Source organism: uncultured Chitinibacter sp. (assembly GCF_945957625.1).
GTDB lineage: Bacteria > Pseudomonadota > Gammaproteobacteria > Burkholderiales > Chitinibacteraceae > Chitinibacter > Chitinibacter tainanensis.
Genome location: NZ_CAMFLP010000016.1, coordinates 1 through 56878, shown reverse-complemented (window position 1 = coordinate 56878; position 56878 = coordinate 1). Strand labels below are relative to the sequence as shown.

The 56878-nt window shown below is 55.3% G+C and carries 55 protein-coding genes, 2 tRNA genes and 2 pseudogenes (1 of these 59 cut by a window edge); 35 read left to right on the top strand and 24 right to left on the bottom strand.

The annotated features are described in order from the left end of the window. Positions 1–3042: the 5' portion of an EAL domain-containing protein gene (locus QV747_RS14940; protein WP_273432254.1), read on the bottom strand. It extends 45 nt beyond the left edge of the window; only the first 3042 of its 3087 coding nucleotides appear in the window; its start codon is at positions 3040–3042; the stop codon falls past the left edge of the window. A gap of 195 nt (positions 3043–3237) precedes the next feature. Between QV747_RS14940 and QV747_RS14935 the strand changes: the two genes are divergently transcribed. After that, on the top strand, positions 3238–3852 hold the full coding sequence (locus QV747_RS14935) for a LysE family translocator (protein ID WP_047397005.1): 615 nt from the start codon (positions 3238–3240) through the stop codon (positions 3850–3852). Positions 3853–3920: 68 nt separating this feature from the next. Here QV747_RS14935 and QV747_RS14930 read toward each other — a convergent pair whose 3' ends face one another. The 3 genes from QV747_RS14930 to QV747_RS14920 all read right to left on the bottom strand — a co-directional run bounded on the left by QV747_RS14930 (position 3921) and on the right by QV747_RS14920 (position 9672). Further along, on the bottom strand, positions 3921–6980 hold the full coding sequence (locus QV747_RS14930) for an efflux RND transporter permease subunit (protein ID WP_273432255.1): 3060 nt from the start codon (positions 6978–6980) through the stop codon (positions 3921–3923). A gap of 75 nt (positions 6981–7055) precedes the next feature. Further along, positions 7056–8195: an efflux RND transporter periplasmic adaptor subunit gene (locus QV747_RS14925; protein ID WP_273432256.1), complete on the bottom strand. Its 1140-nt coding sequence runs from the start codon at positions 8193–8195 to the stop codon at positions 7056–7058. Positions 8196–8256: 61 nt separating this feature from the next. Further along, positions 8257–9672 (bottom strand): efflux transporter outer membrane subunit, encoded by a 1416-nt coding sequence (locus tag QV747_RS14920; RefSeq protein WP_273432257.1) that lies wholly within the window; start codon positions 9670–9672, stop codon positions 8257–8259. A gap of 157 nt (positions 9673–9829) precedes the next feature. Here QV747_RS14920 and QV747_RS14915 point away from each other — a divergent pair, with 157 nt between their 5' ends. Next, on the top strand, positions 9830–10450 hold the full coding sequence (locus QV747_RS14915) for a TetR/AcrR family transcriptional regulator (RefSeq protein ID WP_273432258.1): 621 nt from the start codon (positions 9830–9832) through the stop codon (positions 10448–10450). 68 nt (positions 10451–10518) lie between these two features. Here QV747_RS14915 and QV747_RS14910 read toward each other — a convergent pair whose 3' ends face one another. Then, positions 10519–10734 carry a hypothetical protein gene (locus tag QV747_RS14910; protein WP_156129113.1) on the bottom strand — a complete coding sequence of 72 codons (216 nt, stop codon included), beginning with the start codon at positions 10732–10734 and terminating at the stop codon, positions 10519–10521. A 281-nt stretch (positions 10735–11015) separates the two neighbouring features. Between QV747_RS14910 and QV747_RS14905 the strand changes: the two genes are divergently transcribed. The 3 genes from QV747_RS14905 to sbcB all read left to right on the top strand — a co-directional run bounded on the left by QV747_RS14905 (position 11016) and on the right by sbcB (position 13864). Further along, positions 11016–11092: transfer RNA gene (locus tag QV747_RS14905), tRNA-Pro, on the top strand. A gap of 151 nt (positions 11093–11243) precedes the next feature. After that, a complete protein-coding gene (locus tag QV747_RS14900; protein WP_273432260.1) occupies positions 11244–12284 on the top strand; it encodes a TIGR03790 family protein in 1041 nt (346 codons plus the stop codon). Positions 12285–12433: 149 nt separating this feature from the next. Continuing rightward, positions 12434–13864, top strand: coding sequence for an exodeoxyribonuclease I (gene sbcB / locus QV747_RS14895; protein ID WP_273432262.1), 1431 nt, complete (start codon positions 12434–12436; stop codon positions 13862–13864). Between the two features lie 75 nt (positions 13865–13939). On the opposite strand, the gene QV747_RS14890 is transcribed toward sbcB, so the two are convergent. Then, positions 13940–14122, bottom strand: a complete 183-nt coding sequence (locus QV747_RS14890; RefSeq protein WP_047397010.1) for a hypothetical protein — start codon at positions 14120–14122, stop codon at positions 13940–13942. 172 nt (positions 14123–14294) lie between these two features. Here QV747_RS14890 and QV747_RS14885 point away from each other — a divergent pair, with 172 nt between their 5' ends. The 13 genes from QV747_RS14885 (at position 14295) to QV747_RS14825 (ending at position 23514) form a co-directional block, all read left to right on the top strand. Next, positions 14295–14678: a YbaN family protein gene (locus tag QV747_RS14885; protein ID WP_273432264.1), complete on the top strand. Its 384-nt coding sequence runs from the start codon at positions 14295–14297 to the stop codon at positions 14676–14678. A 199-nt stretch (positions 14679–14877) separates the two neighbouring features. After that, positions 14878–16251 (top strand): integrase arm-type DNA-binding domain-containing protein, encoded by a 1374-nt coding sequence (locus tag QV747_RS14880; protein ID WP_273432266.1) that lies wholly within the window; start codon positions 14878–14880, stop codon positions 16249–16251. Between the two features lie 725 nt (positions 16252–16976). Next, entirely contained in the window at positions 16977–17864 is an 888-nt protein-coding gene (locus QV747_RS14875) for a hypothetical protein (protein ID WP_273432268.1), read from the top strand. A gap of 125 nt (positions 17865–17989) precedes the next feature. Then, entirely contained in the window at positions 17990–18199 is a 210-nt protein-coding gene (locus QV747_RS14870; RefSeq protein WP_273432270.1) for an AlpA family transcriptional regulator, read from the top strand. Continuing rightward, positions 18192–18461, top strand: coding sequence for an AlpA family transcriptional regulator (locus tag QV747_RS14865; RefSeq protein ID WP_273432272.1), 270 nt, complete (start codon positions 18192–18194; stop codon positions 18459–18461). The genes QV747_RS14870 and QV747_RS14865 overlap by 8 nt, the downstream gene beginning before the upstream one ends. Beyond that, the gene (locus QV747_RS14860; RefSeq protein WP_273432274.1) at positions 18458–18703 is read left to right on the top strand and encodes a hypothetical protein; all 246 of its coding nucleotides are present in this window, start codon (positions 18458–18460) and stop codon (positions 18701–18703) included. The genes QV747_RS14865 and QV747_RS14860 overlap by 4 nt, the downstream gene beginning before the upstream one ends. Further along, positions 18684–19127, top strand: coding sequence for a hypothetical protein (locus QV747_RS14855; RefSeq protein ID WP_273432276.1), 444 nt, complete (start codon positions 18684–18686; stop codon positions 19125–19127). The genes QV747_RS14860 and QV747_RS14855 overlap by 20 nt, the downstream gene beginning before the upstream one ends. Continuing rightward, positions 19120–19377: a hypothetical protein gene (locus QV747_RS14850; RefSeq protein ID WP_273432277.1), complete on the top strand. Its 258-nt coding sequence runs from the start codon at positions 19120–19122 to the stop codon at positions 19375–19377. Before QV747_RS14855 ends, QV747_RS14850 begins: the two co-directional genes overlap by 8 nt. A 132-nt stretch (positions 19378–19509) precedes the next feature. Continuing rightward, positions 19510–19689 (top strand): hypothetical protein, encoded by a 180-nt coding sequence (locus QV747_RS14845; protein ID WP_273432279.1) that lies wholly within the window; start codon positions 19510–19512, stop codon positions 19687–19689. 8 nt (positions 19690–19697) lie between these two features. After that, positions 19698–20717, top strand: coding sequence for a toprim domain-containing protein (locus tag QV747_RS14840; RefSeq protein ID WP_273432281.1), 1020 nt, complete (start codon positions 19698–19700; stop codon positions 20715–20717). Further along, positions 20710–21021 carry a hypothetical protein gene (locus QV747_RS14835; protein WP_273432282.1) on the top strand — a complete coding sequence of 104 codons (312 nt, stop codon included), beginning with the start codon at positions 20710–20712 and terminating at the stop codon, positions 21019–21021. Before QV747_RS14840 ends, QV747_RS14835 begins: the two co-directional genes overlap by 8 nt. Further along, positions 21021–22973 (top strand): DUF927 domain-containing protein, encoded by a 1953-nt coding sequence (locus tag QV747_RS14830; protein WP_273432284.1) that lies wholly within the window; start codon positions 21021–21023, stop codon positions 22971–22973. The genes QV747_RS14835 and QV747_RS14830 overlap by 1 nt, the downstream gene beginning before the upstream one ends. A 271-nt stretch (positions 22974–23244) precedes the next feature. After that, positions 23245–23514 carry a hypothetical protein gene (locus QV747_RS14825; RefSeq protein WP_273432286.1) on the top strand — a complete coding sequence of 90 codons (270 nt, stop codon included), beginning with the start codon at positions 23245–23247 and terminating at the stop codon, positions 23512–23514. A gap of 1744 nt (positions 23515–25258) precedes the next feature. On the opposite strand, the gene QV747_RS14820 is transcribed toward QV747_RS14825, so the two are convergent. Beyond that, positions 25259–25335, bottom strand: a tRNA-Met gene (locus tag QV747_RS14820). A gap of 114 nt (positions 25336–25449) precedes the next feature. Between QV747_RS14820 and QV747_RS14815 the strand changes: the two genes are divergently transcribed. From QV747_RS14815 to QV747_RS14780, 8 genes are all read left to right on the top strand, one after another. After that, entirely contained in the window at positions 25450–25785 is a 336-nt protein-coding gene (locus tag QV747_RS14815) for a hypothetical protein (RefSeq protein ID WP_028449650.1), read from the top strand. A 111-nt stretch (positions 25786–25896) separates the two neighbouring features. After that, a complete protein-coding gene (gene miaB / locus QV747_RS14810) occupies positions 25897–27240 on the top strand; it encodes a tRNA (N6-isopentenyl adenosine(37)-C2)-methylthiotransferase MiaB (RefSeq protein ID WP_273432605.1) in 1344 nt (447 codons plus the stop codon). A 43-nt stretch (positions 27241–27283) separates the two neighbouring features. Further along, positions 27284–28306 carry a PhoH family protein gene (locus QV747_RS14805; RefSeq protein WP_373317326.1) on the top strand — a complete coding sequence of 341 codons (1023 nt, stop codon included), beginning with the start codon at positions 27284–27286 and terminating at the stop codon, positions 28304–28306. Next, positions 28303–28662 carry a DUF5329 domain-containing protein gene (locus QV747_RS14800; protein WP_273432609.1) on the top strand — a complete coding sequence of 120 codons (360 nt, stop codon included), beginning with the start codon at positions 28303–28305 and terminating at the stop codon, positions 28660–28662. The genes QV747_RS14805 and QV747_RS14800 overlap by 4 nt, the downstream gene beginning before the upstream one ends. Then, positions 28659–29147 (top strand): rRNA maturation RNase YbeY, encoded by a 489-nt coding sequence (gene ybeY / locus QV747_RS14795; protein WP_273432611.1) that lies wholly within the window; start codon positions 28659–28661, stop codon positions 29145–29147. The genes QV747_RS14800 and ybeY overlap by 4 nt, the downstream gene beginning before the upstream one ends. A gap of 51 nt (positions 29148–29198) precedes the next feature. Continuing rightward, entirely contained in the window at positions 29199–30053 is an 855-nt protein-coding gene (locus QV747_RS14790; protein WP_028449656.1) for an HlyC/CorC family transporter, read from the top strand. A 76-nt stretch (positions 30054–30129) separates the two neighbouring features. Further along, on the top strand, positions 30130–31629 hold the full coding sequence (gene lnt, locus QV747_RS14785; RefSeq protein ID WP_273432614.1) for an apolipoprotein N-acyltransferase: 1500 nt from the start codon (positions 30130–30132) through the stop codon (positions 31627–31629). A 132-nt stretch (positions 31630–31761) separates the two neighbouring features. Then, on the top strand, positions 31762–32625 hold the full coding sequence (locus QV747_RS14780; RefSeq protein WP_047397014.1) for a hypothetical protein: 864 nt from the start codon (positions 31762–31764) through the stop codon (positions 32623–32625). 154 nt (positions 32626–32779) lie between these two features. Here QV747_RS14780 and QV747_RS14775 read toward each other — a convergent pair whose 3' ends face one another. Genes QV747_RS14775 through QV747_RS14765 form a run of 3 tightly spaced genes read right to left on the bottom strand, consistent with a single transcriptional unit; the run spans position 32780 to position 34217 of the window. Further along, on the bottom strand, positions 32780–33319 hold the full coding sequence (locus QV747_RS14775; protein ID WP_273432616.1) for an RDD family protein: 540 nt from the start codon (positions 33317–33319) through the stop codon (positions 32780–32782). Between the two features lie 26 nt (positions 33320–33345). Beyond that, on the bottom strand, positions 33346–33657 hold the full coding sequence (locus QV747_RS14770) for a hypothetical protein (protein WP_273432618.1): 312 nt from the start codon (positions 33655–33657) through the stop codon (positions 33346–33348). Continuing rightward, positions 33654–34217, bottom strand: a complete 564-nt coding sequence (locus tag QV747_RS14765; protein ID WP_273432620.1) for an RNA polymerase sigma factor — start codon at positions 34215–34217, stop codon at positions 33654–33656. Before QV747_RS14765 ends, QV747_RS14770 begins: the two co-directional genes overlap by 4 nt. 412 nt (positions 34218–34629) lie before the next feature. On the opposite strand from QV747_RS14765, the gene ilvB reads away from it, so the two are divergent. From ilvB to ilvC, 3 genes are all read left to right on the top strand, one after another. After that, a complete protein-coding gene (gene ilvB, locus QV747_RS14760) occupies positions 34630–36390 on the top strand; it encodes a biosynthetic-type acetolactate synthase large subunit (RefSeq protein ID WP_028449661.1) in 1761 nt (586 codons plus the stop codon). A gap of 13 nt (positions 36391–36403) precedes the next feature. Beyond that, positions 36404–36895, top strand: coding sequence for an acetolactate synthase small subunit (ilvN, locus tag QV747_RS14755; protein WP_028449662.1), 492 nt, complete (start codon positions 36404–36406; stop codon positions 36893–36895). Positions 36896–37061: 166 nt separating this feature from the next. After that, the gene (gene ilvC, locus QV747_RS14750; RefSeq protein ID WP_273432650.1) at positions 37062–38078 is read left to right on the top strand and encodes a ketol-acid reductoisomerase; all 1017 of its coding nucleotides are present in this window, start codon (positions 37062–37064) and stop codon (positions 38076–38078) included. 250 nt (positions 38079–38328) lie between these two features. Here ilvC and QV747_RS14745 read toward each other — a convergent pair whose 3' ends face one another. Both QV747_RS14745 and asd read right to left on the bottom strand, forming a co-directional pair. Continuing rightward, positions 38329–39099, bottom strand: a complete 771-nt coding sequence (locus QV747_RS14745; protein ID WP_273432623.1) for an ABC transporter substrate-binding protein — start codon at positions 39097–39099, stop codon at positions 38329–38331. Positions 39100–39185: 86 nt separating this feature from the next. After that, positions 39186–40025 (bottom strand): archaetidylserine decarboxylase, encoded by an 840-nt coding sequence (gene asd, locus QV747_RS14740; RefSeq protein WP_273432625.1) that lies wholly within the window; start codon positions 40023–40025, stop codon positions 39186–39188. A 150-nt stretch (positions 40026–40175) separates the two neighbouring features. Between asd and pssA the strand changes: the two genes are divergently transcribed. Next, positions 40176–40937, top strand: a complete 762-nt coding sequence (pssA, locus tag QV747_RS14735; RefSeq protein WP_028449666.1) for a CDP-diacylglycerol--serine O-phosphatidyltransferase — start codon at positions 40176–40178, stop codon at positions 40935–40937. 130 nt (positions 40938–41067) lie between these two features. Beyond that, positions 41068–42861 (top strand): 2-isopropylmalate synthase, encoded by a 1794-nt coding sequence (locus QV747_RS14730; protein ID WP_273432627.1) that lies wholly within the window; start codon positions 41068–41070, stop codon positions 42859–42861. 189 nt (positions 42862–43050) lie between these two features. On the opposite strand, the gene QV747_RS14725 is transcribed toward QV747_RS14730, so the two are convergent. Together QV747_RS14725 and wrbA are read right to left on the bottom strand one after the other, a co-directional pair. Further along, the gene (locus QV747_RS14725) at positions 43051–43443 is read right to left on the bottom strand and encodes a DUF2069 domain-containing protein (protein ID WP_273432629.1); all 393 of its coding nucleotides are present in this window, start codon (positions 43441–43443) and stop codon (positions 43051–43053) included. Next, on the bottom strand, positions 43440–44054 hold the full coding sequence (gene wrbA / locus QV747_RS14720) for an NAD(P)H:quinone oxidoreductase (RefSeq protein ID WP_273432631.1): 615 nt from the start codon (positions 44052–44054) through the stop codon (positions 43440–43442). Before wrbA ends, QV747_RS14725 begins: the two co-directional genes overlap by 4 nt. Positions 44055–44098: 44 nt before the next feature. Here wrbA and QV747_RS14715 point away from each other — a divergent pair, with 44 nt between their 5' ends. Then, entirely contained in the window at positions 44099–45340 is a 1242-nt protein-coding gene (locus tag QV747_RS14715) for a YihY family inner membrane protein (RefSeq protein ID WP_273432633.1), read from the top strand. On the opposite strand, the gene aroB is transcribed toward QV747_RS14715, so the two are convergent. The 7 genes from aroB to QV747_RS14680 are packed head-to-tail and all read right to left on the bottom strand — an operon-like array spanning position 45274 to position 51872. Continuing rightward, positions 45274–46362 (bottom strand): 3-dehydroquinate synthase, encoded by a 1089-nt coding sequence (aroB, locus tag QV747_RS14710; RefSeq protein ID WP_273432635.1) that lies wholly within the window; start codon positions 46360–46362, stop codon positions 45274–45276. The two genes, QV747_RS14715 and aroB, sit on opposite strands and share 67 nt — an antisense overlap. Continuing rightward, the gene (locus QV747_RS14705) at positions 46359–46889 is read right to left on the bottom strand and encodes a shikimate kinase (protein ID WP_273432637.1); all 531 of its coding nucleotides are present in this window, start codon (positions 46887–46889) and stop codon (positions 46359–46361) included. The genes aroB and QV747_RS14705 overlap by 4 nt, the downstream gene beginning before the upstream one ends. A 51-nt stretch (positions 46890–46940) precedes the next feature. Further along, positions 46941–49025 (bottom strand): type IV pilus secretin PilQ, encoded by a 2085-nt coding sequence (gene pilQ, locus QV747_RS14700; protein WP_273432639.1) that lies wholly within the window; start codon positions 49023–49025, stop codon positions 46941–46943. Continuing rightward, positions 49022–49555 (bottom strand): pilus assembly protein PilP, encoded by a 534-nt coding sequence (locus QV747_RS14695; RefSeq protein WP_034619280.1) that lies wholly within the window; start codon positions 49553–49555, stop codon positions 49022–49024. The genes pilQ and QV747_RS14695 overlap by 4 nt, the downstream gene beginning before the upstream one ends. A 12-nt stretch (positions 49556–49567) precedes the next feature. Continuing rightward, the gene (locus QV747_RS14690) at positions 49568–50209 is read right to left on the bottom strand and encodes a type 4a pilus biogenesis protein PilO (RefSeq protein WP_273432642.1); all 642 of its coding nucleotides are present in this window, start codon (positions 50207–50209) and stop codon (positions 49568–49570) included. Further along, entirely contained in the window at positions 50209–50802 is a 594-nt protein-coding gene (locus QV747_RS14685; protein WP_028449675.1) for a PilN domain-containing protein, read from the bottom strand. Before QV747_RS14685 ends, QV747_RS14690 begins: the two co-directional genes overlap by 1 nt. Beyond that, the gene (locus tag QV747_RS14680) at positions 50799–51872 is read right to left on the bottom strand and encodes a pilus assembly protein PilM (protein WP_081986740.1); all 1074 of its coding nucleotides are present in this window, start codon (positions 51870–51872) and stop codon (positions 50799–50801) included. Before QV747_RS14680 ends, QV747_RS14685 begins: the two co-directional genes overlap by 4 nt. A 156-nt stretch (positions 51873–52028) precedes the next feature. On the opposite strand from QV747_RS14680, the gene QV747_RS14675 reads away from it, so the two are divergent. Continuing rightward, positions 52029–54344: a penicillin-binding protein 1A gene (locus tag QV747_RS14675; RefSeq protein WP_273432645.1), complete on the top strand. Its 2316-nt coding sequence runs from the start codon at positions 52029–52031 to the stop codon at positions 54342–54344. Then, positions 54344–54706, top strand: coding sequence for a flagellar brake protein (locus QV747_RS14670; protein WP_273432647.1), 363 nt, complete (start codon positions 54344–54346; stop codon positions 54704–54706). Before QV747_RS14675 ends, QV747_RS14670 begins: the two co-directional genes overlap by 1 nt. A gap of 42 nt (positions 54707–54748) precedes the next feature. Here the strand turns inward: QV747_RS14670 and QV747_RS16660 are convergent, their stop codons facing one another. Next, positions 54749–55006, bottom strand: coding sequence for a transposase (locus QV747_RS16660; protein WP_373317325.1), 258 nt, complete (start codon positions 55004–55006; stop codon positions 54749–54751). Here QV747_RS16660 and QV747_RS14665 point away from each other — a divergent pair. After that, positions 54983–55189 (top strand): annotated as a pseudogene (locus tag QV747_RS14665) (DDE-type integrase/transposase/recombinase); the annotation flags it as partial. The gene QV747_RS16660 and the pseudogene QV747_RS14665 sit on opposite strands and share 24 nt — an antisense overlap. Before the next feature lie 18 nt (positions 55190–55207). Here the strand turns inward: QV747_RS14665 and QV747_RS14660 are convergent. Both QV747_RS14660 and QV747_RS14655 read right to left on the bottom strand, forming a co-directional pair. Then, positions 55208–55612 (bottom strand): annotated as a pseudogene (locus QV747_RS14660) (IS3 family transposase); the annotation flags it as partial. A gap of 1 nt (position 55613) precedes the next feature. Further along, a protein-coding gene (locus QV747_RS14655) for an IS3 family transposase (protein ID WP_273432648.1) occupies positions 55614–56734 on the bottom strand; the annotation gives its coding sequence in 2 pieces (ribosomal slippage) (positions 55614–56476 and positions 56476–56734; 1122 coding nt in all). Positions 56735–56878: the final 144 nt, after the last annotated feature.

Here is a 56878-nt window from a genome sequence, read left to right as displayed (position 1 = left end):
TTTTTGCGCCGCAATCAAATTGCGAAACTCGCCAGCCGCCAGTGGCCGGCTAAACAGATAACCCTGAATCGAATCAGTCTGCGCCCGGCGCAGGAATTCCAGCTGCGCCTCGGTTTCCACCCCTTCAGCCAGCACCGACATACCCAGCGTTTTGCCCAAGCCGATAATCGCCAGCACAATCGCCGCATCATTCGGGTCGCTCGTGATATCACGCACAAAACTCTGATCAACCTTCAGCTTATTAAAGGCAAAACGCTTGAGGTATGACAGGCTGGAATACCCCGTACCGAAATCATCCAGCGATAATTTCACGCCCAAGCGCTTAATGCCATGCAGCATGGCCATCACATGCTCGACTTCCTGCATCACCACCGACTCGGTCACTTCCAGCTCGAGGTATTTCGGGTCCAGCCCCGCCGAATCCAGCGCATCTTGAATCAGCTCAAGTAAATTAGCCTGGTGCAATTGCAGCGGCGATAGATTCACTGCCACGGTAAACGGCGGCAGCCCTTCGCGCTGCCACTGCGCCGCTAGCTCACACGAGCGGCGCAAAATCCAGTTGCCCAGCGGCACAATCATGCGCGACTCTTCGGCAATCGGGATAAATTTGGCTGGCGAAATCAGGCCCTGCGTGGGGTGATTCCAGCGAATCAGCGCCTCGGCACCAATCACCCGCCCCGAATCCAAGCCAACTTGCGGCTGGAAAAACACCTCGAACTCACCCCGGCTAAGCGCATCGCGCATACTGGTTTCGAGGCTGAGGCGCTCGGAAGCACGCGCATTCATATCCGCGGTAAAAAACTGATAATTATTGCGGCCATTGCTCTTGGCTTGATACATCGCCACGTCGGCGTTTTTAATCAGCTCATCTGCATCCTGCCCGTCATCCGGATACACACTAATCCCGATCGAGGTGGAGGTCGCAAAATTACCGGCTTCCAATACAAATGGCTCGCTAAAACAGCCCAAAATCCGCTCGGCGATATCCCCAGCCACCAAGGCATTGGGCAGATCCGCCAGCACAATGACGAATTCATCCCCGCCCAGCCGCGAAAGGATATCTTGCTTGCCTACCACGCTGCGTAGGCGCGAAGCGACCTGCGCCAGCACCATATCGCCCGCAGCATGGCCCAAGGAATCGTTAATGGTTTTAAAGCGATCCAGATCCAGAAAGAGGAGCGCCAGCTTGCGCTTATAGCGCTCGGCCGAGGCCAGCGCGAGGCGTAACTCATCGCGCAACAGATTGCGGTTAGCTAGCCCCGTCACCGTATCAAAATTAGCCAGCTCGGTAATTCGATCTTGCGCCTCTTTCCGCTCGGTAATGTCAGTCATGGTGCCGATCAGCCGGCTGGGTTTACCCCGCGAATCAAAATCCACAAAGCGCCCGCGCGTCTGATACCAGCGATAGTCGCCGGTTTTAGTGCGCCGGCGAAATTCAACCGCAAACTGCGCCGAATTGCCCACGTAGTAATCGCGATAAGCCGATACCGCTTGCTCACGATCAGTGGGGTGTAGCTGCTCTTTCCATTTCTCAAACGTCTCGATCAACTCGCCCGGCTGATAGCCAAGCAGGCGATCGTATTCTGGGCTAGTGACCGCGGTGCGGCGGCCATCCAGCGGCATATCAAATAGGCCCGTACTGGAGGCTTCCAGGGCCAGGCGCAGTTGCTGCTCGGATTTACCAATCGCCTCTTCGGCCATCCGGCGCTCGGAAATATCCCGCACTACCGCGCAGTTGTATTCCTGCCCCTGAAACAGGATGTAGTTCGAGTGCATTTCACTCGGAAACTCTTCACCCGTGCGGGTGCGCAGCGTGATTTCATCAAACAAATGCCGGTGATGGCGCAGCTTTTGCCAGAATTTTGGCCACGTATCGGCTTTAAAATCCGGGTGCAGATCGCGAAAGCGCATCGACATCAGGTCGGCTTCGCTATAACCCAGCCGCTTGCAACTGGTGGCATTCACATAACGCACATGGCCTTGCGGATCGAGCCAGATGGCCATATCTGCGCCATTCTCTACTGCTACTTTGGTTAGAAACAGCGTATCTTCGGTGCGCTCCAGCCGGCGTAATTGCTGCAATACATACAAGAGCAAACCGCCCCCGGAGAGCAGCAAAAGCAAGGCAATCGCTACATTCACCAGCGTTTCCTGCCGCCACTGCGCCAGCACCAGCTCACGATCAATCCCGACCGACACCCCAAGTGGCCAGCCCTGTACGCGCCGCCAGCCATAAACACGGGTCAGGTTGTCGCTTTTGCTGGTTTCCTGAAATACCCCGCTGGGTGCTTCTCGAAATACTTTGTCAAAAAAGCCAAACTGCGAGATATCGCGCCCGACTTCCTGCACCGCCTGTGGAAAGCGCAGCAAAGAAATCCCGTCTTCGCGGAATACCCGAATCACCAACTCGCGATTCAGATTGATGCTGTCGTAAAACTGCTGGTAGTAATCGGGGTTCAAACCGGCGATCAGCAATGCCATGGTGGGCATGTCTTTATTCTGCACCGGCGTGACAAAGGGCAAAGTTTCCTGCTTGCCGGTGGGGTCTAATTGCTGCTCGCCAATAAAATACGGCAGTTGCGGCCGGCTGCGCAGTACCCGCACATAACTCACGGTCGAGAGATTACGCGGGCTTAGCGGATATTGCAGATTGCTGGCAGCCAAATCACCATTCGGATACGCCACGGCAATGGTATTGAGCTGTGGGTAGCGTTCAACGGTGCGCTGCATATAGGCGTGCAAGCAGGCATCATCATGTGCACTCAGGCAGCTGCGAAACACATCGTCGTGCCCGATGGCATTTAACGCAAACAAGGTGCCTTCCATCGTGCGGCCCACATGCTCTTCCAGTGCCCGCGCCAGCAGCAACATTTCCTGCTCGGCTTTAGCCAGCGTTTCCTGCCGGCTGCGCCAGATCGAATGGCTAAGAATCGCCAAGGCGATCAGACAGACGCAGAGCGAGAGCACCACCAGCACTTTGCGGATACGGGCAAAAGAGGAGCCGGAATCTTCGGCTTGCTGATGAAGGCGTTGTTGTGACACTTATTCTTCTCTGTAAACGGTACGCTGGCTAGCCGCTTGAATATTCAATATTTTTATGACAATGCGCCCCGATTGCAAGCATTGCCACACCGACGTGGCAAATCGCCTGCGCTTCAGCGCCCGCATTGCCTAACTTTTCAGCAGCACGTAGATGGTGTACAAAGGTAGGCCGACTTCTTCGCGATGGCAATTCCCATGAATTTCAATCTCTGGCTCGCCTTTCTCGCCACCACCCTGTTTATCTCTGCCACGCCGGGCCCGAATATGCTGCTGATGCTTAGCCACGGCGTGCGTTATGGCTGGCAGGCCACCTTAGCCACCATGGCCGGCGCCATTACGGGACTGAGTATTCTGATCGGGCTCTCGGCCGTTGGGGTGGGAGCGATTTTAGCCGCTTCGGTCACCCTCTTCACCGTATTAAAAGTGGTTGGCGCTTTATATCTGGTTTATCTGGGTATTCAATGCTGGCAAGCAGGCGACACCCTACGCCTTCCGGATGCGAACGCCAATAGTACCAAAGCGCGATTTCAGACCGGCCTCGCGGTGGCGCTCTCCAACCCCAAGGCCATTTTGTTTGCCGGCGCATTCTTGCCGCAGTTTATTGATCTGAAACTCCCGCAAGGGCCACAATGGGCCATTTTGCTGGCTTCGTTTTTTGTGATCGAAATCAGCTGGCAAATTGCTTATGCCTGGGGCGGCAACCGCATGGCAAGCTGGCTGCAAGGGGTGGGCCGCATTCGCGCCTTCAACCGCGGCTGTGGCGCAGCCTTTTTTGCGGTGGGTGGCATGCTGGCATTGGCGCGCAAATAAAGTTACCCCGCCGAAACAAAAAGGCCATGCAATGCATGGCCTTTTTCATTGAACTACCGGCTTAAGACTTATACCACCGCAGGTTTACCACGTTTTTTGGCCACCCACTGCACCAAGTCATCCACAAAGGTAAACACCACCGGGATCACCAGCAAGGATAGGAAAGTCGAAGTAATCAGCCCCCCAATTACCGCAATCGCCATCGGCGCGCGGAAACTTGGGTCTACCCCCCAGCCAATCGCAATCGGCAGCATCCCCGCGCCCATAGCGATGGTGGTCATCACAATCGGGCGGGCCCGTTTGTGGCAGGCATCAATCAGCGCCTCAAAGCGGGTCATGCCTTGGCGCCGCGCCACAATCGCATATTCCACCAGCAAGATCGAGTTCTTGGTTGCAATCCCCATCAGCATGATCAGGCCAATCAACGATGGCATGGCAAACGCACTATTGGCCACCAGCAACGCCACAAAGGCGCCACCAATCGACAAAGGCAAAGCCGCCAAAATCGTGACCGGCTGCATAAAGTCGCGGAACAGCAGCACCAGCACCATGTAGATACACAGCACACCGGTCAGCATGGCCAGGCCAAAGCTCGCAAACAGCTTGCCCATTTCCTCTGCATCACCAAATGCCTGGCGCGATACCCCTGACGGTAGATTTTTAAAGGCCGGCAGCTGATCGGCCTCGGCGCTCACCTCACCCAGCGGACGGCCATTCAGCTCAACATCAAACTGCACATTGCGGCCGCGATCAAAGCGGGTGATCACGCTCGGCCCGCTGGTGATCTCAACGCTCGCCACCTGCCCCAGCATCACCTCACCACCATTGGTTGAAGGCACACGCAAACGCTTGATGGCTTCCAGATCGGTGCGGAAGGCATCTGGCAAGCGCACCACCACCGGAATCTGCCGCTCCGGCAGATTAAGCTTCGGCAAGGCATTGTCAAAATCACCCACCGTCGCCACCCGCACCGTGTCGGCAATCGCCAGCCCGGTTACACCCATCTCGGCCGCTTTAGCCATATCGGGCCGGATAATCAGCTCTGGCCGCACCAGGCTCGCGCTGGAAATCACCGCGCCAATGCCCGGCAAAGTGCGCAGGTCTTTTTCCACATTGGCCGTGGCTTGCGCAAGGGCTTCCGGATCATCCGATTTGATGATCATCTGCAGTTTTTCGCCGTTTTGCCCCAAGCCCACCGTTACCCGCGCGCCAGGAATGACCTGCAGCGCGACCCGCAAATCTTTTTCCAGCTCGGTTTTGGTACGGCTGCGCTCAGTGCGCGGCTTCAGTGTCAGCGTCAGATTGGCTTTGGTCACGCTCGATTGACCGGCCGCAAACGGGTCGCCCCCGGCTTTACCGCCGCCCACGGCGGTATAGACCTGCGTGACTTCCGGCATTTTGCCCACAATCGCGCGCGCCTGTTCGGCCAGCGCAAACGTTTCCTGCAGCGTAGCGCCGGGTGGCAGCTCGATTTTCACCAGCGTTTGCGAGCGATCATCGGCCGGCACAAAGCCTTTGGGCAACAGCGGCACCAAGGCCAGCGAGCCCACGAAAAACAGTACCGAAAACAGCGCCGTGAGCTTGCGATGGCGCAAACACCAATCGGCCCAGCGCAGATACGTCTGCATCAGCCGGCCTTCTTTTTCCTCCCCCACCAGCGGCTTGAGGATATAGGCCGCCATCATCGGCGTGAGCAAACGCGCCACCACCAGCGAGGCAAATACCGCCAGCGCGGCAGTCCAGCCAAAAGAGACGAAGAATTTACCGGGAATCCCGCTCATAAACGCCGTGGGCAAGAACACAGCGATCAGGGCAAAGGTGGTGGCAATCACCGCCAGCCCGATCTCGTCGGCCGCTTCCATCGCCGCTTGATACGGCGATTTCCCCATGCGCAGGTGGCGTACGATGTTTTCGATTTCCACAATCGCATCGTCGACCAAAATCCCGACCACCAGCGCCAGCGACAGCAGCGTCACCACATTGAGGGTGAAGCCCATCAAATACATGCCAATGAAAGTGGGCAGCACCGACAGCGGCAAAGCCGCCGCCGAGACCAAGGTAGCGCGCCAATCGCGCAGGAAGAACCACACCACCACCACCGCCAGCAGCGCGCCTTCATACAAAAGGTGCATCGAGCCATCAAAGCCTTCCTGCACCGGCTCGGCCATATCATAGGCATTGGTAATGGTCAGGCTTGGATGCTCGGCCTGAAGTTTATTCAGCGCTTTCAGTACCGCCGCTTTAACTTCGGTTTCACTGGCGCCCCGGGCGCGGGTAATCTCAAAGCCAACCACGGGTTTGCCATCGAGCTGGGCAATCGTGCGGCGCTCGGCGATGGTATCGGTGACTGTCGCCACTTGCTCCAGCCGCACGCGGCGACCATCGGCCAGCGGCAGCTCCAGCTGCGCAAGCTCGGCCGCCGTTTGCACGGTGGCAATAGTGCGCAAGGCTTGCTCACTGCCGCCCAGATCTACCCGGCCACCCGAGGCATCTTTTTGCGTGCGTGCCAGTTGCCGGGAAATATCGCTACTGCTCACACCCAGCGCGGCCATCCGCTCCGGATCAAGCTCTACCCGCACCTCGCGGTTAACCCCACCCACACGCTCCACACTGCCCACGCCCGGCACCGAGCGCACCGCGCGAGAAATCTGGTTATCAACAAACCATGACAGCTGCTCTTCGTCCAGCTTGGGGTCGGCAATCGTGTACACCAGGAATGGCACCCCGGAAAACTCCACTTTGCCAATCACCGGGTCTTTCACATCCGCCGGCAAATCGCCGCGCACATTCGAGACCGCATCGCGCACATCATCGACAGCATCGCCGATTTTCTTTTCCAGCACGAATTCCACAGTGACCGTTACCACCGAATCGGTGATGCTGGTGTACACGTGCTTCACGCCCTGCAGCGCCGAGACCGAGTTTTCGATCTTACGTGCGACTTCGGTTTCCAGCTGGGCCGGCGCGGCCCCATCCAGCACCGCCGTCACCGTCACCATCGGCAACTCGATGTCCGGAAAATCCTGCACCTTCATTTGCTTGAAGGAATACAAGCCGGCCAGCGAGAGCAGGACAAACAGCATAATGGCCGGAATCGGATTCTTAATCGACCAGGCAGAAAAATTCATTGTCTTTCCTAGATAGGGTATATCGTCACAAGCAGCGGCCAACAAGGCCTGCAGCCCTATACATCAAGAACAACCTTATTTAGCAATACGCACCGTATCGCCATCGGCTAAAAAGCCTGCGCCGCTGGCCACCACGCGTGCATCCGCTGGCAGGCCGATGACTTCCATCAGACCTTGCGCCTGGCGGCCGATTTTCACCCGCAGCTGTTTGACTTTCTGATTGGCATCCACGGTGAAGACCTGCGCAAATCCATCGCGCAGCAAGACCGCGCTACCCGGCAAGGCCAGCGCCTGGCCGCTGCCGACTTCGATCTGCCCTTTGGCAAACATCCCCGGCTTGGCTTCATTCAGGCGACCATTGCTAGCCAGATCGACATACACCAGTACATTGCGCGATTTCAGATCGGCAGTGGGCGCCACTTGCCGCACTTTGCCTTTCAGCGTTTGGCCATTGGCCAGCACCACGCTGGCCACTTGCCCGGCGGCCACGCGGCCACTTTCGGCGGCGGTGACTTCGGCCTGCCATTCCAAGCGGCCTTGCCGCACAAGGCGGAAGAGCTCTTGGCCGGGCTGGCCCACGGCGCCCAGCGTGGCGCTACGGGCGGAAATCACACCTTCATCCGGTGCCAGTACGCGGGTTTGATTTAGCCGCACTTGGGCGGTGGTGAGCTGCGCTTTAGCCGCCTGCACCCGCGCCTGCGCGGTGCGCTCTTGCGTCAAGGCCTGGGTAATTTGCTGCGCGCTGAGCGAGCCGGTATTGCCCAGCTGGCGCACGCGATTGGCGTTTTCTTGAGCTTCTTGCTGCGCCGCTTCGGCCTCGGCCACGGCGGCCTTGGCTTGGGCGACTTCCGCCTGAATGGTTTCATCATTAAAGCGCGCCAAGAGCTGGCCTTTTTTCACCACGTCGCCCACCTGGGCATTAACTTCGATCAGGCGCAAACCGCCGCTTTCGCTGCCGATTTGCGATTCTTGCCAGGCCAGCACATTGCCGTTGGCGCTGATCGCTTGTGGCCAGTTCACGACTTTGGGCTGAATCAGTTTCACCGTCAGCACCGCATTGGCCGGCGCAGATGCCGCCGCATTCGCCCCCTCTTTGCCGCTGGCGGCCACCACCACACCACCGGCGCCCAGCACCGTGAGCGCCGCGAGGACACTGAGCCAAACTTTACGCTGGCGCAGGCCAGGATGGTTCAGGCTTTGCAGAATCTTGTTCATTACCCTACTCCAGTATCAATATGTATGCTTTATTCATTAAGGCTTAGCTGCAGATACCCTATTAGGGCTGCACTTCACCGGCGGCTAGCGGCCATTCGCCGCCCACGGCTTTATACAAGGCGACCCACTGTGCTAATTGTTCGCGCTGCAGGCTGATCAGGCGCGTTTGCGTGCCCAGCAGCAGCCGGCGCGAAACTTCCAGATCCAACAAGCTTGCCGCCCCGGCCTTCCACATGGCCTCGCCCGAATCGAGCTGGCGCTGATAGCCCGCCACCGCACGCTGGGTGGCGCTGACACGTTTGGCCGCGCCATCAAGGCGCACCATGTTTTCTTCGACTTCGCGCACGGCCTGACGCACCAGCTGCTGATAATTGGCCAGCGCTTGGTCGTAGCGCGCTTCGGCAGCATCCTGATCAGATTTCAAACGGCCGGCATTAAAGATCGGCAATTTCAACGTCGGGCCAAACGACCAGCTGGTGCCCGAAACCGTGGTGCTGCCGCCGCTACGTACTTCGCCCACGCTAATCGCGCCAAACAGGCTTAGCGACGGCAAACGAGCCACTTTGGCCACGCCCACGTCAGCGGCCGCGCCTTTGACTTGCTCGGCAGCGATGCGAATATCCGGCCGCTGGCTAATCACTTCGGCGGGCAGGCTGGCGACCTGAAAACCGGTCGGTGCCGGCAGGGCCGCTTCGCCTTGGGCGAGTAATACCCTTACTTCGCTCTCTTCTAGCCCGGTGAGCGCCACCAGGGCCTTGATCGCGACCGCTTCGCCGTCTTGCATTTCAAACAGCTGCGCTTGCCCTTCGGCCACACTGGCATCGAGCAAGGCAACATCCACCGGGCTGCTGAACCCGACGCGGGCTTTATCCTGGGTGAGCTGCCAGCTGCGCTCACGCGATTGCAAATCTTGCTGCACGATTTGGCGCATCACCTGATAGGCGCGATAGGTAACATAGGCATTGGCCACCTCAGCCGCCATGCTGGCGCGGGCGTCATGCCATTCGGTAGTGCGGGCCGCCAGATTGGCCAGCAGCCCCTGCTCGGCTGCGCGCACGCCGCCCCACAAATCGATTTCCCAGCTGGCATCCAGCCCCACACTGCCGCTGTTATTCACGCTGGCGGGCGACATCAGCTCGTTTTTCGCCCGGGTGCCGCTGGCCGAACCGCTCAGCGTCGGCCAAAGGTAGGCCTTGGCCGAATAGGCTTTAGCGCGCGCTTCACGAATCCGTGCGGCGGCGAGCTGCAACGTGGGGTTATCTTGCTGGGCGGCGGTTTGCAGCTGCAACAGCACTGGGTCTTGCCAGGCCTGCCACCATTGCGCTTGCTCGGCGAGCTTGGCCGCTACGGGCGGGCTGGCTTGCCATTCATTGGCATTCGGATCGAGCTGCGCCGCGGTCGGCGCGGGCAAATTGACGGCGCAGGCCGACAACATGCCGGCGGCCAACAACGGAATCAGGGAATGACGGAGTCGCATCGGGCTGCGTTCCTATGGGAAAATCGGTGGTTTTGCACCTTTGGTCAGCTTGCAACACTGCGCCAGCACGACCATTTGGGTGCATTGGTGAACCATGCTATATTGACTGAACGGTTCGGTCAATATGCAAACAGAATCAAATTTTGGAACCTTGGTAATGAATACCCCAGCCATCAGTAAATCGAGTGAAAACAAACGTCAGCAGATCATGGCCGGCGCACGCGAGGTGTTCATGGATAGCGGCTACGCCGCCGCCAGCATGGAGCGCATCGCCAAAACGGCCGGCGTTTCCAAAGGCACGCTGTACAACTATTTCGACAGCAAAGAAACGCTATTTGTCGCCCTGATTCAAAGCGAATGCTGTAAAGAGGGCACGCCACCACCGCCGGCCGAATTCAGCAATGCGCCGCCCGCGCCGATCCTCACTCTGATCGGCCAGCAATGGTTGCAAGGGCTCATCGAAATGAAGCAGCGCACGTTTTTTCGGATTGTGCTGGCCGAAGTGATGCAGTTTCCCGAGCTGGGGCAGGCGCTTGAGGCCTCAGGCCCGGCGGTAGCGATGAGCAATCTCTCACGCTATTTGGCACATCTGGATCAAAGCGGCGTATTGCGCATCCCTGATCCACTGCTGGCGGCCGAGCAATTTTTTGCCCTTTGCGATGCCGGCATCGTGCGCCAGATGCAGCTCTCGGTGGCCGAGCCGACGCTAGAAAAAATCAATTACCGGGTTGAGCACGCCGTGCGGGTTTTTCTGGCGGGATACACCCCCCAGGTATAACCCGAAAACAACCAAAAATAAAAGCCCGGGGCAAAATACCTCGGGCTTTTTTTTGGAATGCGCTCACGCTATTCGCGGCTAGCCAGTTCGGGCCGTTCCAAGCTGTGCATGGCCAGCTTTTGATTCACGAAAGTGGCGTTGATGCGCAATTTGCCTTCTTCCCATTTGGCCACCTCCCCCTCCAGCCCGAGCAAACTGCCGGCCGAGCTCTCGGTGGGCTCACCCAAGATCGCCACCACCTCGCTGCGCGTCATGCCCGAGCTTAGTTTGTGGTAATTGGCCATGGTGATTTTGCTGCAGGCACTTAATAGCATAACAAGCAGTGCCGCCCCGATCATTCGCCATCCCCGCATCGTCTTCCCCTTACCCGCGCATTCAAGAATACGCCGATTGTAGGCGTTTACCCTGATGCCGCCTGTAAAGCAGATCGCACTCACTGGCCGCCGCTAAGTGAACGCTGACACATTGTGCTTACAACTCAGCGATTTAGCTAATTCACTCCATTTTAACCCCGCCAAAGGCTTGACCGAGCGGCAACGCATCGGTAATATTCGGGCTCTGTCGTCGGGGCGTAGCGCAGTCTGGTAGCGCACCTGGTTTGGGACCAGGTGGTCGTGAGTTCGAATCCCACCGCCCCGACCACAGCAACTCTACTGAGTTGAAACGAAAACAACCAAGCAATTTGCTTGGTTTTTTTTCGTCCAATTTTTCCCTGCGCACGCCTCAGCAGCATCCAGCTGCCACACACCGCATTTGCAGCTATCATCCAATTTTGCCCGCCATGAGACTGCCCGTGCGCCGCATCTTTCTGTCTTTACTGTGCACTTTGCTCGCCACCTTGAGCCACGCCGAAACCCCTGCCGCACGGCCCTATACTTTGCACAGCGGCCAACTCGGCCTCGTGATCAACAGTAAAGACCCGCTTTCGGAGCAAATGGGCGAGTATTACGCCGAGCAGCGCCAGCTCAAACCCGAGCAAATACTGCGCATTGAGCTGCCCACCGATCGCGTCTGGATTACCGAGGGCGAGTTAGAGCAACTACGTGGCAAAATCGAACAGTACTTCGGCCCGGATATTCAGGCGCTGGCGCTCGCATGGGCCAAACCTTACCGTGTCAATTGCCTGAGCATCACCTATGGCGTGACCCTCGGCCATCAGGAAGGGCTTTGCAGCAACACGGGCAAACCCACGCCCGAGTCACCGTATTTCAATCACAGCAGCACCCAGCCTTTTACCGATCTGCACTTGCGCCCCAGCATGCTGCTGGCCGCCAAAGACTGGCCCAGTGGCAAACAACTGATCGATACCGGCCTCGCCGCCTGGGGCAATCAACCCAAAGGCAGCGCCTATTTTGTGGTAACCAGCGACAAAGCCCGCAATTCGCGCGCCGGCCTCTTTCCACCTAGCCAAGCCATCAAAGGCCTGCCACTCAAAATTGAACAGCTGCAAGCCGACAGCCTGAAGGGCAAGCGCGATATCGTGATTTACCAAACCGGCCTCGCCAAAGTGAATGACCTCGAGACGCTGAAATTCCAGCCGGGCGCTCTGGCCGATCACCTAACCTCGTTTGGTGGCCAGCTCACCGACAGCAGCCAGATGAGCAGCCTGCACTGGCTGGAAGCGGGCGCCACCGCCAGCTACGGCACGGTGAGCGAGCCCTACAATTACCCGCAAAAATTTCCCCACCCGCAAGTGCTGCTGTTTCACTACATTAACGGCGCCACGGCGGTAGAGGCCTACTGGAAAAGCGTTGCCTGGCCGGCTCAGGGGGTGTTTATTGGCGACCCGCTCGCCGCCCCTTATCGCTCGCTCAGCCCACGCAAAAGCAATTAGGGTATCGCCCCGCAAGCCAGTACCGCAGGCCATGCAAGGCAATACCCCCAGCTAGTATTGCCCTGCAGTGGCCACATGCAGCCCAGCCGCGGCTTGCCGCCCTAGCGCACCACAGGTATAACGGCGCTTTACCGTTTGCCGACAGCATCATGGCCCTGACTTTTCTCTGGCACGATTACGAAACCTTTGGCGTTAATCCGAAAACGGATCGCCCCGCCCAATTTGCCGCCATACGCACCGATGCCGAGCTCAATGAAATCGGCGAGGCCATGAATCTGTTTTGTCAGCCGGCCAATGATTACCTGCCCAACCCCGAAGCCTGCTTACTCACCGGCATTACGCCGCAGCAATGCTGGCAGCAAGGTATCCCCGAATACCAATTCGCCGCCGCCATCGAGCGCGCCCTGGCCAGCCCGGAAACCATCGGCGTTGGCTACAACACCATTCGCTTTGATGATGAAGTCACGCGCTTTTTATTCTGGCGCAATCTGATCGACCCCTATGCGCGCGAATGGCAAAACGGCTGCGGCCGCTGGGATTTACTGGATGTTGTGCGCACGGTCTATGCTTTGCGCCCGGATGGGATCGAATGGCCGCGCCACGAAGATGGCCGCGTCAGCTTTAAGCTGGAGCACCTCACCGCTACCAATGGCCTGCAACACGAAGCCGCTCACGACGCACTCTCGGACGTTCGCGCCACCATCGCGCTAGCCCGACTTATCCGCCAGCAACAGCCCAAGCTATTTGATTTTTGCCTCGCCCTACGCAGCAAGCAGCGGGTGTTTGACGAAATCAACCTCGCCCAGCCACGGCCATTACTGCATATCTCGGGCATGTACGGCGTAGAGCGCGGCAATCTGGCCATTGTGTGGCCACTGGCCACCCATCCCACCAATAAAAACGAAATCATCGTCTGGGATTTGGCGCACGATCCGCGTGAGCTATTTACCCTCGATGCAGCTGAAATCCGCCGGCGAATGTTTAGCCGGCAAGACGAACTCGGCGACACGCCGCGCCTGCCGATCAAAACCATTCACGCCAACAAATCACCCATCGTCGTCGGCAATTTAAAAGTGCTGCGCGAGAGTGAAATCAGCCGCTGGCAGCTCGATCTGGCGCAAATTCAGCAGCACGCCCAAGCCTTTACTCAGGCCGGCACCCTGCCGTGGAGCGAAGTTTTTGCCCGCGAAGCAAGTGAGAAACAAGATGTGGACGCCAATCTGTACGGGGGTTTTGTTTCCAACACCGACCGCCGCACCCTCAGCCGTCTGCGCACACTAAAAGGCGAGCAGTTGGCCAGCGAAATCGTGCATTTTGAAGATCGCCAGCTGGAAGAACTGCTATTTCGCTACCGCGCCCGCAATTTCCCCACCAGCCTCAATCCGGAAGAACAGCAACGCTGGGAGCAATGGCGCAGCGCCCGCCTGTTCGACGGCGTCGCAAACGCGCTAACCCTAGAAGCCTACAGCAGCGAGATCGATCGCCTCGCCGACAGCCTCGACGAAGCTGGCGACGAGCGCGCCGAGCAAATTCTGGCAGCACTCTACGACTACGCCGAGCAAATTGCCCCCGACTTCTGAGCGTGACCGGCGCAGCGTCACCATTCGCAACAATATAAAAGCCGGCTCGCGCCGGCTTTTTGCTACTCCATCACGCTAAGGCAATCGATCCTGCGTGAGCTGCCGCGTGCTGGCATATAAATGCAGCACAAACCCATCGGCTGGCGGCTGATAGCTACCAACCATCACCCGCCCCTCCTTGCGGTAGCGATACCAGCTCACCCCTAGCCACAACACCAGCGCCACCAGCAAACCCAACTCAATCCATTCACTTGGCATCACTCACCCTCCGTCCGCCACATTTAGAGTCAGCCTAGCGCAAGAAAAAACAGAAGCAAGAATGAATATTATTAATTTTTCGTGAAAAACCGCCAGCTAGCCCGCATTTTTGCTCGCGATTGCCAGCCCAGCGCTCAGGCCATAAGATGAATCATCCAATAGGCTTTCATCAATGCGCCCACCTCTTCCACGCTGGCAACACTATTTACTTTTACTGACCGGCTGGCTGGCCTTGCTACTGGCCGTGCTCGGCATCTTGCTCCCCGGCCTGCCAAGCACGCCGTTCATTCTGCTTGCCGCCAGCTGCTTTGTGCGCGCCTCGCCGCGCTGGCACGCTTGGCTGCTGGCGCACCGCTGGTTTGGGCCACCGCTGCGCGACTGGGAAACCCACCGCAGCCTGCCACGGAAAATCAAATATAGTGCCTGGGGATTAATGCTAGTGAGCGCGGGTATCTCGCTCTGGCTACTGCAGGGGCGAGAATGGCTGCAGGGCATCTTGCTCGTGGGCATGGCCACTGGAGCATGGGTGATTAGCCGCATTCCGGATCGCGATTGATCGCAATCCACGACGGGCAAGCTGAAATGCAAAAAGCCCGCTAATTTGCATTAGCGGGCTTTTCTTAACTGGTGGTATGACGGGACTCGAAAAACACCCTACAAGCCTTATTTTTGCTACGTTCCGCAAAAAACGTGTAAAAATATACCATCAAATATACCAACAATGCGTTGGCACTAGGCTAGTTTAGGGGGCTTGTATGGCTGGAAAATCTAAATCGGATACGCTGACCGTAGCCGAGCTAAAAAGCACGATTAAAGCTGAGCAACTGGCTATCGACTCGGGCGAGGCAAAAGCCCCGCGCAAAATCGCCTGCGGCTTTGGTTTACAGCTTTGGGTTATGGGGGGTGCAGGAACTGCACTTTACTGGCGGCTACCCTACCGCTACGCCGGCAAGCAAAAGCTACTGGCCTGCGGTGTCTGTGACCCTGCCAAGCCTGATCTATCTGAGGCTCGCCAGCGGGCGCGTGAGGCTAAAGACCTAATCGCAGCCGGTACAGACCCCAATCAAGCCCGGCAAGAGGAAAAACGCGCCCAAATCTACGCAGCGGCCAATTCATTCGAGGCGGTTGCTCTAGAGTGGTACGCCAAAGAGCTAAAGGGCAGCGGGTGGACTGAAGATCATGCAGAAACGATCTTGCAGCGTCTCAAGGCTAATGTATTCCCTCTGATCGGCAGTGCCCCCATTGAATCGCTCAAAACCCGTGATCTACTGCACCCGCTGCAACTGGTGGCAAAGCGTAATGCCCTAGACCTAGCCAAGCGCCTGCGCCAGTACATTACCGCCGTGATGCGCTACGCGGTGCAGACTGGCCGGATTGAAACCAACCCAGCCCACGACCTGCAAGGGGCCATTGCCACCCGCAAGGCCAAGCACCATGCAGCCCTGCCCCTTACTCGCCTCGCTGAGCTAGTGGCAAAAATCGACGACTATAAGGGCTTGCAGGTGGCAAAACTGGCCACCCGCTTTGCGCTACTCACTGGGGCTAGATCGTCCGAATTCCGCTTTGCTCGCTGGGATGAGTTTGACCTGGCTGCGGGGACGTGGACTATTCCAGAACAGCGCAGCGAGGTGGACGGCGTTAAGTTCTCGGGCCGTGGTGAAAAAATGAGCCGTGAGCGCCTGATCTATCTCTCACGGCAAACTGTGGCCCTACTGCAAGAGCTGCGCGCCATCAATGGCCGTGCCGTGTTTGTGTTTGAAGGCCAGAAGCGCGGCGCACCGATCAGTGAAAACACGGTAAACCTAGTCCTGCGCAAACTTGGGTATAACACCCAGCAAGATATTTGCCTGCATGGTTTCCGCACCATGATGGTATCGAGCTTGAATGAATCCCTGCAATTCACCCATGACGCAATCGAGCGCCACATCGGCCACGAAGGCAAGGCACGGGAAGGCGAGGCCGTGGCCGGTATCTACAAGCGCAAGGCGCAATACCTGACCGAGCGCCAGCGCATGTTGCAGTGGTGGGCAGACTATTTAGACGCCTCATCTAAGGGGCCATTTATCGACCCTAGCGAGTTTAAGAGCGAGGCAATACCAGACGCGCCCAAGTTAAGAATTGTTGCGTAGATCAATACCACTCACCCACCCTAGCACCCTGCATGGGGGGGGTGGTATGTGTTTTTTTGGGTGTTCCCAATGTGCCCATGTTCCCAGTTTGCGCAAGCCTCTGTTTTATAATATTTATTCTGCATTTCGTTGAATGTTCCCATTTTTTCGGGTGGTGTTCCCATATTCCCACTTTGGTGGGGCAGCACCAGCGCGGGCCGCATTTTTGCTAGGGCGTGGGTTTGTTGCAGGGTTTTGTGGCTGAAAAAGGCGGTTTTTTGTACGCAAAATTGCACCCTTTTTGCAGCAAAAAAAACAGGGCAACTTCAATACCACTTTTTTTCACTCCGTGTAATATTTTAATTTAAGACCTGCGGCAGTGCTGGTTTCACCCAGCGTCGGCAAAGGTGCCAACTCTGGCGGCCCGACCTTCAGCGGTGCCGGTTTCACCCAGCGTCGGCAAAAGTGCCAACTCCGGCAGCCTGACCTTTAGCGGTGGCTGATTCGTTCCCTGCCCGAGCAAGTGGCAACTTCACCTGGCACAGCTTCAGCGGTGGCGGTTTCATCCAGCGGCGGCAAAAGCCCCAACTCCGGTGGCCCGACCTTCAGCAGTGACGGTTTCGTCCCTGCCAATCAATCTGGGTATAATTTAAGTAGCAGGGCTAGTCCGGCCAGACGAAAACGGGAAACCTTCACCCGCTGCCCTATGCCACCCTTGAAGGTCTATTGATTGAAGGCAATAGACAATGGATGCGAGCTTTTCTGAATGCTGGGAATGGATTTTTAGTTATATAAAAAGCGGCAAGCGCACGCGAGATGGGCTATTTCCCGCCGGCGATGAATGCGGGGTATCCAATGTAATTCGTGAAATCACAAAAACACTTTCCGGTCGGATTGCAGATACCCGCTACAAGCATGTCGCCCTACTTCTTCGATTTCGATCCACATCAGCAAAGCGCATTCGCCCGCAGGTAGATACGGTAGGCCTCCCCACTCCATGCCCTTTACTGACAAGGGAAAAGCAAAAAATAGCGGCTATTGCTGCGGCACTTGATATGGCAGCAACTACCGGGCCAAATCCCCCGCTAGGTGGGCCAATGTGGCGACGTTTGCTGCAAATACACCGCCAAGCCCAAACAGCTAGCCGCTTATATGGCATGGTTATTAATGAGGCTGATTTACGTCTCATCGCGGGCGCTGCAAATTTGCACGATGCAGCCAGCGCTGTGCGCACTGGCGACTATCAAAGCGCGGTAGGGCTGATGACCGGTGCTGCATTGTTCGTATCAGGCGCTGATTTGCCGATCAAGCTAGCTGCCGCTGAAGACAAAGTTCGCAAGCATCAAACCCAGAGGGTCAATGCAACGCGGGCAAGGCATGCGAAAAATAAAAATCTAAAGGAAAAAATACTTGAAATCGTAGCTGCTCAAAACAAAAAAGCGCCGTTTACCAGTCATGCAGATGCAATTAACTGGCTTATTGGCGATGATCGTAACACACCGAAATCACCTTATTTTGATACCGCAAAGGAACTAGGGGTTTCGCCGACACGCTCGCAGGCGTCCAAAACGCTGCGTGATTGGTTGAAATGCTCCGGCATTGCCAAAAAAAGCGACCACAAAGCCACAAATTAATACCCGTTATCGAGTAGACGGGTACGTCTGCCAAATAAAGGGAATTTTCGCCCTAGCCCTGCCTTCGTAAAGTTCACTCCATCGCGCCAGCAAGAATGCTGGCGAACTTCTAAAGGAGTGAAACAATGACGAACCCCCACCAAAAAATCACCCCAGCCGAGGCTGCCAAGCTGCTTGGCAAGGCCGAAAGCACGCTGGCCCGTGAGCGCAGCCGTGGCACTGGCTGCCCCTATCTCAAAATCAACGGCAAGGTTCGCTATTTGCGCGCCGATGTGGAGGCTTATCTGGCCCAGCACACCACCCGCCATACCATCGGGGGTCGTAGCCATGACTAAAGCCAAAGTTCAAACCTTGCCCGCCCAACACCCAGCATTGCCAGCGCAGCACCAGCCCGTGCCGCCGCTGGTGCTGATTCGTCTCCCTGAGGTGCTTCGCCGTACCGCGCTTTCGAAGACGTTTATTTATGACGCCGTCAAGGCGGGCACGTTTCCGGCTTCTGTCCCTTTGGGCGGTGGCAAGGCTGTTGCATGGGTCGAATCTGAAGTTAATCAATGGATCGCTGACCGCATTGCGGCGGCTCGTGGGGGTGCGCAATGACTCCTGCTGAAGTAATTAGCCTTGGTCTTGTCGTCACACCCTATCAAGCGGATTTGATTGCCGAGGCCATGAACCTTAAACGTGCATTTGAACGACTGGACAGCAAAAACGCGGGCCAATTAGTACAGAGTGTCGCCTCTCTGGCCTTAGCTAGAGCCATTACGGCGCAAACGGCGGAAATGCGCTTAGCACGGTCACAAACCACCCAGCGAGGGGGTAACGATGGCAACCCCAACGCTTGACGCAGTGGCCGCTGGTACTGATAATGGCTGCGCTGGGTTCAATAGCCTAGCCGAGATTGGCGTCTCGATTGTTATGGCGGACAAACCGCTACACAGCGGCTTTTTTACGTCCGTACACACCACAGGTGCGTCCATTTCTATGGCGGGTCGTGGTGGGGGCAGCTTCGGCTGCGTCGGTTTCCATAACGCCGATACGCCAACCCTATCACGTACCTGCCACCCTCAATTGGCGTTGAGCGGCAGGTCACTTAAACCTGTTATGGAGGCATTCGCCATGCCGTCGCACGTCCGTTCCCTATTCCAGTATTCAACCCTCGCAATTGCTGTCATTGCGCTTGAGCGCAATACCCCGCTGATCGTCGTAGCTTTGGCCATCGCCGTGTTCTTGCTGTCGCATGTGATCGGGGGGCGCAATCATGCTTAAAACCCTCGATCTGGCGCAAGAGATTACGGTGAGCTACGCGCTGACCAACGCAAAATATAGCCCCCGTATGGAGGGCGAAACCCGCACCGTAACCACTGCCAACGCCCTGCGCCTGGCACTGGACATGCTGCAAAACGGCTTTCGCTACAGCGATTGCGAGTATTACAGCCTTGCAGCCTTGGAGTACCTGAGCGCGGTAGTGGACACCATCGACGGCAAGGGGGTAAGCGATGCGCAAACCCGCTCATAACACTGCCATTCAGGAACGGGCGTTCTCTAGCCGTCGTGCAGCCTCGTTGCTGCTGATGAGCCTGCACAAACGAAACCAGCGCCCACCCTGCCCAGCCCCTGCTAAACGCTAATTAACCGGAGATTTTCCATTATGACTACGACCAATATTGTGGGCGGCGGTGCTGCTCAAGCTGAATTTACCAAAACACCCGCTTTTGCGGTGAACAATACCCGTCAAGACGGGGGTCATTTCGAGGCCGAACCCGTGTTAGTTGCGGGGGTTTATTGCTACCTTCTACCGGTTGGGCGCATGGCCGTGGTGGATCTCTAGGGGGTGGCATGGCTGATCGTATTGATATACCCAAACTGAAAGAGGCCGCCCGTGGGCGCTGGCCTGACATCCTGCAAGAGGCTGGTATCGGTACTGAATACCTGAGCCGCAAGCACACCGCCTGCCCTGTCTGCGGTGGCCGTGATCGCTTCCGCTTCACCGATAAAGACGAAAGGGGCTGCTTTATCTGCAACACCCACGCCCCCGAGGGTGGCGACGGCTTCAAGCTCTTGGCGGATTACCGTCAGACCGATTTTATTGGCGCGGCGCGATTTGTGGCCGAATGCTTGGGCGGTGCTGCGATAGTGGCGGCGGTGCCTGATGCTGCGGCTATTGCCCAGCGCCAAGCGCGTGAGCAGGCCGAGCAGCGGCGGGCATGGGAAAAAGCCAAGGCGGAAAACTTCGCGCTGTGGAATGCCAGCCAGCCGATTACCCCTGATTGCGCTGTGGGGCTGTATTTGCAGCGCCGTGGCCTTGGTTTGACCTGCTACCCCAAGGCGCTGCGCTTTCATGCGGCGGTGCCGTATTGGGATAAGCCTAACGGCCATCTGGTGAAGCTGGGCGACTATCCCGCGATGGTGGCGGCGGTGCAAGGTGCGGACAGCACCACGATTGCCCTACACAAGACCTACCTACAGGCCAGCGGCCACAAGGCCGAGGTGCCGAGCGTTAAAAAATGGTCGGCAAGGTCGGGTGATGCCAAAGGCGCGGCTATTCGCTTGTTTCCAGCGGCTGAGTGCATGGCCGTGGCCGAAGGGATCGAAACCGCGCTAGCCGTGCATTGCGCTAATGGCCTGCCCGTGTGGGCCGGTGTATCGGCCTTTGGCGTCAGCGCGCTGGTGCTGCCCGAGCTGGTGCGTGATGTAGTGATTTTTGCGGACAACGACGAAAACCAGACCGGCCAAAAGGCCGCTAATCAATTGGCCGATCGCCTGCTAGCCGAGGGCAAAACGGTGCGGGTGTTGTTCCCGTCCGTGGCGGGGCGTGATTGGCTTGATGTACTGACCCAAGGGGGCCGCAATGCATAAGGATATGCCAATTGCAGCCCTTATCGAGCTGGCGCGGCTTGACCTTGAGGGCGGTGTAGATCTACTAGCCGCCAACATCTACGAGCGTGGTTCAGTTGCCAATGGCATTAGTACTAATGGCCTGCACCAAACCCTAATGGATGCCATAAGCGCACTTTTTGAAGGTCTAGCGGCGCTTGGGGATCTTGATGCAGCAGAACTGCAAGAGAGCATTGCAGGCTTTCTCGTCGTGGCGGCGGTACTACGAGCACGACTAATCGAGGCAGCCAAGGCAGAGCAGCAAAACAAAGGCGGGGTGCATTAATGACGTCAATAAATGTTGATACAGGTGACACGGACAAAATGGGGGCGGATTTTGAGCTACTCAAAAACCCAGCCAGTGTTGCACCGCTGAAGGCTAAAACCGAGTTAGCGGCCAATGATGCAGCACCGGTGGTGCAGTCAGCGAAAGGTGCCCCCAGCAAAAAGCCTCGAAAGCGCAGTAGCCCAAAGGTGAGCGGGGGTAGCTTTAAGCTCAATCAGCGTGGGGTGTGGTTTGTGCCCGATCAATCGGACGATGGTGCGGGTGATGGTGGCAATGTGTGGCTGAGTGAGCGCCTTAAAGTGATTGCACAGGTGCGTGATGTGGATGATTTGGAATGGGCTGTACGGGTAGAGCTGCAAGATATGGATGGCAATATCAAAGAGCACACAATACCGTGGAAGCGCCTATCGTCTGACCAGTCTACGGCCATTCTGGATGAATTAACCGCCATGGGGCTGGCCATCAGTTTTACCTTGCAGCATAAGCGCTGGCTGGTGCAATACCTGCAAACGGCACGGGATGCACCACGGGCGCGGCTGGTGCCTGCCACGGGCTGGTTTAAAGAAACGGGTGCATTTGTCCTGCCTGCCGAGATTATCGGTGATGCCGGTGAATGGCTCATATATGACGGCTCCCTAAAAGTGCCGGTGCTGGCGTCAGGTTTGCCCGATACTTGGCGCGATGGTGTAGCACGGTATGCGGTAGGCAATCCGCTATTGCTGTTGACATTGGGGGCAGCATTTGCCGCACCGCTGATGGGCATGGCGGGGCTTGATTCGGGCGGTTTTCACATCGTCGGCGCGTCTAAAAAAGGCAAAAGCACAGTGTGCGATTTGGCTGCGTCGGTGTATGGCAAGCCCGAGGACTACCGCCAAACATGGAGCGCCACCGCTGCGGGGCTGGAATACACCACTGCGGCATTCAATCACCTGCCCCTGCTGCTTGATGAAATCAGCCAAGCCGATGCAAAGGGCGTCGGGCGCATGGTGTATATGCTGTCACAAGGCAAGGGCAAAGCCCGGGGCCGCGACACCGGCGGGGTGCGGGATCTGACACGCTGGCGCTGCTTTATCTTGTCGAACGGCGAGAACGATCTGGCCAGCGTGATTAAAGAGGGAGGCGGCAAGATCAATGCAGGGCAAGAGGTGCGCTTTATCGGCCTGTCTGCGGATCGCAAGCATGGTGCATTTGATGATCTTCATGGTTTCACGGATGCGCCTGCATTGTGCAAGCACATGGCTTTAACGGCGGCGGCTAATCATGGCTCAATCGGGCGCGAATACCTGGCGCTACTCGCTGGTGCTGATCGCGTCGAGTTAAAGGCTCAAATCCATGCGGCTATGGCGAAATTTGCTAAAGACGCCGTCCCGCTAGGGGCGTCCAATCAAGTGAGCCATGCGTCACAATACTTTGCCCTGTGCGGCTTTGCGGGCGAGTTGGCGGCAAGCCTTGGACTCGTGGATTGGACAACAGGAACGGCATGGGCTGCGGCGCGGGTTATGTATGCCGACTGGTTGAGCATTCGCGGCGGCGCTGGTGACGGCGAAGATAAAGCGATACTTCGGCAAGTGAAGCTGTTTTTCGAGCGGTACGGGCTCGCGCGCTTCCAAGGCTGGAACGATGAGAAAAACACCACCTTCGATGAAAAATCCGCCATTCGGCCAGATAACTGCGGGTTTCGCAAAACGGTCGAAATTGACGCGATTGACGAGGATGGACAGCCTAGGCTGTCGGAAGCGACCTATTACGTTTTTCCGAATGCATGGCGTTCAGTCATCCTTGAGGGGCTGGATTTAAAGCGGGCAAACAAGCTACTGCTTGAGCTGGGTATTTTGCACCCCGACCCCAAGGGCGGGGCTTCACGGGCTGAGCGGCTGCCAACCAGTGGGCGTGAAAAGGTGCGGGTTTACATGGTGAATGCGGCGGCGTTGCTGGGGGCTGATGATGAGTAAAGCCCTTTCCCTTGCTGGCCAAGCGGTTGACGATAAAAAGGCCGCGTTTGCGGCTTTTTTTGCTCCGGCGCATGAATCAAATTTTCTACCTAGCACCAGTGGCAGGGCAGTATTAACGGATGCAATTGCGCCCCCACAGGCTGCGCATAGGGACGAATGCCGCGATTCGTTTTTACTCCCCAGCCACAGCCGTGCAACGGCAGCGCTGTGGCGAAAAATCGTAGCGGAGGTAGCGGCGGCCTTGTGGTGCTCTACAGAAGATAGGCGGTTTTTGCTAGCTCAGTTACACCAGCAAGACCCCAGCTACCTGCGCACGGTGTTGCAGATGGCGCAGGCGCATCAAATACCACTAATCCAGTCGTTTGAATTTTGGGAATTAGTGCGGCCTGATCTGCTCTGGCTACGGGTGGTGGATACCCGCAGCGGGGTAGCCTGCTTTATGAGTCTAGGCGCGCTACCCGCTGGTGCTGCCGAGGATGGGCGGGATCTATATCATGGGGCCACAGTAACGCTGTCAGTAGTGTCTTCGTCTGAGATTTAAAGGGCCGGCACTGGCTGGGCCAGCTTCAGCGGTGACGTTTTTATAGATCGACCTGAGCAAATGCCAACTTTGCCTGGCTGACCTTCAGCGGTGGCGGATCTCGCCCAGCGGTGGCGAAAGTCCCAACTCCGACTGGGCCGGCTTCAGCGGTGACGTTTTTACAGATCGACCTGAGCAAGTACCAACTTTGCCTGGCTGACCTTCAGCGGTAGCGATTTCATCCAGCGGCGGCGAAAGTCCCAACTCCGACTGGGCTGGCTTCAGCGGTAGCGGATCTCGCCCAGCGGTGGCGAAAGTCCCAACTCCGACTGGGCCGGCTTCAGCGGTGACGTTTTTATAGATCGACCTGAGCAAATGCCAACTTTGCTTGGCTGACCTTCAGCGGTGGCGATTTCGCCCAGCGGCGGCGAAAGTCCCAACTTCGGCTGGGCTGGCTTCAGCGGTGGCGTTTTTACACCCCATCCCGAGCAAGTGCCACCTTTGCTTGGCCGCCCTTCAGCGGTGGCGATTTCGCCCAGCGGCGGCGAAAGTCCCAACTCCGGCTGGGCCGGCTTCAGCGGTGTCGTTTTTACAGCCCGTCCGGAGCAAGTGCCAACTTTGCCTGGCTGACCTTCAGCGGTAGCGGATCTCGCCCAGCGGTGGCGAAAGTCCCAACTCCGACTGGGCCGGCTTCAGCGGTGACGTTTTTATAGATCGACCTGAGCAAATGCCAACTTTGCTTGGCTGACCTTCAGCGGTGGCTTATTCGCGCCCCACAGGCGGCGCATGGGGGCGAATGCCGCGATTTGTTTTGTACTTCCGGTTTGCTGCGATGGTATTACCTTGGTGCTTATTTGCTATCAAAGAAACGTGCAAATTCGCGCCACCCAAAACCACTACATCCCAGCAAAATAACCCAGCCGAAACCCCGTGCTCCAGCAAAAATGCGGCCTGCGCTGGTGCTGCACTATCAGCTTGGGAACATGGGAACACCGCCAGCAAAAGTGGGAACATTAAACAAAAACAAAATAACCATTTAAAAACATGAAGTTAAACAAACTGGGTACATGGGAACAATGGGAACACCCAAAAACAGAATACCTCCCACCCCCGTTACTGGGGCAGGCTGGGCAAGTGGTATCGCCATACAACCACTCTCTTACTCTTTTTTGAGAGCGATCATATGGCCTAGGGTGTACCGGCTGTTCCGATCTGGCAAAAGGGCCACGTATACCCTGTAAGGGAGGGGGGCTAAAAAACTTAAATTTGTAAGCTTTCTGGAACGCGCTCCAGCCGCATATTTTCGAGGGGCACTTTTTCATAGGGGGGGGTCAACTTCAAGATGGCGATATTGCGCAGCCGTGGCTATACGGCTGAAAAGCTAAAATTCATCCGGCGCAGCACCAGCGGGCCTAAAACGGTACGTTATGGGCGAAAAACCACCCGAAACCCTCCAAGAGCCAGCACAAAATATACCCCCACCATCGCAGTGGCGTTTTCGGAGAACTAATAGATAGTGCCTATGGCCTAAGGCAAAAGTTGGCGCGGGCATTCCCCTGCCCAGCCCCTTGGGGCGCGTTTGCGGGTGGGCTATTTCAGGTGGCGGTCTAGGTTGTTGGTATCTAGATTTGATACCAACAAATATACCAACAACGATTGCTGGCTTTGTTGGTACTATGGCGGACTAATGCGGAAACAAAAAGCCCCGCAATCCTAAGATTTACGGGGCTTTTTGTATCACCGCGAACTACTGCGGATCGTATCTTGGTGGCTATGACGGGAATCGAACCTGTGACCCCAGCATTATGAGTGCTGTGCTCTAACCGACTGAGCTACATAGCCAAGAGAAGCAGCATGATAGATGCGCCCTAGAAAGCTGTCAACCCCCTTTTGAATTTTTCTTTCAATTTGGGGCGCAGCTTGTTACCATACACCCATCTCACCGGAGCTTAGCCCATGCGCAAGTTGCTGTTTTTGTTGCTACTTACTGTTTCAATGAGCAGTTTCGCCGCCCGCGTCTTGCCCAATGGCAAATTGGCCCAACTACAGGGTTTTCTGCCGCCGCAGGTCAAATTGGACGACAAAGTGTATGTCACCGCGCCCGGGCTGCAGATCCGCAGCGTGAATAACACGCTGATTATGCCCAACCAGCTGCCGCAATCGGCCACCGTGTGGTACCAAACCGAGCCTAACACCGGCTTTGTCTGGCGCATTTGGCTGGTGAGTGAAGATGAAGCCAAGCTGCTGAAGGTTCGCGCCGAGCAGCAAAAGGCCATCGCCAACGAACAATAGGGTATAGCTCGCCAGCCTAGGAATTAATTACCAGCTAGCGCCATACCCCAACAGCGCCCGCTGGGCGCTGTTGATTTTTTGAATGTGTCGCCCAACGAAGAAGTCTACGCAATGAGCAAAAAAGTATTTATCAAAACCTTTGGCTGCCAGATGAACGAGTATGACTCGGACAAAATGGTGGATGTGCTGCACGCCGCCGAAGGCCTAACGCGCACAGATAACGCCGAAGAAGCCGATGTGATTTTGTTTAACACCTGTAGCGTGCGGGAAAAAGCCCAAGAGAAAGTCTTTTCGGATCTGGGCCGGATTAAAGAGCTGAAAAAGCTGAACCCCAATCTGGTGATCGGCGTGGGCGGCTGTGTGGCCAGCCAAGAGGGCGACACCATTGTGAAGCGCGCGCCGTATGTGGATGTGGTGTTTGGCCCGCAAACCCTGCACCGTCTGCCCGAGCTGATTGCGGAAAAACGCAAAACCGGCGAATCACAAGTGGACATCAGCTTCCCGGAAATCGAAAAATTCGACAATCTGCCGCCTGCGCGCGTCGAAGGCGGCTCGGCCTTTGTGTCGATTATGGAAGGCTGCTCGAAATACTGCTCATTCTGCGTGGTGCCATATACCCGCGGCGACGAAGTTTCACGCCCGTTTGAAGATATCCTGGTGGAAGTGGCCAATCTGGCGCAGCAAGGCGTGAAAGAAATCCACCTGCTGGGCCAGAATGTGAACGCCTACCGCGGCAAGATTCTGGAAGGCGAAGACGGCGAAACCGCCGATCTGGCCATGCTGCTGGAATACATCCATGAAATTCCGGGCGTAGAGCGCCTGCGTTTCACCACCAGCCACCCGAAAGAAATGACCCAGCGCATCATCGATTGCTATAAAAAGCTGCCAAAACTGGTGTCGCATCTGCACTTGCCCGTGCAGGCCGGCTCCGATCGCGTACTGGTGAATATGAAACGCGGCTACACCACGCTGGAATACAAATCACTGGTGCGCAAACTGCGCGAAGCGCGGCCTGATCTGTGCTTATCCAGCGACTTTATCGTTGGTTTCCCGGGCGAGAGCGAAGAAGACTTCGAGCGCACCATGAAACTGATCGAAGACGTGAAATTTGACGCGAGCTTTAGCTTTATCTACAGCCGCCGCCCGGGCACACCGGCCGCCGATCTGCCGGATGATGTGCCGGAAGAAGTGAAAGTCGCGCGTCTGAAACGCCTGCAAGCACGCATCGAAGAGTTCGCCAGCGAAATCAATCAGAATATGCTGGGCACCGTGCAGCGTGTGATCGTGGAAAAAGTCTCGAAAAAAGACAGCAACGAGCTATCGGCGCGCACTGAAAACAACCGCATCGTCAACTTCCCGGGCAACCCGCGCCTGATCAATCAGGTGGTGGATGTGCGCATTACCAAGGTGTATCCGCACACCTTGGGCGGCGAAATGATCATCAAGGAAGACTAACACATACCCGGGCAGGTATCCCCTGCCCGGGCTTAGTGAGATTATCTTGCACAGCGATACCCTATCTTTTACCCCCATCGACAATAGCCGGCTGGCCAATCTGTGTGGCCCGCTGGATGAAAACCTCAAACAGATTGCCACCGCGCTGGATGTCAGCATCAGCCGCCGCAACGAACACTTCAAAGTGGCCGGCCGCATTAAGGTGGTGAATCAGGCCCTCGACGCCCTCGAATACTTCTACAACGAAGCCGCCCGCAAGGCACTGGAAGTCGACGACATTCAGCTGGGGCTGATCGAAATCATCCGTGGCCCGGAAGACGCCCAAACCGAAACCGACGTGCCCGTATTGCGCACCCGCCGCGCCGATTTGCGTGGCCGCACGCCGGGGCAAAATGTCTACCTGAAAACCATTCAGGATAACGACATCACCTTCGGCATTGGCCCTGCCGGTACGGGTAAGACGTATCTGGCTGTAGCCAGCGCCGTTGATGCGCTCGAGCGCGATACCGTCAAGCGTTTGATCCTGGTGCGCCCCGCAGTGGAAGCTGGCGAGAAGCTCGGCTTTTTGCCGGGCGATCTGACGCAAAAGGTCGACCCTTACCTGCGCCCGCTGTATGACGCGCTGTACGATTTGCTGGGCTTTGACCATGTCACGCGGCTATTCGAGAAAAACATCATCGAAATTGCGCCGCTGGCCTTTATGCGTGGCCGCACACTCAATCACAGCTTTATCATTTTGGACGAGGCGCAAAACAGTACGCCCGAACAGATGAAAATGTTCTTAACGCGGATTGGTTTTGGCAGCAAAGCCGTCATTACCGGCGACCCAACCCAGATCGACCTGCCCAAGCATGTGAAATCGGGTCTGATCGATGCGCAGGAAGTGCTGCAAGGCGTGCGCGGCATTGGTATTCATCACTTTACCAGCGAAGACGTAGTGCGCCACCCGCTGGTGCAGAAAATCGTCAATGCCTACGATAAAGCCCAGCAAGCGCGTGATGCCGCCGCCGCCGAGCGCAAAGCCCAGCAACAGGCCGAGCGCGCCGCACAGGAATCCCGCGCATGATGCGCCGCGGAGTCTGTACGCTCGCCTTGCTGGCCAGCCTGCCGGCGCAGGCCATTACCCCAGCCGCGGAGCAGGAAGTGCAAGCACTACTGCGCTGGGTGGGGCAAACCGGCTGCACCTTTATCCGCAGCGGCAGCAGCTACGACGCCAAAGCGGCGCAAGAGCACCTGACGATGAAATACGGCAAGGCGCGCGACAAGATCAAAACCACGGAAGACTTTATCAACGAAGTCGCCAGCAAAAGTTACCTCACCGGCCAGCCCTACACCGTGCGCTGCGCCAACCAAGCGGAACAGCCGGCCAAAAACTGGCTGTATGCCGAACTAAAACGCCAACGAAGCAAAACATCACCATGAGCAAAACCCAACTGCGCCCGAATGTGGAAATCGACATTCAAAACGAAAGCCAGCGCTCACCCATTCCGCGCAAAAGCCTGCTACGCCGCTGGGTAAACGCGGCGCTGGCCCCAAAAATCGATCATGCGCAAATCACCTTGCGCTTTGTTGATGCCGAAGAAGGCCAAAGCCTGAATCGCGATTACCGCGGCAAAGACTACGCTACCAATGTCCTGACCTTCACCTACAGCGAAGACATGCCACACCTCCCCGATATGCCGCTGACTGGCGATCTGGTGCTGGTGGGCAGCGTGGTGGAGCGCGAAGCAATCGAGCAGGGCAAACCGCTATTGGCGCACTACTGCCATCTGATCGTGCACGGCACCTTGCACTTGCAGGGCTACGATCATCTGGAAGATGCCGAGGCCGAGACAATGGAAGCGCTGGAAACAGAAATTGTCACGTCTTTGGGTTATGATGACCCGTACCGGAGCGAAAAAGGCTGACTTCATCGCCTTTGATCTGGACTTTTTTTACTGCAAGGAGCTGTATCCACCATGGACGATGCCTCGTCCCCGAGTCCCAAGCTAAGCTGGCTTGAGCGACTCACCCATTTCCTGTTACGGGAGCCGGAAAACCGCGGCGAACTGGTTGAAATCATGCACTCGGCGTTTGAACGCCACCTCCTCGATGCCGATGCGCTCGGCATGATCGAAGGCGTGCTCAATGTCGGCGATATGCAAGTGCGCGATGTGATGGTGCCGCGCTCGCAAATGGATGTTATCGACATCAACGACACCCCCGCCGAGTTTATCCCCCGCGTTATCGAAACCGCGCACTCGCGCTTTCCGGTGATTGATGGCAGCAAAGACAATGTGGTGGGCATTTTGCTGGCCAAAGATTTGCTGCGCTATTACGCCGAAGACGTTGAATTTAATGTCCGCGATCTCCTGCGCCCAGTGGTGTATATCCCCGAAGCCAAACGGCTGAATGTGCTGCTGAAAGACTTTCGCAATAATCGCAACCATATGGCGATTGTGGTGGATGAATACGGCGGCGTGGCGGGCTTGGTGACGATTGAAGACGTCATCGAACAGATCGTTGGCGATATCGAAGACGAATACGACGACGATGATGACGAAGACCAAATCATCCCCGATCGCCGTGGCAACTGGCGCGTGAAAGGCGAAACCGAAATCGCCGATCTGAATGAGACCATCGGCAGCCACTTTAGCGATAAAGAAGTCGACACCGTGGCCGGCCTTGTGACCCTGGCCTTTGGTTGCGTGCCCAAGCGTGGCGAAGAAACCATCATCGATGGCTATCATTTCCTGGTGTTGCGCGCCGATAGCCGCCGCGTGCACTCGGTACAGATCGATAAACATCTGGAACGTCACGAAGCCGAACATTGATCACCACCCGGTCATCATCACACGGTACACTGCGGGCTGATCGTTGATCAGCCCGTTTTTATTGCCGAAGCTCACCATGCGCTGTTTTCCTGCCCGCCCCCTCTGGGCCGTTCCGTTCTTATTACTCGCTGGCGCGCTCAGTGTCGCCGGCTTTGCCCCGCTGGGGCAATTCTGGCTGCTGCCGCTTAGCCTGATGGCGTGGCTGCTGGGCATCCAGCATGCCGGTAGTACCCGGCAAGCGCTGGGCTATGGCTTGAGCTGGGGTCTGGGGTATTTTCTGGCGAACGCCAGCTGGGTTTATATCAGCCTACATACCCACGGGGGTATGCCAGTCTGGATGGCGGCGTTCTGCACCTTTGGCTTTGCACTGTTTCTCGCGCTGTTTCCCATGCTGGCAGCCGGGCTAGCCTGGCGCTGGCCCGCTGGCAAAGCACTCAAACTCGCCCTGATTGCCCCTACGCTGTTTGTACTAAGCGAATGGATACGCGGCTGGATTTTTACTGGTTTTCCGTGGGCCTCGCTGGGCGGCTCGCAATTGGCGACGCTGGGCGGGTTTTATCCGCTGATCGGCAGCTATGGCGTGGGCTGGCTGCTGGCGATCGCCAGCGGGCTCGTGCTGGCGGAACTGCGCTTGGGGGCCAGCCTGGTATTTGCGCTACTCAGCACCAGCGCCCTGCTGCAACAGATTCAGTGGACGCAGCCCACCGGCGCGCCGCTGCGAGTCAGCCTCTTGCAGGGCAATATCCCGCAATCGATGAAATGGAGCCAGGCCGCGTATCTGGATAGCCTGAATATTTATCGCGATCTCACCCAGCAAAGCCAAGGCCAGTTGATTGTGTTTCCGGAAACCGCCATTCCGGCGTTTTTCGGGGCGATTCCCGATTGGTATCTGGATGATTTACGCGCGCTGGCGCGCCAGCGCCAAGCCAGTATTATTTTTGGTACCGCCACCAGCAGCGCCGACGGGCAGCAACACTTTAATGCCGCAGTTGATCTGGCCCAGCCTACGCGCACGCCTTATGCCAAATATCATCTGGTGCCGTTTGGCGAGTATATTCCGGCGCGCGAGCTGTTTGGGGTGTTTTATCGCTACCTGAATATGCCGCTGGTGGGGCTCTCGCCAGGCGCCCCCGTGCAGCCACCATTTGCGCTGCAAGGCGGCCAGATCGCCGCCAATATCTGCTACGAAGATGCGTTTGGCAACGAAATCCGCCGCAATGCCATCAATGCCACGCTGCTGGTCAACCTCACCAATATGGCCTGGTTTGATGGCTCGTGGGCGGCGGAGCAGCACGCCGAAATGGCCCGCGCCCGCGCGCTGGAAAACGGCCGCTATCTGATCCGCGCCACCAACACCGGTAAAACCGCGATTATCAATCCGCGCGGCGAGCTGGTGAGCAGTCTACCCGCACAAACCCGCGGCGTACTCAATGGCACTGTGCGCCATCAGATCGGCACCACGCCCTATCAGCGCTGGGGCGATACGCCGGTCATTGTGGGCTGGGCGCTGGCGCTACTTGCCTTGGCGCTTTATACATACCGCCAGCGGTATCGGCCTAGAAAGCAGGCGATCTAGGCCCTACAACGACATACCCCTGCAACACCAAGCTATGCCTGTTGCATGAATCTTGCACCGCCCAGCGCTAGCGCGGCCAGCCAGCGCCAGTTCGGAGTAAGATCTAGGCAGAACATTCACTAGGATGGCGAGATGCTGGGGCGCTGGGTAATTTCTGCACTATTGCTGCTGTGTGCGGCACTGGCCACGGCCAACCCCGTGGTGGTGCGCATGCGCCCGCCGCAAGGCAGCGCCGACACCAGCCACGCCTACTTCATTGGCCTCGCCCAACTGGCCTTGGACAAAACCGCCAGCCAAGGCCCGGCGCGGATTCAGCTGATCCGTGCAGACATGTCGCAAAACCGCGCACTACTGGAGCTCAGCCAGGGCGATGTCATTGATCTGGATTGGGCCGGTACCGATCGCGAGCGCGAGCAAATGCTGCGCCCGATTCGCATCCCGCTGCTGGGGGGCTTACTGGGCTATCGCGCACTGGTGATCCGCAAAGCGGATAAAGCCCGCTTTGACCGGATCAAGAGCGTTCAAGAGCTGGCCAAACTCACCGGCATTCAGGGCGCCCAGTGGCCCGACACGGCGATTTTGCGCCATGCGGGGCTCAAGCTCGAAACCCCGCCGCGCTTTGAAATGATGTACCCGATGCTACTGAATCGCCGCGCCGATTATTTCCCGCGCGGGCTCAACGAGGTGTACGCCGAAGTGGCGGGGCTCAAGCGCAGTGAGCTGATGATCTACGATCAGCTCTTGCTGGTGTATAAACTGCCGATGTATTTTTTCACCGCCAAACGCAATGAAGCCTTGGCGAAGCGGATTGAGCAAGGCCTGCGGCTCGCGGTGGACGATGGTAGCTTGCTGGAATACATGAAAAACCACCCGGTAACCGCACCGGTGTTTCCGCTGAGCAAATATCGCACCGCACGCAAACTGCAGCTCACCAACCCGAACCTGCCCGCAGAAACCCCGCTGCACGACAGCAGCCTGTGGCTGAAAATCGAGTGACGCGCTGAGCATACGCAGCATCAACCTCAGCACTTGCCACGTGGCCAGTCACGCAGCCACACCATGTCATCCGCGAGCGGCATAAAAAAACAAACCGCCCGTAGGCGGTTGCAGATTAAAATATCAAACCCACTCGCGAAGCGCAGCTTCCGGCTTACTTTTTACTGGGTGAATTCACGATCCGGGTTTTCGCCAGCCGATCATGCAATAACTGGCCGTCGGCATCACAACGGGCTGTAATCCACGGCACGCAAAACCAAATACTGCCCAGCCACGCCAGCCAATGGTATTGCGGGTAATAAATCGCCAGCACCCACAGCGGCAACAGCGGCGCATAAAAAGCTGTGGCCACCGCAAAGCGAATACTGGCCTGCCGCCAGCTTAACTCGCCCGTGAGTGGGGCCACGCGCATCCGCCAAGTCATCATCGCCAGCGTTTGCCCGCGCGTCCAACACCAACCAAAGTAGGCATAACACACCGCAAGCACCCATACCCCGTTGAGTATGCGCGCCCATAGCGCATCAGATAAGTGCTCTGGCGTGATACCCAGCAAAAGCTGCATCAACCCCTGAAAGACGCCCTCGGCAATCAGCAAGACCGCCGCCAACAGCAGCAGCTCATAAATAAAGGCCACCAGTCGGCGGCCCCAGGCAGCAGCGCCTAAATGCGCTTCAAAATGCTCATCCGGTTTCAAGTGCAAACTCCGACCGCGGTGCGGCCTTAAACATCATCCAAACTATCGTACAACACTTCGTCCACCAGCTGCTGTGTCAGTTCCAGATTACTGGCCGGGCGCAGCGGCGTTTGCTGCTGCCACCACACGGCCGCCAACACCAGTCCAAGTACCAGCGCCGCGCCAGCCAGCGGATGCCGCCCTGCCCAACTCAGCACCGCGCCATGCGCCGCCACGGCGGGTTGTTGCGCTTGCCGGCGCGCCTGCGCCAGCGCCGCTTGCACGCGCGTCTGGGGTTGCGCCGAGCGCAAGGCCGCACTTAAGCGCGCGCCAATTTGATCGGGGGTTTGCTGATTCATAGTGTGACTCCTTGCTCGCGCAGCCACGCGGCCAAAGTGTGGCAGGCCCGCGAGCAGTGCGTTTTTACACTGCCCGCCGAACATCCCATCACCGCCGCCGTTTCGGCTACATCCAGCTCTTCCCAATAACGCAGCAGAAAGGCTTCCCGTTGACGCGCCGGCAAGCGCGCCAAGCCTGCTTCGATGAGTGCAATATGCTGTTTGCTATTGAGCCAGCTGGCCGCATCGGCCCGCTCATCAACGGCGCCGGGCAAATACTCCAGCGGATCAGATTCGTCCGTATCTTGCGGGCCGCCGCCCAGAGCCGAAAACAGCGTCTGCCACAGATTGCGTACCCGCGTGCGCCGCTGGGCATCGCGAATGGTGTTTTGCAAAATTCGCTGAAACAGCAAAGGCCATTCAGTGGCGGGTTTGTCGGCGTAATGGCTGGCGAGTTTAAACATCGCATCCTGCACCACATCCAGCGCCGCCTGCTCATCACGCAGGGCGATCCAGGCTTGCCGCCAGGCCCGTTGCTCGACCTCACGCAAAAAGGCATCCAGCGTCACCGCAGAAGACAATTGGTTTCCTTTTGTAAAGCGCAGCGAAATATCGCAGCAAAAACAAGGGCATTGATACTAGCAAACCCCAATAGAAACGGCCAGAAAAACTTGCCAACGCCGCCGCCATCGGGTAACTTTAGAGGCCTACACCAAGTCACACCCCGCTGCCCGATGACGTTAAGCGTTGCGAGCAGCACCGGATCGCTTGCGCCAATGCATCAAGCTCGTATCTCAAACAGGCCAAAAGCCTGTATTCTGGCGCCAAAGCTCGGTATAAATGAGGCTTTGCTGGCCGACTGCGTAAGCCGTCTGGCTGCACTGACCCGCCCCGCGGATGAATACGCACGCCTGTGCGTGAGGGGTATCGCTCCCATGGCGAGCGGATTGCCGCAGAACATGACCGATCAACATTGACTCAGGACGAAAACCGATGGAAATTTCGGGCGCAGAAATTCTGGCGCGGTGTCTGGCAGAAGAAAACGTAGAGTTCGTTTTCGGCTACCCGGGCGGCGCGGTTTTGGAAATCTATGATGCGATTTTCAAACAAGACAAATTCAAACACGTGCTGGTGCGTCACGAGCAAGCTGCCGTTCACGCAGCCGACGCTTACTCACGTTCTTCTCACAAAATCGGTGTCGCCCTGGTGACTTCCGGCCCTGGCGCCACCAACGCCATTACCGGCATTGCCACCGCCTATATGGATTCGATTCCGATGGTGGTGATTTCCGGCCAGGTGGGCACGCCTATGATCGGCTCGGATGCCTTCCAGGAAGTCGACATGGTCGGCTGTTCACGCCCGATCGTGAAACACAATTTCTTGGTGAAAGATGTCAAAGACATCGCGCCAACCGTGAAAAAAGCCTTCCATATCGCCACCACTGGCCGGCCAGGCCCGGTTGTGATCGATATTCCGAAGGACATCACCATTCACAAAGCGGTATTCGAATACCCGAAATCGGTTTCGATTCGCAGCTACAATCCGCCGACCAAAGGCCACCCAGGGCAGATCAAAAAAGCCGCCCAAATGCTGGCCGAAGCCAAACGCCCCTTCATCTACGTGGGTGGTGGTGCGGTGCTGGGCAATGCCTCAGCCGAAGTCACCGAGCTGGTACGCCTGCTGAATGTACCGTGTACCAATACCCTGATGGGCTTGGGCGCCTACCCTGGCACCGATGATAAATTCGTCGGCATGCTGGGTATGCACGGCACCTACGAAGCCAATATGGCCATGCAATACGCCGACACGATCATTGCGATCGGCGCGCGTTTTGATGACCGCGTGATTTCATCGCCAGCGCACTTTGCATCGCAAGCCAAGCGCATCGTGCACATCGATATCGATCCATCCTCGATCGCTAAACGCGTGAAAGTCGATGTACCGATCGTGGGTGATGTAAAAGAAGTACTGAAAGACCTGATCGCCGTACTGAAAGAAGGCAATCTGCGCCCGAACGAGAAAGCCCTGAGCGCATGGTGGGATCAGATCAACGATTGGCGCAAACCTAACAGCCTGTGGTACGAGCCGCACGACACCATCATCAAGCCACAGTTTGTGATTCAGAAACTGTGTGAAGTGACCGGTGGCGATGCGATCATTACCTCGGACGTAGGCCAGCACCAGATGTTTGCCGCGCAATACTACAAATTTAACCGCCCACGCCAGTGGATTAACTCGGGCGGCTTGGGCACGATGGGCTTTGGCCTGCCAGCCGCGATGGGCGCGCAATTGGCCAACCCCGATGCAACCGTGGCCTGCGTGACTGGCGAAGCGTCAATCCAGATGAATATTCAGGAATTGTCGACCTGCAAGCAGTACCACACGCCAGTGAAAATCATTAACCTGAACAACGGTTATCTGGGCATGGTGCGCCAGTGGCAAGAGTTCTTCTACGGCACGCGCTATTCCGAGTCGTATGTGGATGCCCTGCCCGACTTTGTGAAACTGGCCGAAGCCTATGGCCACGTTGGTATGCGTATCGATAAGCCAAGCGACGTGGAAGGCGCGCTGCGCGAAGCCTTTGCCCTGAAAGAGCGCCTGGTGTTTATGGATTTCCTGACCGATCAGAAAACCAACGTATTCCCGATGGTGCAAAACGGTAAGGGCCTGAGCCAGATGGATCTGCCACCGCATATGCAAAACATGCAGCTGGTGCCTTTTGAAAACAACCGTGACTACGGCAACCTGTGCTAAGGAGAGATGAAGCATGCGTCACATTTTGTCTGTCCTGATTGAAAATGAAGCCGGCGCCCTGTCGCGCGTTACCGGGCTGTTTTCGGCCCGCGGTTACAATATTGACTCGCTAACGGTGCAAACCACCGAAGATCCCACCATGAGCCGGATGACGATTGTTACCCACGGCTCGGAAGATGTGATCGAGCAAATCACCAAGCAGCTCAACAAGCTGATCGAGGTGGTAAAAGTGATCGACCTGAACGAGGCTGATCACATCGAGCGCGAACTGATGCTGATCAAAGTACGCGCCACCGGCAAAGATCGCGAAGAAATGAAACGGATGGCGGATATCTTCCGCGGCCGCATCATCGATGTCACCGAAAAAAGCTACACCATCGAATTGACCGGCACGGGTGAAAAACTCGACGCCTTTATCAAGGCGCTGGATCAGTCGGTGATTCTGGAAACCGTGCGCACCGGCGCCTCCGGCATTGGTCGCGGCGAACGCATTCTAAAACTATAAGCAGGGTATATGCCTGTAGAGCACCACAGGCAAGACCTGCAGAGCAATACCCATAAGCAGCCAACCACAAGTTTTCACGCCAGACAAAGCAACGAGGCGCGGGAACTTTGGGTTTAACACTGACAAGCATTATCTAATACTAAGCAAAGGAAGCATCATCATGGCATTGAACGTTTACTACGATAAAGACACCAACCCAGAAATCATCAAAGGCAAAAAAGTAGCCATCATTGGTTACGGCTCACAAGGCCACGCCCACGCTTGTAATCTGAAAGATTCAGGCGTTGATGTGACTGTTGGTCTGCGCGCTGGCTCAGCCACTGTAAAAAAAGCTGAAGCCCACGGCCTGAAAGTAACCGACGTTAAAACTGCAGTGGCCGGCGCTGACGTAGTAATGATCCTGACTCCGGACGAGTTCCAGTCAAAACTGTACAAAGAAGAAATCGAGCCAAACATCAAGCAAGGCGCGACTCTGGCCTTCGCTCACGGCTTCGCGATTCACTACAACCAAGTTGTGCCACGCAAAGACCTCGACGTCATCATGATCGCGCCGAAAGCACCAGGCCACACTGTACGTTCAGAATTCGTACGCGGCGGCGGCGTACCTGACCTGATCGCGATCTTCCAAGACGCGACTGGCAAAGCCAAAGACGTGGCATTGTCTTACGCCTGGGGCGTGGGCGGCGGCCGCACTGGTATCATCGAAACCACCTTCAAAGACGAAACTGAAACTGACCTGTTCGGCGAACAAGCCGTACTGTGTGGTGGCGCGGTTGAACTGGTGAAAATGGGCTTCGAAACCTTGGTTGAAGCCGGCTACGCACCAGAAATGGCGTACTTCGAGTGTCTGCACGAGCTAAAACTGATCGTTGACCTGATGTTCGAAGGCGGTATCGCGAACATGAACTACTCGATCTCTAACAATGCTGAATACGGTGAATACGTCACTGGCCCACGCGTGATCAACGAAGAATCTCGCAAAGCGATGCGTCAAGCGCTGAAAGACATCCAAACTGGTGAATACGCTAAGCAATTCATCCTGGAAGGCCAAACTAACTACGCTTCAATGACTGCAGCGCGTCGTAACAACGCAGCGCATGGCATCGAAGTAGTAGGCGGCAAACTGCGCGCGATGATGCCTTGGATTCAAGCGAACAAGATCGTTGACCAATCTAAAAACTAATTTCGTCGCTGCAATACGCTAGGGGCAAGGCAATAAAATGTCTTCGCTGCGGCGCTCGCGTACTTCACGTACACGTCGCCCCTAGCTTCGCGCCCCAGCGTATTTCGCAAACGAAATCGTAGTTGATAAAAAAACCGGCTAAACGCCGGTTTTTTTATATCGCAAGATTCTTGGGTGAGACTCAAGTCAGTCCACTAACACTACAGAGCTGCACATACCCGCCCAAGTATTACCACCAAAGCAAAGCCAATCAATTATTAGCCGACAATACCCCTAGATAGCGATCATGAATTCGCTGCCATTGCCCGCTGCGCTGCAAGCGTTCAATCCCGCGATCCACCACCGCCTTCACCGGCACCGCCTCAGCTAGGCGTTTGCTGATCAACACATGAAAAGCGCGCGTGGGCACAATTGGGTCGGGCACATAGGCGAGCTCGCGCCAATCCAGCAAGCCTTGCTGCGCCATCATCCGTACCACTTCGACCTGCTCCAGCGCCAAATGAAACCGCCCGGCTTGCAGCATACGCAGCAGCATTTCGCGGTCGCGCGCGCTGGTGTCGATGCGCACCAGGCCCTGATACTGGTCATAGTTAAAACCCAGCACGCCCCCCAGACGAAAGCCTTGCATGCTATCACGGTCGGTAACTCGGGGCGGAATGCGGAAACGGTCTTTACGGTAAAACAGTGCCAGATGGGTTTCGTAGAGCTCATCACTATAGAGCGCGTATTGCGCGCGGTCGCTGCGATAAGACGCATTGGGCACCAGATCAACCTGCCCGGCTTCCAGCTCTGCCAGGCAGCGGCGCCACGGGCGGATCACGTGCTCGGGGCGAATGCCGGCATGCCAGAGGATGTCGGTGAGCATCTCGACGGCAATCCCGCGCACCGCGCCGTTGTCTTCAATCATCAGATACGGCGGCTTTTCACCCTCTTCCCAGCACACGCGCAAGCTGCTGGGCAGCGCCATTGCCGTGGCGGCCAAACCCAGCCAGCAACAGACGGCAACAAAGATGCGGCGCATGTGGTGTTCTCCAGGATCAGATCAATATACCCAAATCAGTATAGCCCCAGAAAGCACCACAGATATTACACTGCGGCAAATACCCCTTATGCTGCCATCATTTCGCCCAATCGTACCGGCCGCGCAGCCACCCAGTCGGGCGCGAAGGCTGGCGTGCCCGGCTGAAAGAGCAACACGACGGTCGAACCAAGCAGGAAACGGCCCATTTCTTCGCCTTTTTCCAGCACGATTTGCTGGTCGAGATAGCTCTTGCGCCATACCGCATTGGCCCGTGGCGGATTCACCACGCCATGCCAGACGGTAGCCATACTGCCCACGATGGTGGCCCCCACCAGCACCAGCGCAAACGATCCGAATTCGGAATCAAACATGCACACCACCCGCTCATTGCGCGCAAACAGCGCATCAACGCCACGGGCAGTCGCCGGATTAACCGAATACAGCTCGCCGGGCACATAAATCATCTCGGTTAGCCGCCCACGGCATGGCATATGGATACGGTGATAATCTTTGGGGCTGAGATAAATGGTGGCAAACTGGCCATCGCGAAAAGGCGCGGCCAACGCGGCATCCCCGCCGAGCAAGGCCGTGGCGGTGTATTGCCTGCCCTTGGCCTGAAAAATCTGTTCTTGCTCGATTTTGCCCAGCTGGCTAATCGCGCCATCCACCGGACACACCAGCGGCACAGAGTCTATCGGCCGGGCGCCGGCTTTGAGTGGCCGAGTAAAAAATTCGTTGAAAGTGGCGTAGCTGGCGGGATCGGGATTGGCCGCTTCCGCCATGTTGACCTGATACTTGGCGATAAACGACTTGATCACTTGCGTGGTCAGGCTACCAGCCTGCCGGCCGGCCAGATTACCCAGCAACTCGGTGAGGAGACGTTTGGGTAAAACGTGTTGAAGCGCTACAAACAAACGATCTGACACCACAGCCCCTTAGCCGCAACGGCCTCTATCAATCAAAGCGGCAATTATACCGCAGCCACCCCGCCCCACGCAGACAAACCCTGTCAGCCCGCCTGCGGCTCGGTTACAATCGACCATCCCGCTAGTAGGCCGACCGCCGAGGTTAGAGCAATGCAACAAAAACCCGCGCTGAATCTGCGCCGCCAAAGTATTTACCTGCTTCCCAATTTATTCACGCTGGCTGCTTTGTTTGGTGGCTTTTATGCCATCGTACAGGCGATGAACGGCAAATTTGAGCAAGCCGCGTTGGCGATTTTCGCCGCCATGATCCTTGATGGCCTGGATGGGCGCGTGGCCCGCATGACGCACACCCAATCCGAATTTGGCGCGCAATTCGATAGCCTATCCGACATGGTGTCGTTTGGCGTGGCGCCAGCGCTAGTGATGTATGAATGGGCACTCTCACCCTTTGGCAAATTTGGCTGGGCGGTTGCCTTTATCTACTGCGCCGGTGCGGCGCTGCGCCTGGCCCGCTTCAATACCAATATTCAGGTGGTGGATAAACGTTTTTTCCAGGGCCTACCTAGCCCGGCGGCGGCGGCCCTGGTGGCAGGGCTGGTGTGGATCAATATCGAATACCACGATGATTTACTGCATCTGGCCGAGCTCATGCCGTATGCCGCACTGCTATTTACGCTGTTTGCCGGTCTGACCATGGTATCGAATGTGCCCTTTTGGAGCTTTAAAGAGCTACATATGCGCAAAACCGTGCCGTTTATGTCGCTGCTGATTGCCACCCTCGTGCTGGTGATCGGCGCCTCACGCCCGGCGCTGGTGTTGTTTAGTTTCTTCATTTGCTACGCAGCCTCAGGCTATCTGTACTGGCTGTGGCGCTTTATCATCAAGCCTCGCACCAAGCAAAATCAGACATAATGTCTAATTTTTAATTTAAAGTCGAACCACGTGGCGCCAAAATCACATTGGCGCCATTTTTTTGCGCAAAATATTTGACTCAATGTCGAACAAATCGTACTCTAAACACATCAACGCGGAGAAACACCCCATGTCATTGGACATTGAACGTCTAATCGCCGATTTCGGCGGCCCGAGCAACCTGGCCGAAGCTCTGAATGCCATGTTTCCGGATGACCCGGTGTCCCGCGCTGCAATTTATAAATGGCGTGAACGCGGCAGCTTGCCCCTCACCCAAGTGGACAAGCTGGCTCAATTGGCTACCCGCCAAGGCCGCACTTTGAATATCCAGCACTATATGCGCAGCACATCCGCTGCCTCATTCAGTCAACAGGAGCACACCATGAGTAATACCCGTTTGGTTATTTTTGACACCACCTTGCGCGATGGCGAACAGTCGCCCGGCGCCTCAATGACCAAAGAAGAAAAAATCCGGATTGCTCGCCAGCTGGAAAAACTCGGCGTGGATGTGATTGAAGCCGGCTTTGCCGCCGCCAGCCCTGGTGATTTTGATGCCATCAAAACCATCGCCGGCATTATCGAAAACAGCACCGTCTGTTCGCTCGCTCGCGCCAACGAGCGGGATGTACGTGCAGCCGGCGAAGCCATCAAAGACGCCAAACGCGGCCGGATTCATACCTTTATTGCCACCAGCCCGATTCATATGCAGCACAAATTGCGCATGGAACCGGATCAAGTGGTTGAAGCCGCCGTTAAGGCGGTGAAAATTGCCCGCGAATACACCACGGATGTGGAGTTTTCCGCGGAAGACGCATTGCGCTCAGACATCGACTTTCTGGCCCGCATTTTTGGTGCCGTCATCGAAGCCGGCGCCACCACCTTGAACGTACCGGATACCGTGGGTTATGCCGTACCACAAAAAACCGAAGCGTTTTTCCGCGAGCTGATAGCGAAAACGCCGGGTGGCGATAAAGTGATCTGGTCAGCGCACTGTCACAATGATTTGGGCATGGCGGTAGCCAATTCACTGGCCGCCGTCTTGGGTGGTGCGCGCCAAGTGGAATGCACGATTAACGGTCTGGGCGAGCGCGCCGGTAATGCCGCGATGGAAGAAATCGTGATGGCCACCCGCACCCGCAAAGACATCTTCGGCGTGGAAACCCGCATCGATACCACGCAAATTGTGCCGACCAGCAAATTGGTCTCCACGATCACCGGCTATCCGGTACAACCGAACAAAGCGATTGTCGGCGCCAATGCGTTTGCGCATGAATCCGGCATTCACCAAGATGGCGTGCTGAAACATCGCGAAACCTACGAAATCATGAGCGCCGAATCAGTGGGCTGGAGCACCAACCGCCTTACACTGGGCAAATTGTCGGGCCGCAATGCCTTCCGCACCAAGCTGCAGGAATTGGGCATCGAGATCGCCAGCGAAGAAGCACTGAACGCCGCCTTCGCGCGCTTTAAAGAATTGGCGGATAAAAAGCGCGAAATTTTCGACGAAGATTTGCATGCCTTAGTATCTGACGAGCTGATCTCGATCGAGCAAGAGCACTTCAAGCTGGTGTCACTGAAAGTGGTCTCAGAAACCGGTGAAACACCGCAGGCCGAGCTGGTAATGACCGAGGCGGGCCAAGAGCGTCGCGCCTTGGCGCATGGCGATGGCACGGTGGATGCGACCTTCAAAGCCATCGAATCGCTGATCAACAGCGGCGCCGAATTGCAGTTGTATTCAGTGAATGCCATCACGGCCGGCACCGACAGCCAAGGTGAAGTTACGGTTCGCCTGGCCAAAGATGGCCGGATCGTGAATGGCCAAGGCGCGGATACCGACATTATTGTTGCCAGCGCGAAAGCCTATATTTCTGCGCTGAATAAAATTAATAACAACGCCGAGCGCGTGCACCCGCAACCAGTTTAAGGGCTACGCCCCACAGGTTTGCCACAACGGGAACGAAATGATGTACCCGATCATTTCGTGAAACCAAGGCCATAAGCCCGCCGTTTCACACTCAAAGCTGACTTGACCCGAGCCAGCCCTAGGTCGCCCACCGCAAAAACAAAGCCCCGCCTGATCGGCGGGGCTTTTATTTGCTTCGATTTAATTTGCTTAGGAGGCAGATTGCTGCTCGGCATACTGCGCCAATAGACTTGGGCGCGAATATTTGGCGTACAAGTTAGCGCTCGCATAACTCACCACGGCCAACACCACCTGCAACAGCGCCAAAACCTGGCCCAGCCCCTGCTCGGCATACGCCCGCATAATTCCTTCCAGCAACCACAGCAGCACAAACATGGTGTACCACTGAAAGGTGTAACGCCGGCCATGCAAGAGACCGCGCAGTGGCAGCAACATAATCAGCGCCTTCGCCGCCAACCATGACCCCCCGGGGTATAGCGGTGAAAGCCATAGCTCCCATAGCATGGTGAGCAATACCATGGCCAGTACACAAGCAACCGTGAGCCACTGCCAGATTGGCAACTGCTTGGGTGATAAACTCATGCCGCCCCCTGCATCAGCTGGCGAGCCACTTCGGCCAGCCGCTTGCCCTGCGCAATACACAGTTGGCGCTCCGCCTCAGAGATCGGCTGGCTGGAATCCGTACCCGCCCAATGACTAGGGCCATAAGGGGTGCCGCCGGTAGTGGTCGAGAGCAAGGCGCTTTCTGAATAAGGCGTACCAACGATCAACATGCCGTGATGTAACAGCGGCAACATCATGGTGATCAGCGTGGATTCATTGCCGCCATGCAAGGTACCAGAGCTGGTAAACACCGACGCGGGCTTGCCAATCAAGGTGCCTTGCAGCCATTCGGCGATGGTGGAATCCCAAAAATACTTCATCGGTGCAGCCATATTGCCAAACCGGGTCGGGCTACCCACGGCAATACCGACGCATTCTTGTAAATCGGCGAGCTCTACATAGGGCGCCCCAGCTGCGGGAATAGCCGACTCTGTCGCTTCACAGACGGTAGAAATGCGGGGCACGGTACGCAAACGCGCCTGCATGCCCGGCACGCTATCGATACCACGGGCAATCAGCTGCGCCATTTGCCGCGTGGCACCATGCGTGGAGTAATACAAGACCAGAATATCGCTCATGATCGGGCTCATAGAAAGTTTGCGGTATTATAAAGGGATTCTGTCGGTATAAAGTGATGATGACTGCTTCCAGCCCCCTGCCCCTGTGGCGCCGAGTTTTGGGTTTTAGCCGCTTTGTTGGCCAGCGCCTCGTGGCTGATCGCTGCCTGAATACCGCGGGCAGCCTTACCTACACCAGCCTACTGGCTTTAGTACCGCTATTTACGATTGCACTGACGGTGATCTCGGCCTTCCCGATGTTCAGCGGGCTGAGTAGCCGTTTTCGTGGTTTTATCATTTCCAATCTGGTTCCCGATGCCGCCGGCAAAGTCGTGGGTGTGTATATGCGGCAATTTGCCGACAACGCCGATCGCCTCACGGCCTTCGGGATGATTGGTTTGCTGGCCACCGCGATCTTGTTGATGACCACGATTGAAAAATCGGTGAACGACATTTGGCGCGTTCGGCGGCAACGCAAGCTATTGCCGCGCACGCTAACCTACTGGGCCACCCTAACCCTGGCGCCATTACTGATCGGCTTAAGCCTTTCACTCACCAATTGGATTTCGAATCAGGCTGGGGGCTTTGCCAGTGGTTTTGATTTCAGCTTGATCAAAATCGGGCCGCCACTCTTGGTGTTCTGCTCGCTGACGCTGCTGTACATGGCCCTGCCCAATTGCTTCGTACCGCGCCATCACGCCACGACTGCAGCACTGATCACCACAGCACTACTGGAGGTCATGAAATGGCTGTTTGCACTGTACTTGAAACAATTTGGCACGTACAAACTCGTCTATGGCGCTTTCGCCAGCTTTCCGATCTTTTTGCTGTGGCTGTATGTCTGCTGGGTGATCGTCCTGACGGGGGCAGTGATTTCTGCGACGCTCTCCTACTGGCACAATGATGGTTGGCAATGGAGCCAGCACCATGGCACCCGCTTTGAGCAAGCGATGAGTATTTTGGCCGAGTTAGCCAAGGCGCATACGAATTCTTATATTCTGCACATCGATGAACTGCGCAAACGGGTGGGATTAGGCGTCGATGCGACGCAAAACCTGCTCGACCAAATGGCCGAAAAAGGCTGGGTGGAATCCAACCGCGATGGGCAATGGTTTTTGGCTGGTAGTGCCGCCAATATCGGGCTGGATCAGGTATTCGAGCTGATCGTTAGCCCGCTCAGCACCGAAGAAAAAAGCGGCCTGACCTTGCCGCTCGACAAGGCCAAAGCCGCTTTAGCGATTTCACTGGCCGATTATTTAGCTGCGCAGCCCGCTGCCAACGCGGCATCAATTGCAGATTCTGGCAGCTCGCCAATATAAGCTTCACCCAGCTGGCGTAGCAGAATGAATTTGATCTTGCCAGCATCTACTTTCTTATCTTGCGCCATTAGGGCCTTATAGCGCGCGGCGCCAAGATCAGGGGCCACCACTGGTAAACCGGCAGCCAAGAGTAGGTTTGTCACGCGGGCAACATCTGCGGCCGCCAGCTGCCCCAGCGCTTGCGAAGCATGTGCAGCCAACACCATCCCTGCGGCAACCGCTTCACCATGCAACCAAGCGCCATACCCTAAGCCCGCTTCAATAGCATGCCCAAAGGTATGGCCAAGATTCAGCAATGCCCGCTGACCGGTTTCTTTTTCATCAGCGGCGACAATTCGCGCTTTGTTCAAACAGCAGCGTTCGATGGCATAAGCCAAGAGATCGTCCTGCCGCGCCATCACGCCCTGAATATTCGCCTCAAGCCAGAGCAAAAACTCAGGGTCATCAATAAACGCGTACTTAATTACCTCGGCCATACCGGCGCTAAATTCGCGATCCGGCAAGGTGCTTAAAGTGTCCAAATCGGCCAACACAAGCTTGGGCTGATAAAAAGCGCCAATCATGTTTTTACCCAGCGGATGATTGATCGCCGTCTTGCCACCCACGGAAGAATCAACCTGCGCGAGCAAGGTGGTCGGGATTTGAATGAAGGGGACGCCGCGCTGATAAATTGCAGCAGCAAAGCCAGTCATATCGCCAATCACCCCACCACCAAGGGCGATTAAGGAGGTTTTCCGCTCCGCACGCTCGGTGAGTAGCGCATCCATAATTTGATTTAGCGATTCCCAGGTTTTGTATTGCTCACCATCGGGAAGAATGATGGCCTGTACTGTGACGCCCTTGGCTTCTAGCACTTGTTTTAACTGCGGCAAATAAAGTGGCGCAACAGTCTCATTGCTAACAATCGCTACCCGCGGCTGCGCAAGCTGAGCCACAATCAATTCGGCTTGGGCGAGCAATCCACGACCAATGTGGATGTTGTATGGGGCGTGAGCAATATCTACCGGCACAATGTGGGTCATTGGTTCTTTTCCAGTTCTTTAATCAGTAGTTGCAGCAGTGAATTGACACTTTGGTTGCTAGTGTCGATAACCAGATCGGCCACTTCACGATAAAGAGGATCACGGATAGCAAACAGCTCGGCTAAGCGTGCTTTGGGATCGGCGGTCTGCAGTAAAGGCCGGTTTTTATCGTGGCAGGTGCGTTGATATAGTTCGTCAGGCGATGCGCAGAGGTAAATCACATAACCATTACGCCGCAGACATGCCCGGTTGTCCGGATTGAGTACCGCACCACCGCCGGTGGCCAGCACGATATTCTGCAGCCGGGTGAGTTCAGCAATCGCTTCAGCCTCGCGCGCACGAAAACCCGCCTCGCCTTCAAGTTCGAAAATCGTCGGGATACGGGCACCGGTTCTAGCCTCGATTTCATGATCAGAATCATGAAAAGTTTTGCCACTCGCCTTCGCTAAGGCTCGCCCCACGGTTGTTTTGCCGGCCCCCATGAGGCCGACCAAAAAAAAATTGCCTGGCATTTTCATACCAGGCATTTTACTTGAATCACTGCTGCTAGGCGATGATCTACACCGCCTACGCAACAATTAGCGCAGCGTCAGATCTGACTGTAGTACCCGTGGAGTCAAGAAGATCAGTAACTCACGCTTTTGAGTACTTTGTGCACGATTTTTGAAGAGATTGCCCACTACAGGGATATCCCCCAGCATTGGTACCTGAGTTACGGTGTTGGTCGTATCTTCGATGTAGATACCGCCGATAACAACCGTGCCACCATTCTCCACCAAAACCTTAGTCTTAATTTGCTTGGTATTGATGGCTGGACCGCTGAGGGTATTCTCACCGCGGCTGTCTTTATTCACAGCCACATCCATGAACACATTGCCATCAGGCGTGATTTGAGGCGTCACTTTCAAAGACAGGGTTGCCTTCTTGAAGGACACAGTCGATGCACCATTCTGTGAAGACTCAGAGTAAGGAATCTCTTGACCATCTTCAATCACTGCCTCTACTTGATCTGCAGTGACTAGGCGCGGACTAGAAACAATCTTTCCCTTGCCGTCTTGTTCCAGTGCACTCAGCTCCAAACCGAGCAAGCCATCAGAACCCGCTACCATCATGGCGATCGAAGCTGGATTGAAACCACCAATTGCTGCAGCAGGAAGGCTAACTTGGGGCGTATTCCCAGCTAAGGCTGGGCCAGGATAACTTTCACCTCCAGTCGTTTTATAGTCTTTCGTAGTCAAGCCACCCGCCGCTCCATAATCTTTCTTCATGTACAGGCCATGAAACTTCACCCCCAAGTTGCGGCTAAAACCATCTTCAGCCTCAACGATGCGCGCTTCAATCATGACTTGCCGCACAGGAATGTCTGTCTTCGCAATCAATTCACGAATCTGCTCCAGTTTGGATGGAATATCCTGCACAATCACCTGATTAGTACGCGGTACGATAACAGCACTACCCCGAGGAGAAAGCAATTTTTGCTTATCGTCAGTAAGTACCGTTTTCATCTCATCGGCTTTGGTATATTTCAGCGAGAAATATTCTGTACGGGTAGGTTCGAGCTCGGCTATTTGCTTTTTAGCTTCCAGCTCTTGCTTCTCTTTAGATGCTAGCTCATCACGTGGTGCAATCCACATTACGTTGCCAGATTTGCGCTGATCCAGACCTTTGGCTTGCAAGATAATATCCAGGGCTTGATCCCATGGCACATCTTTAAGCCGCAGAGTGAGTGCGCCATTCACCGTATCGCTGGTGATAATGTTCATGCCGGTGAATTCGGCAATCACTTGCAGCACGGTACGAATCTCAACGTTCTGGAAATTAAGTGAGAGTTTCTCGCCCTTATAATTTGGCTTGCTTTGCGCTGATTTTTTAGCGTCACTGGTATCGCGTACCTCAACAACAAAGCGATTTTCAGTTTGATAGGCCGAATACTCCCAAGTACCTTTTGGCTCAATCAGCATTTTCACTGTCTCGCCTTGGCTAAAGGTATCTACACGCTGGATCGGGGTACCGAAGTCCGCCACATCCAAACTTCGCTCCAACGTTTTGGGCAAACCCACTTTAGAAAATTCAACCAGTAGTTTTTTGCCTTGTTGGCGAATATCAATCCCGACATTTGAGCTGGATAAATCAATAATCACTTTACCCTCGCCCGATGAACCGCGGCGAAAGTCAATATCCTGAATACCCTCACGTTTGCCCGTTGCTTTTGATTCGGCAAATTGAGTGCCCGCTCTCACTGGTGCAGCATCTTTTGCCGTGGTGGCACCAGCTGCCCCATCAACAGAAATTAGCAAGGCATTGCCATCAACTTTTGTTTCATAGGCGGCCGGTTTTTGCAAATTAAATACCAGCCGTGTTCGGCCAGTACCTTCGGCAATATTAATCAGGCGCAAGGCGGCGCCATTGACCTGCACTGAGCTTTTTCCCGCTTGATTCGCTGTATTGGCAAAGTCAAACGCTATCCGAGGAGGGGTATTGACTGAGAAGCTTGTGGGCGTAGGAGGTGTACCACTAAACATCACCTTAACAATCTGCTTTTCTGCACTGACATTACTCACTTCAATACCAGTAATATTTGCAGCCTCAGCTGCCAATGCCAGCGGAGTCCACAACAGCAGCGCAACCTTCGCGAAACCACCGAGAATTCTAGTTAAAGTCATTTTTTCTGCTCCGCGTCATCCAGACCCAAGGTTGTGGTGCGCTCAACCCAATCCCCACCACTATCTTCAACAATTTCTTTTAGGGTAATTTCGGTTTCAGTTACCTTGGTAACCATACCAAAATCCTGCCCCATGTAGCTTCCCGTTTTTACTCGGTAAAGATTACCATCCGGAGCCTTCACCAGAGCCTGAATAGTTTTGCCTTGTTGCAAGGTACCAACCATTCTTAATTTTTCCAGATCGTAGTTTTCAAGCACTTCTTTAGGACGATTCGTATTTGGAGCGATACCACCCGTCCCAGCTTTCTTTGCCAGCTCCATTTTACTTGGCCGAAATGGATCGGGCAGAGAAAATGCTTCATATGCAAAAGGCTGATAGGGCTTAACCTCCGGCAATGGCTCTACACGACCTCGCAAGCCCTCTGTTTGCTCTTGCATCCAAACTTTCAAGTCTGCATTCTCTTCAGAAAAACAACCACTAAGCAAAGTGCAGAAGGGAAGCAACAGGGCGATGGTTTTAAGTCTTAGCATGTTCTCGCCCTCTTATTGTCGATTCTTTTTACGGGCTTCAATTTCAGCCTGCCGAATTGCTTGTTGCTCTGCCTCGTCTAGCGCACGATAGGTTTTAACCGTTGCTTCCATGGACAAAAGACTGGGGTCTTTCGGCACTGAAAGTTTAATATCACTAAGAGTGACAATTCGCGATAGCTGCGCAACATCACTTACGAAAGCAGAGAGATCGTGATACGAGCCAGTAACCTTAATGTTGATTGGCATTTCTGCGAACTCTGCGGTTTTTACTTCAGAGCCAGGCTTGAACAATTCAAACATCAAGCCGCGGCCAACCCCTGCCTGATTAATTTCGGTCAGCAATGTTTCCATTTCAGACTTATTGGGTAGCTGCTTCAGCAACGCTCCAAATGCCTGCTGGATCTCAAGCAATTGTTGGCGATAAGCTTCAAGATTAATCGACTTTTTCTTTTTTTCGAGATATTGCTGCTTCAGCTGTTCTTCTTGCTGAACACCAGCATCCAGCTCATCAAATTGTGGCTGCCAAAAATAAAATACGCCCGCAGCAACAACGACTGCCACCAAGACAACCGCAGAAGTTAGCTGAACTACCAGCGGCCAGTTGCCAGCGTCTTTGGGATCTAGATTTTTGAAATCGTCTAACGTAACAGCCATTATTGCCCCCTAGCAACCGCAGGTTTTGACGCGACCATGGATGCGTCCAAAGAAGCACGGGTAACCTTAATGTTCAACGTAAATTCAGATAGACGCTGATTTCCAACACTTGCTGCTTTGGTTTCAATCAACAACGGCTGTTCGAACACTGGAGAATCATTGACGTTACGCATCAAAGTGGAAACCCGAGCATTTGATTGGGCCAAGCCATTCAAGGTCAGTTGCTCTCCCACTTGCTTAACATCTTTTAAGTACACGCCTTCAGGAACCTGCCGTGTCAATTGATCCATAATGTGAACGGTTTCCGTTCGATTGGATTGTAAGCGTTCAACAATCTGTTTGCGATCCAGAAGCGCCTGCTTCTCTGACTTTAGCTTTTCGATTTCTGCGATCTCTTTGTCGAGTTTGGCATTCTCAGCCGTCAGAAATTGATTCCGCTCATTCTGGGCCTCAATCTTAGTTGCTAACAAGAGGTAACCCGCGAGAACAATCGAACAAGCCGCAACAAATGAGAAACCGAGCAATGCAACATAACGCCGTTGCCTTGCCAGTCTTTTTTCCTCGCGATGAGGAAGTAAGTTAATACGTATCATGCAGGATCAAACCTCCGCATAGCCAAACCACACGCGATCAGGAGCGAAGGCGCATCTAATTGAATCTGTTTACCACGAACCTTGCCAGTAGACATACTAAAGAAGGGATTGGCCCGCATAGTACTTGCCACCTGAGTGCGGCTGGAAACTGCCTCATCCAAGCCATGAATCACGCTACACCCACCGGCCAGTAAAATATGATCAACTGTCGTGTAATTGCTTGATGTATAGAAGAACTGCAAAGAGCGAGATATCTCTAATGCCATCGTATCCATAAACGGCTGCAGCACATCAGGCTCATAATTATCTGGCAAGCCACCTTGACGCTTGGCAGATTCAGCTTCTTCAGATGACATATTGAATTTACGCTGAATCTCTTGGGTTAGCTGGTTACCCGCGTAGCCTTGATCCCGGCTATAAATCGACTGCCCATCTTTGAAGATATTCATGTGCATCGCTGTGGCGCCAATATCCACCACCGCCACAATTTGATTTTCACCACCATTCGGCAGCTGCGGACGCATTAACTCAAAAGCGGCCTGAGTTGCATAAGACTCAACATCTAGTACCACAGCCTTAAGCCCCGCATCTTCAATAGCAGCAACGCGCTCTTCCACCTTAGTCTTTTTAGCGGCCGCAATGAGAACTTCATCTTCGTCAGGATTGTTAGGGGCAGGACCGAGCACCTGAAAATCTAAATTCACTTCATCCAAAGAAAACGGAATGTACTGATTCGCTTCCGTTTCGACCTGCATCTCAAGATCCCGCTCACTCATTCCTGAAGCAACAAGGATCTTCTTGGTAATAACTGCCGATGCAGGCAAAGCCACAGCAACGTTCTTTACCTTGCTACCTAGTTGTTTCCAAGCACGCTGCACAGCCTCCGCAACAGCCTCTGGATTAGTGATGTTGCTATCCGTTACAGCATCTTTGGGCAAAGGCTCAATCACATAGCGATCTAGGCTAAAATTGCGCCCCGTCTGGCTCAGCTCTACCATCTTGACCGCAGAGGCACTGATGTCCACCCCGATAAGCGGGGGAGCTGATGGCTTTAAGAAATCGAGGTTCAACGCAATAATCCTCTTTTATATCATGCAAAAAATGCTAGCAGTGGGGCTAACTAAGTGTAAAGCTCACATTCTGCGGAAGATGCTTTTTGCAACAAACAGGTATTCGCAGTACATTACGCTTAAAACCAACTCTATAAACAAATACTCGTTATCGCAATGATCAAGAAAATATTTTTAAGCTTGTTGGCCGTAGCTGGCGGATTATCCCTGCTTGCAGCTGCGCTCGTTGTGATGGCGATTACAGTAACATACCCCAAGCTCCCATCCTTGGAGGCCCTCACGGACTACAAGCCTAAGGTCCCCTTGCGCATATACACTCAAGATAAGGTATTAATCGGTGAATTTGGCGAGGAACGCAGAGCTTTCACGCCAATTGATCAGGTTCCCAAGCAAATGATCAATGCGCTTCTGGCCGCGGAAGATGAGCGATTTTATCAACATGGCGGCATTGATTATTTAGGCGTACTTCGTGCAATTGCAGGTAATTTAATCTCCGGCCAAGCGAGATCTGGCGCCAGCACTATCACGATGCAGGTAGCTAGAAATTTTTATTTATCCAACGAAAAGACAATATCAAGAAAGTTCAACGAAGCACTATTATCGTTCAAAATTGAACACAATCTTTCAAAAGATCAAATTCTTGAGCTTTATATCAACCAAATTTACCTAGGACAGCGCGCTTACGGGTTTGCATCGGCGGCTCAAACATACTATGGCAAGCCGCTGAGTCAACTCAGTATTGCCCAATTTGCCATGCTGGCGGGCCTGCCGAAAGCACCTTCAGCGTATAACCCTGTCGTTAATCCTAAACGAGCAAAGCTACGTCAACTTTACGTGCTGCGCCGCATGCACGAATTACAAATGATCACGCCTGCGGAATATGAAGCCGCAAAAGTGGCCGAAATTCAAGTGCAGCGTGGCACTAATGCCTATCCAATTCACGCGGAATACGTTGCCGAAATGGTAAGGCAGATGATTCATGAGAAATATAATGACGCAGCGTACACCGATGGTTTTCAGGTTTACACCACGATCAATAGCCAACAACAGCAAGCAGCCTATGAGGCATTGCGTACGGGTCTGATCGACTATGACACGAGACACGGGTATCGCGGTCCTGAAGGGTTTGTCGACACCAACTTGCTCACGCCGGGCTCAGAAGACCTGCTAGATGAAGCCCTTGCCAACACTAAAGATGCTGATGAATTAAAAGTTGCAGTTGCAATCTCCGTTTCCAGCAAAGAAGTAATGGCCTATATCAAGGGTGAAGAGCGCATCTCCATAAAGGGCGACGGACTCAGATTTGCTAGATCAGCGCTATCCGAGAAAGCCCCGCCAGCCAATCGAATACGGCCCGGCGCGATCATTCGCGTGCGCGCAAGTGCCCAAGGCTGGACGATTGCACAGCTACCACAAGTTGAAGGCGCAATGGTGGCGCTCAACCCTGACAACGGCGCAATAACCGCGTTGGTCGGCGGCTTTGATTTTAATCGCAATAATTTTAACCACGTTACTCAGGCATGGCGCCAGCCAGGTTCTAGCTTTAAGCCATTTATTTACTCTGCCGCGCTTGAGCGTGGCGTAACCCCTTCCACGCAAATTAATGATGCACCACTCGTCATCGATCAATCAGATGCCAACGGGCAGCGCTGGGAACCTAAAAACTATGATGGTTCTTTTTCCGGCATGATGTCGGTACGGAAAGCTCTAACCCTTTCCAAGAACTTAGTCTCTATTCGAATTTTGCAAGCCATTGGGCCAGACTATGCTCAACAGCACATTACTCGCTTTGGCTTCCCCCCCAAAAATCACCCAGCCTACCTTACCATGGCGCTTGGTGCAGGTAGTGTCACGCCCTTACAAATGGCAGAAGGCTACGCCGTCTTTGCTAATACCGGTTTTCGGGTGCGGTCTTATTTCATTGATCGGATTGAAGACAGTCGCGGTAAAGTTCTTGCCAAAACCCAACCTGAAATCGCAGGACAAAACGCACCTCGTACACTGGATCCACGCAATGCCTTTATCATGTCCAGTATGATGGGTGATGTTATTAAAATGGGCACGGCAACCAAAGCCAAGGCCTTAGGGCGTAACGACCTTGCAGGTAAAACCGGCACCACCAATGATGCTTTTGATGCGTGGTTTGCTGGCTATAGCCCGAAATTGGTTGCAATTACCTGGATTGGCTTCGATCAACCTCGGAGTCTTGGGGCAAGAGAAACTGGCGGCGCTGCAGCGTTGCCAGTCTGGGTAAACTTCATGAGCAGCGCATTAAAAGACAGTCCTGAGCTAACCCGCCCGATTCCGGAAGGCATCATCACCAGAACGACAGAAACAGAGCGCGGACCTATTTCTGAGTACTATTTGCAAGAATTCCCCAACACCAATAGTGAATTAGGCTTGAGTGGTGGCGGCAATACAGACGAAGCCGGCGCACAGCCTCTCGGTGAAATCAAAGAGCTGCTTTTCTAATGACCCTTGATTCTCAACGTCGCAACCTATATCGAGCCAAGATCCCTCAGCAGATCAATGCACGCTGTATTTTGCAAACAACAACAGACACGATCGATGTTCGCATATCTGACATTAGCTTAAGTGGTGTGGGCTTTCTTGGGTTTTACCCCGAACTAGATCTCGCGATCGGTGATGTACTTACACAATGCCGGATTGAGCTGCCCGGCATCGGCTTTATTTCTTGCAGCCTTTGCCTCGCCTCCCAATCAGAGCAATTGCTCACGAATGGACTTAAATCTATTCGCTCAGGTTGGCAATTCATACAATTAACAGAGCAGCAAGAATCAAAGATACAACGCTTTATCTTCAGCATTGAGTGATGCACATTTCTGACCTACTCCCTACAAACCGAGCGGTCTGACTTAGAGATCTCGGGCTTCAAGGTGCACGAGCCGGAACTCGCTGGAAGTCCGGTCACCCAGCGAGCTATGCGGCCTAAACTCATTGTAATCCTGTCGCCAACGTTCGATCTTGTCACGGGCATCATGCAATGACAGAAACCAATGTACGTTCAGGCACTTATCCCGCAAGCTGCCATTAAACGACTCGATGAAGGGATTATCCGTGGGTTTTGCTGGTCGCTGTTGGCACGATAGTTTGCAGTAGCCGAACCCAACCAAGAGTGGTGTTGCGATGTGACCTATATCTGGGTTGGCAATCGGTGGGCTTATCTGGCTGTTGTGATGGATTTGTTCGCCAGAAAACCCATCGGCTGGGCAATGTCGCTCTCACCAGATAGCGATTTAACCTGCAAGGCGCTCAGCCATGCGTTCGAATCCCGAGGCAGGCCTAGATGGGTAATGTGAATCGCCCCAGGTTTCCTAGACACTTCCGAGCCGTTCGAAATACTGCTTTTCATACTCTATTGGCGACAGCCCATTATTGAAACTGTGGCGACGCTTGGGGTTGTAAAACATCTCAATATAGTTGAAGACATCACGACGGGCTTCTTCACGATCGCGGTAGGTTTGCCGCTTAATTCGCTCTCGCTTCAGTAATTGGAAGAAGCTCTCTGCGACTGCATTGTCATGGCAATTGCCACGTCGACTCATGCTCGGCTTCAAATTATGTGCGCGCAGTAAATCTTGCCAATCGTAGCTGCTAAATTGACTCCCTTGGTCTGAATGCACCAACACTTCCTGGTCCGGTTTGCGCCGCCAAACTGCCATCAATAACGCTTTGATGGCCAATTCGCGATCCATTCGTGCGCCCGACGCCCCCCCAATCTCAGTAGCACTCCGCTTTAGAGTCCAAGGCTAATTTACCTGATTTCTGCGCAAGTAACTTGGCGTAGGCTGCTGGCGTCAGGCCACCCAGCGCTTTCTTTGGTCTTTCGGTGTTGTATTCCCTTCGCCAGGCTTCGATGACAACCTGAGCATGGCGCAGGCTGGTGAACCAGTGTTCGTTCAGGCACTCGTCCCGGAAGCGCCCGTTGAACGATTCGATGTAAGCGTTCTGATTTGGTTTACCCGGCTCAATCAGGAAGAGCTGAACACCCCGAGCATGCGCCCAGGTGAGCATGGCACGGCTACAGAACTCCTTGCCGTTATCTGTCCTGATCGCTTTGGGCAAGCCGCGTGTCTGCGCCAGCTGATCAAGGGCACGCGTCAGGAGCACGCCGCTCATCGCCCGTTCCGGCACAATGGCCACCGCTTCGTGCGTGGCATCATCGACGATAGTCAGGCTCTTGATGACACGTCCCTCTGCGGTCCGGTCGAACACAAAATCCATCGACCAAACCTGATTGGCCGCCATCGGCCGCGCTAGCGGATGCCGTTCTGCGAGCGGCACTTTCTTGCGATTGCGCCGCCGAATCTGCAAACCTGCCTCGGCATAGAGCCGATCCACGCGCTTGTGATTCACCTGCATGCCTTGCTGCCGTAGTTTCAGGTAAATCATGCTGGCACCGTAGCGCCGGTGGCGCTGTGCCAGCGTGATGATTTTTTCCTTGAGTGTGGCATTACGGTCTGGCTGCGGCTGATAGCGGAAGGCGCTAGGGCTCATGCCCGCTACACGCAACGATCGGCGTTCACTCAGCCCCTTGCCCGACAAATAGCGCACCAGCTCCCGCCGTGACGGTGCGCTCACCATTTCTTTCGGAGGGCTTCCTTGGTGATCTCATTCTCGAGCATGGTCTCCGCCAGGAGCTTCTTGAGTCGTGCGTTCTCGGTTTCCAGCTCTTTGAGCCGCTTGGCCTCCGAGACATTCATGCCGCCAAACTTGCTGCGCCAGAGGTAGTAACTGGCCTCGGAGAAAGCGTGCTTGCGGCACAGCTCGGCGATGGGCATGCCGGCTTCGGCTTCTCGCAGGAAGCCAATGATCTGTTCTTCTGCGAATCGTTTCTTCATGTCCAACTCCTTGTCATGGTGGATTGGACTCTAAAGTCACGTGCTACTCAAGAAGGGGTGGACGTCGGGGGGGGGATTACCGTGTGGTCGAGAGAGAGGAGCATGGTACTGAGGGTTTCGCTTTGCTTTCGTTCTTCACCCCGC

Excerpts from the sequence above, each read along its gene's own strand:
- QV747_RS14935 (WP_047397005.1), top strand. The coding sequence starts at position 3,238 with ATGAATTTCAATCTCTGGCTCGCCTTTCTCGCCACCACCCTGTTTATC.
- QV747_RS14930 (WP_273432255.1), bottom strand. The coding sequence starts at position 6,980 with ATGAATTTTTCTGCCTGGTCGATTAAGAATCCGATTCCGGCCATTATG.
- QV747_RS14925 (WP_273432256.1), bottom strand. The coding sequence starts at position 8,195 with ATGAACAAGATTCTGCAAAGCCTGAACCATCCTGGCCTGCGCCAGCGT.
- QV747_RS14920 (WP_273432257.1), bottom strand. The coding sequence starts at position 9,672 with ATGCGACTCCGTCATTCCCTGATTCCGTTGTTGGCCGCCGGCATGTTG.
- QV747_RS14915 (WP_273432258.1), top strand. The coding sequence starts at position 9,830 with ATGAATACCCCAGCCATCAGTAAATCGAGTGAAAACAAACGTCAGCAG.
- QV747_RS14910 (WP_156129113.1), bottom strand. The coding sequence starts at position 10,734 with ATGGCCAATTACCACAAACTAAGCTCGGGCATGACGCGCAGCGAGGTG.
- sbcB (WP_273432262.1), top strand. The coding sequence starts at position 12,434 with ATGGCCCTGACTTTTCTCTGGCACGATTACGAAACCTTTGGCGTTAAT.
- QV747_RS14890 (WP_047397010.1), bottom strand. The coding sequence starts at position 14,122 with ATGCCAAGTGAATGGATTGAGTTGGGTTTGCTGGTGGCGCTGGTGTTG.
- QV747_RS14885 (WP_273432264.1), top strand. The coding sequence starts at position 14,295 with ATGCGCCCACCTCTTCCACGCTGGCAACACTATTTACTTTTACTGACC.
- QV747_RS14880 (WP_273432266.1), top strand. The coding sequence starts at position 14,878 with ATGGCTGGAAAATCTAAATCGGATACGCTGACCGTAGCCGAGCTAAAA.
- QV747_RS14875 (WP_273432268.1), top strand. The coding sequence starts at position 16,977 with ATGGATGCGAGCTTTTCTGAATGCTGGGAATGGATTTTTAGTTATATA.
- QV747_RS14870 (WP_273432270.1), top strand. The coding sequence starts at position 17,990 with ATGACGAACCCCCACCAAAAAATCACCCCAGCCGAGGCTGCCAAGCTG.
- QV747_RS14865 (WP_273432272.1), top strand. The coding sequence starts at position 18,192 with ATGACTAAAGCCAAAGTTCAAACCTTGCCCGCCCAACACCCAGCATTG.
- QV747_RS14860 (WP_273432274.1), top strand. The coding sequence starts at position 18,458 with ATGACTCCTGCTGAAGTAATTAGCCTTGGTCTTGTCGTCACACCCTAT.
- QV747_RS14855 (WP_273432276.1), top strand. The coding sequence starts at position 18,684 with ATGGCAACCCCAACGCTTGACGCAGTGGCCGCTGGTACTGATAATGGC.
- QV747_RS14850 (WP_273432277.1), top strand. The coding sequence starts at position 19,120 with ATGCTTAAAACCCTCGATCTGGCGCAAGAGATTACGGTGAGCTACGCG.
- QV747_RS14845 (WP_273432279.1), top strand. The coding sequence starts at position 19,510 with ATGACTACGACCAATATTGTGGGCGGCGGTGCTGCTCAAGCTGAATTT.
- QV747_RS14840 (WP_273432281.1), top strand. The coding sequence starts at position 19,698 with ATGGCTGATCGTATTGATATACCCAAACTGAAAGAGGCCGCCCGTGGG.
- QV747_RS14835 (WP_273432282.1), top strand. The coding sequence starts at position 20,710 with ATGCATAAGGATATGCCAATTGCAGCCCTTATCGAGCTGGCGCGGCTT.
- QV747_RS14830 (WP_273432284.1), top strand. The coding sequence starts at position 21,021 with ATGACGTCAATAAATGTTGATACAGGTGACACGGACAAAATGGGGGCG.
- QV747_RS14815 (WP_028449650.1), top strand. The coding sequence starts at position 25,450 with ATGCGCAAGTTGCTGTTTTTGTTGCTACTTACTGTTTCAATGAGCAGT.
- miaB (WP_273432605.1), top strand. The coding sequence starts at position 25,897 with ATGAGCAAAAAAGTATTTATCAAAACCTTTGGCTGCCAGATGAACGAG.
- QV747_RS14800 (WP_273432609.1), top strand. The coding sequence starts at position 28,303 with ATGATGCGCCGCGGAGTCTGTACGCTCGCCTTGCTGGCCAGCCTGCCG.
- ybeY (WP_273432611.1), top strand. The coding sequence starts at position 28,659 with ATGAGCAAAACCCAACTGCGCCCGAATGTGGAAATCGACATTCAAAAC.
- QV747_RS14790 (WP_028449656.1), top strand. The coding sequence starts at position 29,199 with ATGGACGATGCCTCGTCCCCGAGTCCCAAGCTAAGCTGGCTTGAGCGA.
- lnt (WP_273432614.1), top strand. The coding sequence starts at position 30,130 with ATGCGCTGTTTTCCTGCCCGCCCCCTCTGGGCCGTTCCGTTCTTATTA.
- QV747_RS14780 (WP_047397014.1), top strand. The coding sequence starts at position 31,762 with ATGCTGGGGCGCTGGGTAATTTCTGCACTATTGCTGCTGTGTGCGGCA.
- QV747_RS14770 (WP_273432618.1), bottom strand. The coding sequence starts at position 33,657 with ATGAATCAGCAAACCCCCGATCAAATTGGCGCGCGCTTAAGTGCGGCC.
- ilvB (WP_028449661.1), top strand. The coding sequence starts at position 34,630 with ATGGAAATTTCGGGCGCAGAAATTCTGGCGCGGTGTCTGGCAGAAGAA.
- ilvN (WP_028449662.1), top strand. The coding sequence starts at position 36,404 with ATGCGTCACATTTTGTCTGTCCTGATTGAAAATGAAGCCGGCGCCCTG.
- QV747_RS14745 (WP_273432623.1), bottom strand. The coding sequence starts at position 39,099 with ATGCGCCGCATCTTTGTTGCCGTCTGTTGCTGGCTGGGTTTGGCCGCC.
- pssA (WP_028449666.1), top strand. The coding sequence starts at position 40,176 with ATGCAACAAAAACCCGCGCTGAATCTGCGCCGCCAAAGTATTTACCTG.
- QV747_RS14730 (WP_273432627.1), top strand. The coding sequence starts at position 41,068 with ATGTCATTGGACATTGAACGTCTAATCGCCGATTTCGGCGGCCCGAGC.
- QV747_RS14725 (WP_273432629.1), bottom strand. The coding sequence starts at position 43,443 with ATGAGTTTATCACCCAAGCAGTTGCCAATCTGGCAGTGGCTCACGGTT.
- wrbA (WP_273432631.1), bottom strand. The coding sequence starts at position 44,054 with ATGAGCCCGATCATGAGCGATATTCTGGTCTTGTATTACTCCACGCAT.
- QV747_RS14715 (WP_273432633.1), top strand. The coding sequence starts at position 44,099 with ATGATGACTGCTTCCAGCCCCCTGCCCCTGTGGCGCCGAGTTTTGGGT.
- aroB (WP_273432635.1), bottom strand. The coding sequence starts at position 46,362 with ATGACCCACATTGTGCCGGTAGATATTGCTCACGCCCCATACAACATC.
- QV747_RS14705 (WP_273432637.1), bottom strand. The coding sequence starts at position 46,889 with ATGCCTGGTATGAAAATGCCAGGCAATTTTTTTTTGGTCGGCCTCATG.
- pilQ (WP_273432639.1), bottom strand. The coding sequence starts at position 49,025 with ATGACTTTAACTAGAATTCTCGGTGGTTTCGCGAAGGTTGCGCTGCTG.
- QV747_RS14695 (WP_034619280.1), bottom strand. The coding sequence starts at position 49,555 with ATGCTAAGACTTAAAACCATCGCCCTGTTGCTTCCCTTCTGCACTTTG.
- QV747_RS14690 (WP_273432642.1), bottom strand. The coding sequence starts at position 50,209 with ATGGCTGTTACGTTAGACGATTTCAAAAATCTAGATCCCAAAGACGCT.
- QV747_RS14685 (WP_028449675.1), bottom strand. The coding sequence starts at position 50,802 with ATGATACGTATTAACTTACTTCCTCATCGCGAGGAAAAAAGACTGGCA.
- QV747_RS14675 (WP_273432645.1), top strand. The coding sequence starts at position 52,029 with ATGATCAAGAAAATATTTTTAAGCTTGTTGGCCGTAGCTGGCGGATTA.
- QV747_RS14670 (WP_273432647.1), top strand. The coding sequence starts at position 54,344 with ATGACCCTTGATTCTCAACGTCGCAACCTATATCGAGCCAAGATCCCT.